Genomic DNA, 53,534 nt, shown 5'->3' with positions numbered 1-53,534 from the left:
CTACGGATTTGGGCGGCACGGCGGGCAAGTTGGCCCGCTTCGGTGGCCAGTGACTCGGCGCGGGAGGCAAACAGGCGCTCCTGACCTGCAAGCTGCGCGGCCAGGTCGGGTTCCTGCGCGGCACGGTCCATCAGGTCGACGGGGAAGGTCACCGCGTCGGCGCCATCGCGTTCGGCCTCAAGCCTTGCGCGGCGGGCCATCAGCTCGTCCAGTTGGCTGCGCGCGATATTGCGTTCGCTCATCAACCGGGTGGGGTCAAGGCGGACAAGAATGTCGCCGGGGGTTACCACGTCGCCCTCGTCCACTTCGATCGACGCCACCACACCGCCATCCGGGTGCTGTACGACCTGGCGGTTCTGGTCGACCTCGACCAGGCCCTGGGCCACCACCGCGCCTGAGATATTGGCCGTGACCGACCATGTGCCGAACCCGCCGACCAGAACGGCCAGCGCGATGAGGCCCAACATCAGGGGCGCGCGGGCCGAGAAGCGTTTGCGGTCCATCAGCTCACCCCCCCGGGTTTGCGTGCGCCCTGGATCTCGCGCGCATTCTGCACGGTCTTGGCCAGCACCTCGTCACGCGGGCCGAAGGCGCGCACCTGGCCGCCATCCAGCACCAGAAGCAGCTCGCATTCGCGAATGCCGTCGGGGCGGTGGGCCATGATCATCACCGCCCCGCCTGCCTGTTTGTGCGCGCGGATCGCCGCGTTCAGCGCGACGGTGCCGTCATTGTCGAGGTTCGAGTTGGGCTCATCCAGCACCAGCAGCACCGGCACGCCGAAGAGCGCACGGGCCAGGCCGATGCGCTGCATCTGCCCGCCCGACAACATGCCACCGCCCGCGCTGACCCGGGTGTCATAGCCATCGGGCAGTTGCAGGATCATCTCATGTGCGGCCGCCTTTTGCGCCGCACGCACCACTGCTTCGTCACAAGGGTTGAGGGCAAGCCCGGCGATGTTTTCGGCAATCGTGCCGTCAAAGAGCTGCACCCGCTGCGGCAGGTAGCCGATGTGCTGACCCAGCACGGCCGGGTCGAACTGGTCCAGCGCCGCGCCATCGAGGCGAATCTTGCCCCCGGCAGGCCGCCAGACGCCGGTGATCGCGCGCGCCAGCGAAGATTTGCCGGCCCCGGAGGCACCGATCACCCCCATGGCCAGACCCGGTTTCAGCTCGAAACTGACCATGCGCAGGGAATGCTGACTCTTGCCCGGGGGCACGACGGTGACGCTTTCCGCCTTCAGATGCGCCTTGGGGCGGGGCAGCTGGGTGCGCGGCGCTTCTTCGGGCAGCTCTGCCAGAAGTTCGCCCAGGTTGCGCCACCCCATGCGTGCGCGCTGGACGACGCCCCATTGGCCGATCAGCACATCGACCGGTGCAAGTGCGCGGCCCAGCAGGATCGACCCTGCGATCATCGCGCCCGCGGTCATTTCGCCCTGCAAGACCAGATAGGCGCCGAGGCCCAGCATCAGCGATTGCAGGAACATGCGTAGGGTTTTTGATAGAACCGAGAACCCGCCGGTGCCGTCGGTGGCGCGCAGGTTCTGGGTCAGGGCCTGGCCGCGCGCGATGGACCAGCGATCGAAGGCCGCATCGGCCATGCCCAGGGCGCGCACCATCTCGGCCTCGTCCCGGACCTGCGCGGCCATGTGTTCGGCCCTCAATGCCGCGATATTGGCCTGTTCCGAAGCGGATTTTGTCGTGGCCTGGTTCAACAGCGCGACCAGCACCAGCACCCCGCCACCGGCCAGCGCCATCAGGCCCAGCCAGGGGTGGAACAGGGTCAGGGCGGCCAGGAAGAACGGGGTCCAGGGCAGATCGTAGAGTGCGGTCAGCACCGGTGACGAGATCATGCGCTGCACCGCTTCCAGGTCACGCAGGTTGTTCACCACGCGGTCGGGGTCCGGCGCGGCGGCGGACTTACGCAACACGGCGGAGAAGACCCGCTTGTCGAGCCGGTTCTGAAACGCGGCGCCGACCCGGGCGAGCACCCGGGCGCGGGCGAAATCCAGGATGCCCATCATGGCAAAGAGGAAGCCCATCAGCACCACGAGCGCGATCAGCGTCGCCTCGCTACGCGAACCCAGAACACGGTCATAGACCTGCAGCATGAACAGCGGCCCGGTCAGCATCAAGAGGTTCACGAAGACCGAAAACAGACCTACGGCCCAGAACAGCCCGCGCGCCTCGCGCCGGGCCTCGCGCAGCTCTTCCAGCCCCTTTTCGCGCTCAACCGCTCTCATGTTGCCAGAATGCCTTTCCGTTCCCTCGCGACGCCAGTATCATGCCCGTCGGCAGGATATCGCGCGCGATTGTTCCCAAATAGTCACATATCGGTCCTGCCAACCGGTTAAAGGCTGGGCAACCTGCCTACATCTATTATGTGAAACCGGACCTGGGTGGAAAGGATGTTTGTTGTGAAAAGGATTGCTGGGCGATTTGCCGTGCTGGGTTTGGCGCTGGCTTTGAGCGCATGTGCGCAGGCCCCGGCCCCCGAGGGTGTGTTTGACCCCAATGAGGCGGGCAATCGGCGGACCTTTGCCTTTAACCAGAATCTGGATCGCGCGGTGCTGTCACCGGCCTCCACCGCCTATGGCGAAGGGCTGCCTCCTGGGGTGCGTCGCGGGGTCAGCAACTTTTCCGACAATGCCAGTCTTCCGGGCACGGTGGTGAACAAGCTGCTGCAGGGGGAACTGGAAGACGCCGTGCATAATGCGATCCGATTCGGTTTCAACTCGACCGTTGGGTTGCTGGGTATCTTCGATGTGGCCACCGATATCGGGCTGGAGGAGCGTGACACCGATTTTGGCGAGACCCTGCATCGCTGGGGCTTTGCGGAAGGGCGTTATGTCGTGCTGCCGGTATTCGGCCCATCAACAGAGCGTGACGCGGCGGGAATTGCGGTTGATTTCGTACTGAACCCGCTTAGCTATGTGGTCCCCAGCCCGGAAAGCAATGTGCTGCCCGTGGCCAATGTGGTGTCACGTCTGGGCGATCGATATGAGTTTGGCGGGACCGTGGATGCGGTGCTGCATGAGGGCGAAGATCCCTATACCAGTGCGCGGCTGTTCTATCTGGACGCGCGACGCTATGAGCTGGGGGTCGAGGTGGCCGAGGATGACCTGTATGACCTGTATGAGGAAGCCTATGAATAAGTTTTCGATGACGCGCCGCGCAGCCCTGGCCGGGCTGGCCGGAGCCGCAGCGCTGGTGGCTCTGCCGGGCCGGGCGCTGGCCATCTCCGCCGGTCAGGCCGAGGCGCTGATTGACAAGGTCGTGGCGGATATCAACAAGATCATCGCCAGCGGCAAGTCCGAGGCGGCGATGATCCGCGATTTCGAAAAGGTGTTCGTCGATTATGCCGATGTGAGTCGCATTGCCCTGCTGGTTTTGGGCCCGGATGGGCGTGCCGCTTCGGCCTCACAAAAACGCGCCTTCACCAAGGCGTTCCAGGGCTATGTCGGGCGCAAATACGGCAAACGTTTCCGCGAGTTCATCGGCGGTCGGATCGAGGTGCGAGGCGCCCGCCCGGTCAAGAGCTTCTATGAGGTGCAGACCATGACCACGATCACCGGCCATGCGCCGTTCGAGGTGGTCTTTGTGGTCTCGGACAAGAATGGTCGCTTCATCGACATGAAGATCGAGGGCATCAGCCTGGTGAAATCCGAGCGCAGCGAAATCGGAGCCATGCTGGACCGGCGCCGAGGCGATTTGAACAAGCTGATCAACGATCTGAAGTCCGCGGGCTGACCACGGACCTGGCTCAGGTGCGGAGGGATTACTCCGCGCCTCTTAGCCCGAGCTTAGGGCCCAATCCCAATACATCTCGCGCACCTGCCGCGTCATTGGCCCGTGCTGATACATGGTGCCTTCGAACTCGGTCACTGGCGTAACCTTGGACATGTTGCCAGACAGGAAGACCTCGTCGGCCGCGCGCACGTCGTCAAAGCTCAGCACGCATTCATGCACCTTGACCCCGTTTGCGGCCAGGTTCGCGATATGCCGCGCGCGGGTAATTCCCGCCAGGAAGGTGCCATTGGCAATCGGGGTAAAGACCTCGCCATCGCGCACGATGAAGACATTGGCGGTGGCGCTTTCGGCGACATTGCCCAATGCGTCGGCAACCAGGGCGTTGCGGTATCCCTTGGAGCGCGCCTCGACCAGCATGCGGGCGTTGTTCGGGTAGAGACAACCGGCCTTGGCATTGACCACCGCGCTTTCCAGCACCGGGCGGCGGAAGCGGGTGGTGGCAAGGGTCGTGGTGGCATTTGCGTCAGCCATGGCGATGGCTTCGAGGCTGATGGCGAAACCGGTGGTTTCCGGGTCGGGGGCAATGGCGCTGGCCGTCATGTCGGCGTTGATGCCCCAGTACATCGGCCGGATATAGACCGCCTCGTCGGTGCCGAACCCCTTCAGCCCCTCGCGCACGATCTGGACCATGTCCTCGGTGATGACAGTCGGGGTCAGCATCAAGGCGGCGGCGGAGCGGTTCACCCGAGCGCAATGGGCATCCAGATCGGGGGCCAGGCCTTCGAACCAGCGTGCCCCGTCGAACACGGTCGTACCCAGCCAGGCGCCGTGATCGGCGGCGTTCATCACGGGGATGTCGCCCTCGTGCCAGCTGCCATTGAACCAGGTGCGAATTTTGCTGCCGAATGCCATGATGCGTCCTCCTCGGCGCGCAGACTATCAGCGCGGCGCGTACTGTCCAGACCACGTGTTGCCACAGCGAGAGCGTGGAAAAAGCGGGCGCCCCCGGGGGATAGACCGGGGGCGCCATCCGCGCGGACAGGCGGGGATAGACGACGCGCGGGGTGCGCGCAGGGAAAGGGGCGAAGGTTGGCCGACCCCGGGGATTCGCGCGCAGGGAGAGGCTAGGGCAGGGAGGTTGCGGTTTTGTGACAGGGTTCGACTGCTGGGATCAGACGGCCTCGGCCAACAGCGCCTCGACATCCAGGGGTGCGGTGCCCATGGCCAGGTTGCCGTCCGCATCGCGCGGCCAGTCGGCGCGGATGCGGTCCCGGTAGAGCTCGATCCCGTTGCCGTCGGGATCGGCGAAATAGACCGCCTCGCTGACGCCGTGATCTGAGGCGCCGTGCAGCAGCACGCCCGCCTCGACCACCCGTTTCACCGCCTGCGCGAGCGCGGCCCGGGAGGGGTAGAGGAAGGCGACATGGAACAGGCCCGGGCTGCGTTTCGGCGCCGGGGGCTGGCCGCGACTCATCCAGGTGTTCAGCCCGATCTGGTGGTGGTAGCCGCCGGTCGACAGAAAGGCGGCCTGATCACCCAACTGTTGGGTCACCTCGAAGCCCAGCACATCGCGGTAGAAGGCGATGGACCGGTCGAGGTTGGAAACTTTCAGGTGCACGTGACCGATGGTGGGTGTCTGGGTCATTTGGATCTCCTTTGTGCAGACATATAGACATCTGTGCATCCACGCGGAACTCCGCAGAGGCGAACGAGTGTTGTGCATGCATGCGCAGAAGCGGGCAGAACTGGAACCGCGCCGCCGGAATGCCTATGTTCCGGGTAAGAATTGAAGGAGCAGGCGATTGGGGCTGGGTGATCTTGCCGACGGAATTGCACGTCAGATCGAGGCGGTCGGCGATGCCACGCATGAGGCATTGTTCGAGCCGGTGATCCGGCTCGGTGTGACCGGCCTGTCGCGGGCGGGCAAGACGGTGTTCATCACCTCGCTGGTCGCCAACCTGATGAACCGCGGCCGCATGGTGCAGCTGGTTGCCGCCGCCGATGGGCGTATCCACACCGCCTTTCTGCAACCGCAGCCCAACGATACCGTGGCGCGCTTTGAATACGAAGATCACTTGGCCGCCCTGACCGGCCCCACCCCCCGCTGGCCTGAGGGCACCCGCGCGGTGAGCGAACTGCGCCTGTCCTTCCGGGTGCAGCCGACGGGGCTTCTGGGCGGGATGCGCGGGCCGCGCACGGTGCACCTGGACATCGTCGATTATCCCGGTGAATGGCTGTTGGACCTGGGCCTGCTGGATCTGAGCTATGCCGATTGGTCCGCCCAGGTGCTCACGCGCATTGCCGACCGCCCGCAGGCCGCCGATTTTCTCTCCGCCGCCGATCACGCCGATGGCGAGGCGCCGTTTGACGAGCTTGCCGCCAAGCCGGTGGCCGAGGCCTTTACCGCCTATCTGACCGCCGCGCGCGAGGCGGGGTACTACGACTGCACGCCGGGCCGTTTCCTTTTGCCCGGGGATATGGCCGGCAGCCCGGCCCTGACCTTTGCGCCGCTGCCCAAACCTGCGAAACCGCCCCGGCGCAGCCTCTGGCGCGAGATGGAGCGACGCTTTGAAGCTTACAAGTCCCGCGTGGTGAAACCCTTCTTTCGCGACCATTTCTCGCGTATCGACCGGCAGGTGGTTCTGGTCGACGTGCTGGGCGCGATCAACGCTGGTCCCGCCGCGCTGGACGATCTGCGCCGCGCCATGGCCGAGATCCTGTCGGCCTTCCGCCCCGGGCGAAACGCCTTTCTGAGCCAGCTTCTGTTGGGCAAGCGCATCGACCGGATCCTGTTTGCCGCGACCAAGGCGGATCACCTGCACCACAGCCAGCACCCCCGCCTGACGGCCATTACCGAGGCTTTGCTGCGCGAGGCGCGCGACCGGGCGGATTTCGCGGGTGCCAAGACGGCGGCCATGTCCATCGCCGCCCTGCGCACCACCACCGAGGAAACGCTGGACCACAAGGGCCGCACCCTGGACTGCGTGCGCGGCACCCTGCTGGACACCGGCAAATCCGCTGCCTTCTACCCCGGCGACCTGCCCGAGGATCCCGCCCGGCTGCTGGCGCCCGCACGGGAAGGGGCGGAAAAGTGGCTCGATGCCGATTACCGCATCATGCGGTTCGCGCCCGCTCAGATCAGCCTGAAACCGGGCGAGGGCCCGCCGCACATTCGGCTCGACAAGGTGGCCGAGTTCCTGATCGGAGACCGGCTGTGACCCTCACGCTTACCCCTGTTCCCGCCAGCCCCGAGGATGCGCCCTTCATCGCCGCGATCCTGTCGGACTGGATCGACGCCACCCCCTGGATGCCACGGGTTCATACCCATGAGGAGGACCGGGGCTTTGGCCGGATGCTGGTCGACAGGGGCTGGACCCATGTGGTGCGCGAGGATGGCGAGGCGGTCGGGTTCCTGTCACGTGATGGGGCCGAGGTGCACGCACTTTATGTCGCTGGGTCCGCACGTGGGCGGGGTGTTGGCAAGGCACTGCTGGATCAGGCGAAAGCCGCCACGCCGCTTCTGCAGCTTTATACGTTCGAGGCCAACCAGCCTGCACGGCGGTTCTACCGGCGCGAAGGGTTCGTCGAGATTGGGCGCACGGATGGCTCCGGTAATGATGAGCACTTGCCCGACATCCGTTATGAATGGAGGCGCCCATGAGCGGCGAGAAATCAGATGCAAATGGCCCGGTGCTGATCGAGCTGGATGCCCCGGCTGAGGACACCCCGGCCTCCGCGCCGCCGGTGCCGGAACCCGAAGCGCCAGTGCCCACGGGCCAGGCGATGCAGACCGTCGCGACCCTGGCCGCGCGCCCGCCCAACCGGCTGCTCAGGTGGTTCCTGTCGCTCGGCGTGGCGCTGGTGGGCTTTGTCGCCAGCGTGGCGGCCTATGATTTCGTGACCGGGTTGATTGCCCGTTCCCCCGCGCTGGGCGCCGCCGCCCTCGCGCTGACGGTGGCTTTTGTACTGACGCTGCTGGGCCTGGCCTTCCGCGAATGGATCGGCTTCGTGCGCCTGCGTCGCGTCGACGGGGTGCATCGCAAGGCCGAGGAGGCCCTTGCGCACAAGTCCCTCCCCGAAGCGCGCGCGGTGACGGCCGGGTTGAAACGGCTTTATGGTGGGCGTGATGATGTGAAATGGGGGCTTGAGCGCTTCGCAGACCGTGCCGAGGAACAGTTCGAGGCCGAAGACCTTTTGGCACTCGCCGAGGTCGAGATCCTCGCCCCGCTGGACGCACTGGCCCAGGCCGAGGTCGAGGCCGCGGCGCGCCAGGTTGCCACGGTGACGGCCCTGGTGCCGCTCGCTTTGGCCGATGTGGTCACCGCGCTCACGGCCAATATCCGCATGATCCGCCGGGTGGCGGAGATCTATGGCGGGCGCTCCGGCACGCTCGGCAGCTGGCGCCTGACCCGTGCTGTGATGACCCACCTGGTGGCCACCGGCGCGGTGGCGGCGGGGGATGACCTGATCGGCTCGCTCGCGGGCGGTGGCGTGCTGTCGAAACTCTCGCGCCGCTTTGGCGAGGGTGTGGTGAATGGCGCGCTGACCGCCCGGGTGGGCGTCGCCGCGATGGAGGTCTGCCGCCCGCTGCCCTTCAACCGCAAGGCGCGGCCCTCGGTCTCGGCCCTGGTCAGCCGGGCTCTGGCGGGGCTGTTCGGCAAGTGACGCGGGTTCTGGTCATTGGTGCCTATGGCATGATCGGGGCCGAGGTCGCCCGCGACCTGACGGCCCATGGGATTGCGGTGACGGCGCTGGGGCGTTCACAGGCTACGGCGCGCCGGGTGTTGCCTGATGCGGATTGGGTCTTTCACGACCTGCGCGACTTGCCTGCGGCGACCGACTGGGCGCCGCTGGTTGCCGGGCATAGCCACGTCATCAACTGCGCGGGCGCGCTGCAAGAGAATGGGCGTGACAACCTTTCGGTGGTGCATGACGCCGCGATCTCCGCACTCGCCAAGGCCTGCGCCGAGGCAGAGGTCGGGTTGATCCAGATCTCTGCCGTCGGGGCCGAGGCCTCTGCCCCGACGGAGTTCATGGGCTCCAAGGCGCGCGGGGATGCGGCGGTGCGCGCAGCGGGCGGGGCTTGGTGGATCTACCGCCCCGGCCTTGTGCTGGCGCGCACTGGCTATGGCGGAACGGCGCTGATGCGCCTGCTGGCCGCCGTACCTGTCATTCAGCCGATCACCTTTGCGCGCTCGCGCATGCAGACCGTGGGCATGTCGGATATCTGCGCCGTCATTCGCCGCACCTTGGCGGGAGAGATCGCTCCGGGCACCGAGGCCGATCTGGTCGAGGATGAGGTGCATACGCTTGAAGAGATCATTGCCGCCTATCGCACCTGGCTGGGCTTTGCGCCCGCCCGGATGACCCTGCGTCTGCCGGGCTGGATGACCCGGCCCGTGGGCTGGCTGGCCGACGGGCTTGGGCGGCTTGGCTGGCGCTCCCCGTTGCGCTCCACCGCGCTTAGCATCACGGCCGCCGGGGTCGAGGGGGATGCCCTCCAGACCCATGCCCTTCTCGGGTGCTCTGCCACACCCCTGCAACAGACCTTGGCGCAGGCCTCGGCTCGCGCCGAAGACCGGCTCTCGGCCCGCATCGGTCTGCTCATGCCGCTGGTAATCGCCGGGTTGTCGCTGTTCTGGATCTCCTCGGGCCTGATCGGCGCCGCGCGCCTGTCCCAGGCGGCCGAAACATTGGCCGAGTGGCCGGTATGGCTCGCAAAAACCTCTGTCCTGTTCTGGGCGGCGGTGGATGTGGCGCTGGGCCTGACCGTGCTCTACCGCCCCTGGGTGAAGCGCGCGCTTTGGGGCATGGTGGCGGTTTGCGGGATCTACCTGGTCTCTGCAAGTGTATTCACACCCGCGCTCTGGCTCGATCCGCTGGGACCCTTGGTCAAGGTCATTCCCGCCGCGCTGCTGGCCCTGATCACCCTGCCCATGGTAGAGAGCCGCTGATGGAATATCTTTTGATCCTCAGATGGTTGCATGTGATCGGTGCCTGTGTGCTGCTGGGCACGGGGGCGGGGATTGCCTTCTTCATGCTGATCGCCCACCGCACCGGGAAACCGGCGCTCATTGCCCATGTGGCGGGTACAGTGGTGTTGGCCGATACGCTGTTTACTGCCACCGCCGTGGTTGTACAGCCGATCACCGGCATGCTGCTGGCTTGGGGGCTGGGGTGGAGCCTCACCGAAGGCTGGATCGTCCTGTCGCTGGCTCTTTATGTCGTCACCGGGATATTCTGGTTGCCGGTGGTCTGGATCCAGATCCGCCTGCGCGATCTGGCCCGCGCCGCCGAGGCCGAGGGCGCCGATCTTTCCGCCCGCTATCACCGGCTCTGGCGGGTCTGGTTCGCCTTCGGCTTTCCTGCCTTCGCGGCGGTCATGGGGATCGTGTGGCTTATGCTGGCGCGGCCGGATATTCCTTTGCCGTTTTGAACCGCATCGGACGGGTCATGTCACCGCGCACGAGGCCGGTCAGGAAGCGCGGCACCGGCGGGATGCGTGACAGAGGATAGAACAGGTGATCGCGTAGGACCGGCAGGACACGGCTGTGGGACTGGTACTGCGGCGTGAAACTGGCGCTGGTCCATTGATAAAACCGCACATGCCAGCGCCGTGCCTTGGCGTAGAGCGGAAGGCGGTTTCAACCGGGGCCAGGCGCAGCGCCACCGCCAGCGCTCGGGCATCCAGGAGCGCCATGTTTGCCCCTTGCCCCAGCTGCGGGCTGGCGCGGTGGGCGGCGTCCCCGATGAACGCGATCCGGTCGCCATAGGGCCTGCGGAGCGTGCCGTGGCTGTAGCGCGCCATGGTCATCTGGTCTGGGTCGGTGATCCCCTCGAGAAACGGCGCGAATTCCGGCCAGAGCGTGGTGGCTTCGGCTTTCCAGACCTCCAGGCCCGCCGCCCGCCAATCTGCGTGGGCGTCGTGCGGCATCGACCAGAAGATCGCGCCCTTGGGCCGGTCACAGCCCGGCATGCGCCCCACCGGCATGGCGCCGATCATGTGCCGCGCGCGGCGGTATTTCTGGCGCAGTTCGTCGGTTGGGATCGTTGCCTGATCGGGCCAGTCTATCGTACCCCAGATCGCGCCGAAGGGCAGGGCGCGGGATTTGAGCGGCGAAAGGGCGGAGTTTGCCCCGCTCGCATCCACCACCAGGTCGAACGGCCCTTCGCGTGCGCCGGAGGCCAAGGTGATCCACCCGCCCGAGGCCCCGGTGACGCGGGCGCCTGTCACGATCTCGATCCCGGCGGCGCGCGCCGCTTGCAACAGCGCATCGAACAGGGCTGCGCGGTGGATCGACAGGCCGAACGCGCCGTCTCCGCCCCGGTCATAAGAGACAAAGAGCACCGGTCGGCCCGACTTGGCCTCGTGTCCCTGCATCCGCGTGATTCGTGCACCTGCCGCCAGAGCCGCCGCGCCCGCGCCGATCTCCTCCAGCACATCCAGGCCGACCGGTTGGATGACAAGACCCGAGCCCACCGGGCGGGGCGCATCAAACTGGTCGAACAGTGTTACGTCATGGCCATCCCGGGCCAGATAACAGGCGGCGGCCAATCCGCCGATGCCCGCGCCTGCAATGGCTATCTTCATGAAATCAAACCTTGTCCTTCAACATGGGCAGATTGCGTTGCCTGGCTCAGAGGTGCAAGGCATCCGGGGACTTCATTTTCCGACAAAATATGTCAACTATTTGAAAAACAACAAAATTTTCCAATTTCGCTCTTGCGCAACTCGATGGGCAGCCCTAAGTTCAACTCAACGGACAAGGCCAGAGGGCCAGCCGCCAGCAAGCAAGGAATGCCCCCAGCCAGCCAACGCCAGCACGGGGATACCCAGCCAGCCAGCATCCGTCGCCAATCGCATTTCGCACAAGCAACGCCGCCAGGCAGCCACGCAGCTTTCCGCCACGTCGCAACCTCGCCCCGCAGCCACACCGCCAGATGCATCCGCCGTTACGCCAGGTCGCTCCGCAGCCTTTCGCCACGCAGCCCCCGCGCCAGACAGACGGGTGACGCCCAGCTGATCCGCCACGCACGTGGCCCTCGAGCAAGTCCAGATGCCCGCGTTGTATTCCGGGCACTTAGGTGAGGCCCCGCCGCAGGCAGCAAACGCCACCCACCGGCCGCCCATCGACACTTGCCAAATCTTCGGGAACAGGACATGGTTCGACCTGTTGGGCCTTCAGCTCCAGATTCCACAGAAAGCCCAACCGCCAGCCGCCGCCAGCACCACGCATTCTTTGAAAGGGGCGGAATTTTCCCGAAAACGCGCGTTCAGCGCAGCACCGGCATGCCTGCGTCGCGGTCGCCCATCGCCATGCGGAATCCGCGCGCGATGCGATGCGCCATGGCACCCCAGGCAACGGCGACCTCGGGCGGCAGTTCGGCGGCCAGGGTTCCTTCGAACAGGTCAAGCCAGATCGGGAAATGATCGAGCTTGATCAGCGGGTTGCCCACATGCGCCGCCATTGGGTTGCCGTCATACCCTTCAGTGCCCAGAAGGGCCCGCGCCCAGAACCCGTCGATTTTCGCGATATGCCTGTCCCAATCCGCATCCGTCTCGCCAACATGGGCGGCAAAGACCGGGCCCAGCACCGCGTGACGGCGAATGCGGGCATAGAATCGGTCCATCACGCGGGTGATTTCTTCCTGCGTTACGGGGAAGCGTTCGATCTTGTAGCTCATGGTCTGCCTATAGCCCGAGTGAAACGGTCGGGCAATCCGGGTCGGCAGGGGCAAATCCGCGCACTGGACGGCGCCTGCGCCCCGGCCTATAAGGCCGATATGATGCATGCACAGGCCATCATTATTCGAATTATAAGCCCGGCGCTCTGACCTTCGAGCCGCCGGGACAAGGCGTATGGAAAACCGCGCCGCCCCTTCGAAAACGCCAAGAATTCCCCTGAAAAGGACCGGACAGATGTGTTCCGACACCCCCGACTACAAAGACACGCTGAGCCTGCCTCAGACCGATTTCCCCATGCGCGCGGGCCTGCCCAAGCGCGAGCCCGAATGGTTGGACCGTTGGGAGAAGATCGGCGTCTATGATCGCCTGCGCGAGAAAGAAGGCCGCCAGCCCTTTACCCTGCACGATGGCCCGCCCTATGCCAACGGCCACCTGCACATCGGCCACGCGCTGAACAAGGTGTTGAAGGACATGATCGTGCGCTCGCACCAGATGATGGGTTTCGACGCGCGCTATGTGCCCGGCTGGGACTGCCACGGGCTGCCGATCGAATGGAAGATCGAGGAGCAGTATCGCAAGAAGGGCAAGAACAAGGACGAGGTCAACGTCGTCGACTTCCGCCAGGAATGCCGCAAGTTCGCCGAAGGCTGGGTCGACATCCAGCGCGAGGAATTCAAGCGCCTGGGCATCACCGGCAACTGGCCCGATCCCTACCTGACGATGGATTTCCACGCCGAGCGTGTGATCGCCGAGGAATTCATGAAGTTCCTGATGAACGGCACGCTCTATCAGGGCTCCAAACCCGTCATGTGGTCGCCGGTGGAAAAGACCGCCCTGGCCGAGGCCGAGATCGAGTATCACGACCACAAGTCGCACACGATCTGGGTGCCGTTTGAAATGAAATCGGCAGTGTATGACGCAGAGCCGTCCGATCACCTTCCTCTAGGATTGACTGATGCTCGTGTAGTGATCTGGACTACCACGCCATGGACGATCCCGTCGAACAAGGCGGTCGCCTACAACAACAAGGTGGCCTATGGGCTCTACCGCGTGGACGCGACCGAGGAAGAGAGCTGGACCAAACCGGGTGACCTCTACCTCTTCGCGGACACCCTGGCCGAGGATACGCTGGGCAAGTCGCGTGTGACCGAGTTTACCCGCGTCCGCGATGTGGACCCGTCCGAATTTGAAGGTGTGATCCTCAAGCACCCGTTCCATGGTCTGGACGGCGCCGAGGGCTTCTGGGACTACGACGTCCCCATGATCGACGGCGACCACGTGACGGACGACGCGGGCACCGGCTTCGTGCACACCGCGCCCAGCCACGGGGCCGACGACTACGAAGCCTTCGTCGCGCGCAACTGGATCGACCGGATGACCCATAACGTGGGCGAGGAAAGCGAATTCCTGCCCCATGTGCCCTTCTTCGCTGGCCTTCAGGTCTTTGACCGCAAGGGCAAGGAAGGCAAGGCGAACAACGCCGTGATCGCCAAGCTGGTCGAGGTCAACGAAAATGGGGGGAGGGGGATCATCGCGCGTGGGCGGGTGACGCACAGCTATCCGCACTCCTGGCGCTCGAAAGCGCCGGTGATCTTCCGCAATACGCCGCAGTGGTTTGCCTCGGTGGATCGTGAGGTCGGTGACGGTCAGGACGAGATGGGAAAAACCATCCGCGAACGGGCGCTGAACTCGATCGACCAGTTGGTGAAATGGCACCCGCAGACCGGCCGCAACCGCCTCTATTCGATGATCGAAGCGCGCCCGGACTGGGTGCTGTCGCGCCAACGCGCTTGGGGCGTGCCGCTGACCTGTTTCGTGAAGAAGGGGCTTCTGCCCACCGACGAAGGCTTCCTGCTGCGCGACCCCGAGGTGAACGCCCGCATCTGCGCGGCCTTCGAGGAAGAGGGCGCCGATTGCTGGTACGAGGACGGTGCCAAGGAACGCTTCCTGGGCAATGGCTACGACGCGGATGAATGGGAGCAGGTCTTTGACGTGCTCGACGTCTGGTTCGACAGTGGCTCGACCCACTCCTTCGTGCTGCGCGACCGCGCGGACGGGACCGAGGACGGCGTCGCCGACGTCTACCTGGAAGGCACCGACCAGCACCGCGGCTGGTTCCATTCGTCGCTCTTGCAGGCCTGCGGCACCAAGGGCCGCGCGCCTTACAAGAACGTGGTGACCCACGGCTTTACCCTGGACGAGAAGGGCATGAAAATGTCCAAGTCGCTGGGCAATACCGTCGCGCCGGAGCAGGTGATCAAGCAATATGGCGCCGATATCCTGCGCCTGTGGGTGGCGCAGTCGGACTATACCGCCGACCTGCGCATCGGGCCCGAGATCCTGAAGGGCGTGGCCGACAGCTACCGCCGTCTGCGCAACACCATGCGTTTCATGCTGGGCAACCTGGACGGGTTCTCGGATGCCGAACGGGTCGAACCCGCTGACATGCCCGAGCTGGAGCGCTGGGTGCTGCATCGCTTGGCGGAACTGGATCACTTGGTGCGTGACGGCTATGCCAAGTTCGATTTCCAGGGCGTGTTCTCTGCCGTGTTCAACTTTGCCACCGTCGAGCTGTCGAGCTTCTATTTCGACATCCGCAAGGACGCTCTTTACTGCGACGGGGCGGACAGCCGTGCGCGCCGCTCGGCCCGCACCGTGCTGGATATCCTGTTCCACCGCCTGACCACCTGGTTGGCGCCGGTCCTGTGTTTCACCATGGAAGACGTCTGGCTGGACCGCTTCCCGGGGGACGACAGCTCGGTGCACCTGGAAGACTTCCCGGTCACCCCCGCTGATTGGCTGGACGAGCCGCTGGCCGCCAAATGGGCCGGCATCCGCCAGGCCCGCCGCGTGGTCACCGCCGCGCTGGAGATCCAGCGGCGCGACAAGGTGATCGGCGCCTCGCTGGAGGCCGCGCCGGTGGTGCACGTGCGCGACGCCGAAGTGCTGGAGGCGCTGAAATCGGTCGATTTCGCCGACGTGGCAATCACCTCGCAAGTGGTGCTGACCGGTGACCCGATGCCAGCCGAGGCCTTCCGCCTGCCGGAAGTCGAAGGCGTGGGCGTGGTGTTTGAAAAAGCCGCGGGCGAGAAATGCCAACGCTGCTGGAAGATCCTGCCGGATGTGGGCAGCCACGCCCATCCCGGCACCTGCGGCCGGTGCAACGACGCGCTGGGCTGAACATCCGAAAGCGCAAGATTCGGAACGCCCCGACCTTTCGTGTCGGGGCGTTTCGCGTTTAAACTTGTCCCATGGCAGTTGCGGTAGTGAACACGCCCGTGGGGCAAATCGGTGTGCGCGAGGACGCAGGCGCGATCACGCGCCTGACCTGGGACATGGTGGCGGAGGGCGAGGTGACGCCGCTGCTGAACGAGGCTCTGGCGCAGCTTTCGGCCTATTTTGACGGGCGGCTGACGCAGTTCGACTTGCCACTTCAAGTCGGTGGGTCCGAATTTCAGCGCGCGGTTTGCGATGCCATGTCCGCAATCCCCTTTGGCGACACGTTGACCTATGGCGAGATCGCCAAGTCCGTAGGTCGACCCGCACAGGCGGTCGGTTCGGCTTGTGGCGGGAATCCGATCCCGATCATCATTCCCTGTCACCGCGTCTTGGGGGCGGGGGGCAAGATGGTCGGGTTTTCCGGTGCCGGTGGCGTTGAGACCAAGGTCTGGCTTTTGCGTCACGAGGGCGCGGCGGGTTTGCTGATCTAAGCGGCCTTGCGTGCTGGGATGATCTGCTGCGCGATACCCGCCAGAAGCAGGTAGATCGATGTCCCGGTTAACCCCCAGAGTGCCCAGCTTTCCGGGTGGAAATCGACCCAAGCCGCCCATCCTGCAAAGCCGGTCCAGGCCAGTGCAATTGGCAGAGACACCAAACGCCAGCGCTCGGTGCGGACCGGGTGGACGAATTTCAGTGGGGTGAACATGGCGATGGCAAGTGCGACGACGATACCCAGCATCAGCCAGAAGTTGGGCTCGGTGGCAAAGAGCACGATGATCACCATATTCCAGCAGCCGGGAAAGCCCGCAAAGGAATTGTCCTTGGTTTTCATGCGCGTATCGGCGAAGTACACCACGCTGGCATAGGTAATCACGATGATCGCCACCCAGCCGGTCCAGCCGGGCAGAAGGCCGGATTTGAACAGCGCATAGGCCGGGATGAACACATAGGTCAGGTAGTCGATGATCAGGTCCATCAGCACCCCGTCGAACTGTGGTGCGTTGGTCTTGACGTCGTAGCGGCGCGCCATCGGCCCGTCGATCCCGTCCACGATGAAGGCCACCACGAGCCAGACGAACATGAGCCCCCATTTCTCTTCGACAGCGGCCAACGTGGCCAGCATGGCAAAGACAGCGCCGGTGGCGGTGAAAAGGTGGACGGCCAAAGCTTTCGACTGAATGTTCATCCCGGCTTTCTGCCGTAAATCGGCCTGGGGGGAAAGAGGAAAGCGCGGGGATGGTGTCGCAGCGGGCTTAGGCGCCGATCAGGAGGTGCGCCTCAAGTTGGACCGTTCAACCCGAATCTCTGTCGAGCAGCGCGCTGAACAGCGCCTCGGCTCCGCTCATCATCGGGGCCACGCCGAAATCGAGCCTTTGCGATTGCGCCGGGGCGCCGACTGCGAAGCCTGTTTGATCTGGATGTTCGGCCACCGGGGCCGGAACCTGCTGCGTCATCGCGTCTTTCGGATGTTCCGATACGGGCGGAGGTGGCACCGGGTCGGCACCAGATGCGAAGGCGTCTGCGGCTTGGTCCGGGTGTTCGGAGACGGGCGGTGGAGGGGATCCAGGCGCGGCGACGTCTGGGTGTTCAGATACTGGAGCATCCCGCATGTTGCCCCACGGGCCGATCCTTGCGTCAGGTTGGCGTTGTTCGTCCAGAAGGGTCGGATTGGCCCATGCCACAGTGTCACTGGCGGATTCCGGCGGATTACCGCGCAAGGTGTCCAGGAAGTTGCCGCCATCAAACCCGTCGGCAGAGGCCGCGGCCTGGGGTGTATTTTGCTGGTCGTTCTTCAGGACCAGCGCATAGGGCGATGTCGCGTCGATCATGTCTGCGCCTTTCTGGTCTGCGGAAGTGATCAGACAGCAGGCTTGCAGAAAATGCTGAACAAACGGTTAGCCGCGTTTGGAGGGGCTTTGCGCGCGCGGGTGGGCGGCGTCATAGACCTCCATCAGCCGGGTGGCATCCACCGCCGTGTATGCCTGGGTGGTGGACAGGCTGGCATGGCCTAGCAGCTCCTGGATCGCGCGCAGGTCGCCGCCCGCGTTCAAGAGGTGGGTTGCGAAACTGTGGCGCATCGCATGGGGTGTGGCGGAGGCGGGCAGGCCCAGTTGCAGCCGTGCCGATTCCACTGCCTTTTGCACCTGCCGGGGGCCGAGCGCCCCGCCGCGCACCCCGCGAAACAGCGGTTTGTCTGCCTCCAACGGGTGCGGGCAGAGGGCCAGATAGCTCTGAACCGCCTCGCGCGCGGCGGGCAGGACGGGCACGAGCCGTTCCTTGCCGCCCTTGCCGATGATGCGCAGCACCTCGGGCAGGGGCACGTCGGAGCCCATCAACCCCAAGGTCTCGGAGACCCGCAGCCCACAGCCGTACATCAGCGTGACCACCGCCATGTCGCGCGCACCGACCCAGTCCTGGCGGGCCTGATCGCCTGCGGTTTCGATCATGCGTTTGGCCGCATCGGCGGCAAGCGGGCGGGGCAGTTTGTTGGTAAACTTCGGCGCGCGGGTGGACAGGACGGCGGTGGCGTCGAAATCGTCGCGGTCCGACAGCCAGTGGTAGAAGTTCTTCACCGCCGAAAGCTTGCGTGCCAGCGTACGGGCCGAGCTGCCATGGGCGCGCTCATGCGCCATCCAGGCGCGCATGTCGCGAAGGCCGATCCCGGAAAGTGCCCGGCGTCCTTGTGGTCCACCCAAGTGCTGGCCCAGGAAGGCAAGGAAGCCGATCAGGTCGGTCTGGTAGGCCTTCAGCGTATTCTCGGCCGCGTTGTCCAGCGCGCGCAGGTGGGCGATCCACCCGGAAAGCGCATCGCGCGCGCCGTCAGAGATCGCAAGCGTCACGACAACCAGCGGCGCATCGCTCGTTCAAAGACGCCGCCGAAGAAGGCCAGAAGGTCGGTGCCCTGCCCCGGTTTGAACTGATGCGGATCCTCGGCGCCCATGACCAACATGCCGGGCAGACGGCCTTCGCCCAGGTCAAGGCGCAGGCAGGCTTCGGATCGGATCCAGAAGGGGTTTTCACCATAGATGCGCACATCCGGCTCCTGCACCTGGCGCAGGGTGACCGGGCGGGCCAGGTCGCGGCTTTGCGTGAGGTAGCTGTCGATGAAGCCGGGTTCGGCGGTGGCCAGCACCGCGCCCAGCTTCTGCACTGCCGGGTTGTCGTCCGCCTGCACCGTTTCCAACACCAGGCGCACGCAGTCGACGCGTAGGATCTCGGCGACTTCGCCATCCAGATCCTTGAGGAAATCGGCGAAATCCGCAGGGTCCAGCATGCGCAGGATCGCCTTGTGGATCAGGTTCATGCCGGCGAGGTTTTCATAGGCCGCCGCGATGACGCTGCGGTGGGTTTCCTCAAGCCGGTCGAGCCGCGCCTCAAGCCTCTCCATCGCCAGCCCACGCATGTCGACGATATTGGCGCCCATGGATTTGTCATTGGCGGCGATCAGGGCGTGCATCAGCTCCTGGTCGTCGAGGATCAGTTCCGGTTGGGTCATGATCTTGTCGCGCAGATCGGTGCCGATCGGGGCGGGAATGCTCATGTCTGCCTCAGATGTTTTTTGTTTGTTGTGGGGCAGTATAGCGGGGGTTGAGCGGGATTTCAGCAGCTTTTTGGTGGGCTGGAGAAAACGCGCCGAACCGAGGGCTTGATGCAACGCCCATCGAGCGCACGCGAAGATGTGTCTTCTGGAGCCGCGCAGCGGCGACGCGCTTGCGTTGACCCGGCAGGCGAATTCGCGTGCGAATTCTGCCGAGAGGGGGCCCTCCCCACGGGAGGGCGCATTCCAACGCTACAATCAACACAGGCGTTTCAGGTGGGGCACTCCGCTCACCCCACTGCACCGTTCCCAAGCGCCCACCCAGGGTCGGGCGCGTCGCCGCTGCGCTAATCGGTCAAAGAAAGCCGCCGCACCATCCGGTACGGGGGCTCTGATGTTCTGGGCAGGCGTGCCTCTTACAGGATCTTGATATCCGCGGCGGCGATATCGGCCAGGAAGGCGTCCAGACCCTTGTCGGTCAGCACGTGCTTGGCCATGGCCTGGATCACCGACGGCGGCGCGGTGGCCACGTCGGCGCCGATCAGCGCCACGTCCTTCATGTGGTTCACGGTGCGGATCGAGGCGGCCAGGATTTCGGTCTCGAACCCGTAGTTGTCATAGATGGTGCGGATGTCGGCGATCAGCTCAGCGCCATCCAGGTTGATGTCGTCCAGACGGCCGATGAAGGGCGAGATGAAGGTCGCGCCGGCCTTGGCCGCCAGCAGCGCCTGGTTGGCCGAGAAGCAGAGCGTCACGTTGACCATGGTGCCATCGTCCGACAGCGCCTTGCAGGCTTTCAGGCCGTCCCAGGTCAGCGGCACCTTGACGGCGATCTTGTCGTCGATCTTGGCCAGCTTGCGGCCTTCCGCGATCATGGTCTCGGCGTCGGTGGCGGTGACCTCGGCGCTGACCGGGCCGTCGACCAGGTCACAGATCTCCTTGGTGACTTCCAGGATGTCACGGCCGGATTTCTTGATCAGCGAGGGGTTGGTGGTCACACCGTCCACCATGCCCAGGGCGTTGAGCTCGGCAATGGCTTCGATATCGGCGGTATCGGCGAAGAATTTCATCGGTCAGGTCCTGTCTCAGACGGGTTCATGTTGGCGGTCTCATAGCCTAAACATGTGCCTACAGAAACCCCAAAGGAGTCGCCCGTGAGCGTCAGGTTCTACAATGCAGGGGAGCGGGTGGGGGTGCTGACCACCCAGCCGCTGGACCGCATCCTGACCTATCGCGCGCCCGAGGGCGGCTGCTGGCAGGGCGCCTATGTCGAGGTGCCGCTGGGTCCGCGCAAGGTGATGGGCGTGGTCTGGGGACCGGGCGAGGGGGGCTTTGACGCCTCCAAGCTGCGGTCTGTCATTCGCGTGCTGGATCTGGCGCCCATGAGGGCCGAAATGGCCGAGTTCCTGACCCGCGTCGGTGACTATACCCTGACCCCGATGGAGCAGATGCTGCGCCTGGCCACCCGTGCGCCGGGCCTGACCGATCCGCCCGGTATGCGCAAGATCTACCGCCCCGGCGGGCCGCGTCCCAACAAGATGACCGATGCGCGGGTGCGGGTCATGGATGCGTTGGACAGCTACGGCGGCTTGGGCTTCACGTTGAAGGAGCTGTCGGATCTGGCCGGGGTGTCGTCCTCCGTGGTGAAAGGACTGGTGAAACTGGGGGCGATCCGCGAGGAAGATACGCCGCGCGACGTGGGCTATCCGCTTCTGGATGCGTCCCTGTCCGGCAACGAGCTGACCGATGATCAGGAGGCCGCTGCCCGGGAGCTACGCGGGGGCGTTCGCTCGCGCAAATACGGCACCACGCTTCTGCGCGGTGTGACCGGGTCCGGCAAGACCGAGGTCTATATGGAGGCCGTTGCCGAATGCCTGAAACAGGGCCGCCAGGCGCTGGTTCTGTTGCCGGAGATCGCCCTGACATCGGAATTCCTGAAACGGGTTGAAGCGCGGTTTGGTGCGCGGCCTGCCGAATGGCATTCCGGCGTCACCATGACGGAGAGACGCCGCTGCTGGCGCATGGTGGGCGAGGGCGAGGCGCAGCTGGTGGTCGGCGCACGGTCCGCGCTCTATCTGCCGTTCCGCGAGCTGGGGTTGGTGGTGGTCGATGAGGAACATGACAGTTCCTACAAGCAGGAGGATGGCGTGCTCTACTCCGCCCGGGACATGGCGGTGATGCGGGCAAGCCTGTGCGATGCGCAGGTGGTGCTGGCCTCGGCCACGCCTTCCTTGGAGACCTGGGCCAATGCAGAAGCGGGCAAGTACACACGCCTGGAGCTGAAAAGCCGCTTCGGCCCGGCGATCCTGCCGGATATGCGCACCATCGACATGCGCGCGCAAGAGCTGCCGTCGAACCGCTGGATCTCGCACACGTTGCGTCAGGCGGTGAACGCGCGGATCGAGAAGGGCGAGCAGAGCCTGTTGTTCCTCAATCGTCGCGGCTATGCGCCGGTGACAATCTGCCGGGCCTGCGGGCACCAGATCGGCTGCGACCACTGCGACGCGCGCATGGTCGAACACCGGTTCCTGAAACGTCTGGTCTGTCATCAATGTGGCGAGACGAAACCGATCCCCGATGCCTGCCCCTCCTGTGAAGCCGAAGGCAAGCTCGCCCCGGTCGGGCCGGGGGTGGAGCGCCTGGCCGAAGAGGTGCGCGAGACCTTCCCGGACGCCCGCGTTGCGGTGCTGTCCTCGGACCTGTTCGGGTCCGCGCGGGCCCTGAAGGAACAGGTGGAACTGATCGCGGCAGGTGGCGCCGACATCATCATCGGCACGCAGATGGTGGCGAAGGGGCACAACTTCCCGCTGCTGACGCTTGTCGGGGTGATCGACGCGGACCTGGGCCTGCAAGGCTCCGACCTGCGCGCCGCCGAACGCACCTTTCAACTCATTCGCCAAGTGGCGGGCCGGGCAGGGCGGGCCGAGGTGCCCGGCGTGGCGCTTCTGCAAACTTGCCAGCCCGAACACCCGGTCATCCGCGCGATTGTGGCAGGCGACGAGGAAGCCTTCTGGAAGGCCGAGGCGATGGAGCGCCGCGGGGCAGGGGTGCCGCCCTATGGGAGACTGGCCGGGATCGTGCTGAGCTCGCCGGACGTGCAAGAGGTCTTCGACCTCGGCAACGCCATGGCGCGAAACGATGGGCCGCTCCGCCAGATCGGCGCCCAGCTCTTCGGCCCCGCCCCCGCGCCGATTGCGCGCATCCGAGGCCGCCACCGTGTGCGGTTGCTGGTCAAGGCCGATAAGGGCGCGCCGTTGCAGGCGGCGCTCGCACGCTGGCTGAGGCAGTTTCCGGTGAAGGGGGAGTTGCGGATCAGTGTCGATATTGATCCGCAGAGTTTTTATTGACGGGTGAAGGTCGAAGGGCCGCTGAGCGGGATTTGCTGCAATTGCGGGTGTTCTGACGAACGTCAGCTCTTTGCCCTACTGGCGCGAGACTGACTTCAACCCGAGAAGCAACGCTGCGCCAATCATAAAGCCACCGCCGATCCGTTCGATCCAGACTCGAGCGCTGCCCTTGAACCGTTTGACAATCCAACCCGATCCAAGGCCATAGGCAGACAGAAAGAGCCCGTCCATGACAATGTAAGTTGAGGACAGTATCAAGAACTGCGGCCAGAAATCAGCATCGCTCGTGATGAATTGCGGGAAGAGCGCCGCGAAGAAAACAACAGCTTTCGGGTTTGCAGCGGACGTCAGGAAGCCTTGGAGCCAAAGGGTTCGCAGCGAAGCTCTCTTCCGCTCGGTGCGCGCATTTGCGTCATCTGGTTTGGCGCGTCGGATCATGCGGATACCCAACCAGATCAGATATGTAACCCCCGCCCACTTGATGACGGTCAGGGCAGTTGCAGATGCGGCTATAATGGCGGCCAGCCCCAAACCCGCCGCCAGCATCTGCAAGGCGTTTGCTGAAAGGTCGCCTGCGGCGGTCGACAGCGCGCGTTGGAAACCATGAACGCCACTATTGGTAAGCATCAACAACTGGCTTGGTCCGGGCGTGCTCATCAACGCCAGAACGGTCAAAACGTACAATGTCCAGGTTTCAATTGGCATCTGTTGGCACCCTATCGTTCTCCGCATTCTTATCTTGAACGTAACTCTTCACAATTTGGAAGTGCTTTAGTGCCGTGCGTTGCGGGATAACAGACATTGGCTGCGACGCGGAAAACTGGAACTCTGGGCTTTTTGCGGACGGTCGCCCCACACTGGCTTCACCCCGCTGCCCCAGCAGCACATCCGTCACCATCGCGCCCACCCACATGGCAAGCAGCGCCACCCAGGCGGTGCCGTCGAAGGGAAGGGGACAGGCGAGCGTCGATATTGGTTCGCAGCATCTGCATCAAGCGGTGATCGGCTAGCTTCGGCTGATCGGCATGGCCTCCACCATCTCCCGCACCGCGTCCTGCGACGTCTCGAACCGCCCCGCTGGGGGATCAAAGTCGGAGAACGCGGGGTCGCCGGGGGCCTTCTGGTTGCAGGCCGCGTGCGCTTCCTGGGCGCCGGATCGGGTCAGGACGTCGCGCACATTATCTGCGGTCAATCCGCATCCGGGCATCACGGACAGCCGTCCGTTGGCCCGTTCGACCATGCGGGCGATCATGTCGACGCCTTCAGGCGCGGTCGGTCGCGCGCCGGAGGTCAGCACGCGCTCAAACCCCAACTGAATGGCCTGATCCACGGCAAGAACGGGATCCGGCACGACATCAATGACCCGGTGCAAGGTCTTGCCCAAGGGGCCGACGGCCTCGACCAACTTGGTCAGGGTCGCCATGTCCAGCGCGTCATCCGGGCCCTGAACTCCCAAGACCACGCCCGCAAGCCCGGCCTGGCGGGCACAGGCGATGTCTGCCAGCATGATGTCCACCTCTTCGGCTGAGAAATGAAACAGCCCGCAGCGGGGGCGGATCATGGCGTAACAGGGGATCGGCAGCGCGCTGGCCGCCTGCATCAGCCCGGCGGACGGCGTGAGCCCGCCTTCGGAGAGGGACGAGCAGAGCTCCACCCGGCCCGCGCCGCCCTGCATCGCGGCAATGGCACCGTGCAACGTGTCGACGCAGACTTCCAGCATGTCAGACCTCCCGTTTCGGGGATCTGAGGTCAGTTGGGGGCATATTGCAAGGAAAAGCGCCTTAGACCGTGGCGGCTTGTCCGCCCCGTTGATCCACCAGCACATCCGTGACCATCGCGCCCACCCACATGGCCAACAGCGCCACCCAGGCGGTGGCGACGAAGATGGAGCCTCCGGTCACGCCCGCACCAATCGCGCAGCCGCCGGCCAGCATGCCGCCGAAACCCATCAGTACGGCGCCTGTCATGGACCGGCGCATCATCGCCTCGCCTTCGAACCCCTGCCACTTGAACTCGCCCGAGAAATAGCTTGCGGCAAAGGCGCCGATGACGACGCCGGGCACCAGGCCCACGTCGAATTCCAGCACCGGGTCGGGGATCAGGAAGAACATCAGTGTATTGGCGGACGGGCCGGTAAAGGTGGCCGAGGTGACGGTGACCGGGTCGAAGGCCACTTGGCTGAGGTTGTAGGTCAGCACCCAACCCAGGGCGACGGCGAAGCCCACGCCGGAGCCGAAGATCAGGCGTTTTGCCCCCAGCCCCGCCTTGCGCGCGATCAAGAGCGCCAGCACGGCGCAGGTCGCGCCCAGGGCCAGGCCGAACCAGTCGGGCAGGCGCAGCGCGGTCAGCAGGTTCACATTGGTGCCGCCATCCGTCATCCAGAGTCGTGCCAGCCAGTCGCGGACGGGGTTGAGCCATCCGTGCAAGCTCATCTGCGCAACCACGGCGAAGATCATGCCGGACACGACCGAACGCAGGTTGCCCGTCGCCGCCAGTACCAGAAGGCGGCCCGAACAGCCGCGCGCCAGCACCATGCCGACGCCGAAGATCAGCCCGCCGATGATGGCGCCCGACCAGCTGCCGGTCACTGCCATCATGCGCGCGTCCTCGGGCCGCATCAGGCCCAGCAGGGTCGCCCCCTGCACCCAGACCAGCGCGGTCGAGAAACACAGGAGCCACACCGCGACCGAACTGTCGAGCATGCGGCGGGCGAACTCGACCGTAGCTGCGCGCAGGCAGAAGCGCGCCTTCTGCGCCGCCACGCCGAAGACGATCCCGGTCATCAGACCGAACAGAGCATTGGATGGGGCTTCGCCGATCCGCTCCACGATGGGCAGAATATCCATGTCTCTCCTCCCTGCACGTCCGGGGCCGGTTTTGCCGGACATTGTCGCATGGGTCGCACATGCGCTCCTTGATATATATCAGGTCATATCGGAATCCGTGCATATGTTTTGCCCTCGCCTTGGCGGGAAATCGGGCGTATGGCGGGGGATATGACGACGCGACACCACATCCTGACCCTGGACGAGGCCAAGGCCCTGCCGCTCTGGCGCCGACCCATCACACTGCTTCTGCTGATGGCGGTGGCGATGCCGATTGCTTTTTCCACCTGGTCGGCCCTGCTGAACAACTGGGTCATCGAGGTGGTCGATTTCACCGGGGTCGAGATCGGCTGGCTGCACACGGTGCGCGAGATCCCGGGTTTTCTTGCGATTGGCGTCATCGCCCTGATGATGCTGATGCGCGAGCAGGTGCTGGGCGTGGTCGCGCTGGGCCTGCTGGGCGTGGCGACCGCGCTGACGGCGCAGTTCCCCAGCCTGGGCGGCATCCTGACCCTGACCATGCTGAGCTCGATCGGCTTTCACTACTATGAAACCGTGAACCAGTCGCTGCAGCTGCAATGGATCGAAAAGTCCAAGGCGCCTCAGATGCTGGGCTGGATCACGGCGGTGGGGTCGGGTGCGTCGCTGCTGGCCTATGGGTTGTTGGTGCTGACCTGGAAGACCCTGGGGCTGAGCTACAATACGGTCTACATGATTGCAGGCGGCATCACCGCGTTGATCGCCGTCTTCTGCTTCTTCGCCTACCCGCAGTTCGAAAGCCCCGAGCCGCAGCTGAAACAATTCGTGCTGCGCCGTCGCTACTGGCTCTACTATGCGCTGCAAGCGATGTCGGGCGCGCGGCGACAGATCTTTACCGTCTTCGCTGCCTTCATGATGGTCGAACGCTTCGGCTTTGAGGTGCACGAGGTGACGGGGCTGTTCATCGCCAATTTCATCGCCAACATGATCTTTGCGCCCCTGATGGGCAAGGCGGTGGCGCGGTTCGGCGAACGCCGCGCGCTGGCCTTCGAATATGTCGGGCTGGTGATCGTTTTCCTGGCCTATGGCGGGATCTACTACTTTGGCTGGGGCGTGGTGCTGGCCGCCGCGCTTTATATCATCGACCACCTGTTCTTTGCGCTGGCCTTCGCGCTTAAGACCTATTTCCAGAAGATCGCCGACCCGCAGGATATCGCGCCCACGGCGGCGGTGGCCTTTACCATCAACCATATCGCGGCGGTGTTCCTGCCGGCCGCCTTGGGCTACCTCTGGGTGGTCTCGCCCGGGGCGGTCTTCGGCCTGGCCGCGGGCATGGCCAGCGTGTCGCTGGCGCTGGCCCTTATGATCCCGCGCCACCCGGAAAAGGGCAACGAAACCGTGTTCTCACGATTTGTTGCACAGGCGGCCGAGTAGAAATCGGGCGTGCCGGTGGCTATCTTTGCCGAAAGCGATCAGGAGGCTCATATGTTCTTTGCCAAGAAAAAGGTGGAAATGGTGACGCAGGATACGGCTCTTCCCGGGCGCGCGGAGGGGATCGACTATGGCGCCACCCATCACGTCTTTGGCCGCCCGCTGAGCCTTGATGTGCCCGACGGGTTCGAGGTCGCGGTCTTCGGAATGGGCTGCTACTGGGGTGTCGAGCGCATCTTCTGGCAACAGCCCGGCGTCTGGCTGACCATGGTTGGCAATGCGGGCGGCTATACGCCGAACCCAACCTATCAGGAGCTTTGCACCGGTCAGACCGGGCACACGGAAGTTGTGCGTGTGGTCTATGACCCGGCCAAGACATCGTATGAGGCGTTGCTGAAAGTGTTCTGGGAAAACCACGACCCGACCCAGGGCAATCGCCAGGGCAATGACGTGGGCACCCAGTATCGCTCGGCGATCTATGCGAGCACGCCGGAACAGCTCGAGGCGGCCCGCGCCTCGATGGAGACGTTCGAGCCGCGGCTGGAACAGGCCGGGTTGGGGGCGATCACGACCGAGATCGCCATGGCCGGGGCGTTCTACCCCGCCGAGGAATACCACCAGCAATACCTGTCCAAGAACCCGGGCGGCTATTGCGGCATCGGTGGCACCGGCGTGAGCTGCCCGATCGGCACGGGGGCCTAACCCGCCGCCCCCGGCACGGCTCCCACCCTGGCGAGTGTTGCGCAAGCGGCAAGGCGTGTGGCCTCCCACCCCGCCGCACCGGGGGCAGCTCCCCTATCTTCCATCTTTCCTGAAATATCCTGGGGTGAGGCCGAAGGCCGAGGCGCTGACCGGCAGCGGCCCTTGTGGCCGCGAGAGGTGATGAAACCCCTCCAGGCTCACGAAGTGAGCTCCAAGCTTTCGCGGTGCAAAGCACCGCTGCCGCCGACCGCGCTTTTGGCCAGGCCAAAAGCGCTAGGCCCAACGGGCAGCAAGCCGAAGGCGCAGATGGCTGGCGGGAGCACCACCTGCGCTTGACGGCCAAGCGTCACGGGTCTACCCCCCTTTCAACCACTGAAAGGACGCCCCATGCCCACCTGGACCGCTCTCACCACCCTTGATGGCAAGGACCAAGCCGAAGCGCTCGGCGCGGCGATGGAGAACCTGATCCCCGAACCCACCGGCATCGGCGTTTTCGAGGTCGAGGATGACAGCGGCCTCTGGGAGGTCGGCGGCTATTTCACCGAGGAACCGGATGCGGCGGGGCTGGCGCTGTTGTCCACCATGCATGGGGCCAGGGACTTCACCGTCTCGGAACTGCCTGAGGTCGACTGGGTCGCCCATGTGAAACGCGAACTTGCCCCGGTCGAGGCCGGGCGGTTCTTCGTCTACGGCTCGCATGACGCCGATCAGCTGCCCGAAGACAAGATCGGGTTGTTGATCGAGGCCGCCATGGCCTTCGGCACCGGCCACCACGGCACCACGCTGGGCTGCCTGCGCGCGCTGGATCGGCTGGCCGAGGGTGGCTTTGCCGGCAAGAACGTCGCCGATATCGGCTGTGGCACCGCGGTGCTGGCCATGGCCGCCGCGCGCATCTGGCCGGAACCGGTTCTGGCCGGTGACATCGACCAGGTGGCCGTTGACGTGGCCCGCGCGAACGTGGCTGCCAATGACCTGGATGGTCGCGTGACCTGTGTTGAGGCCGCCGGTTTCGACGCCCCCGCCCTGCGCGACGCAGCCCCTTTCGATCTGGTCTTTGCCAATATCCTCAAGGGTCCGCTGATTGGCCTGGCACCGGACATGGGCGCCTCGATCCAGCCCGGTGGCTATGCGATTCTCTCTGGCATCCTGAACCCGCAGGCCGATGAGGTGATCGCGGTTTATACACGAAACGGGTTCAATCTGGTGCACCGCGAAGAGATTGTTGACTGGACCACGCTGACCCTGCAACGCGAGCCCTGAAATTGCCTTGGAAACAATCGGTTTCTAGGCATTTGCCACATTCTCGCCGCATTTCGCCGTATTCTTGTCACTGTTGCTGGTGGGGGCCAGTAATAGGAGGCGAAGATGGCGGACGCCAACTACGTCAGATTCAACAAACGGCTGCGTGATATCGACAGCAAGCACCGCAAACTGTCGCGGGGCTACGTGCAATTGGTCGAACGCGACGGACTCCTCGTCCCGGTCTCGACGCGCCGCACCGCCCGCCGTGGCTTTCCGTTCCGGGGTCTTCTGCTGACCCTGGCCGGTTTCCTTGTGTTCAAGGCTGTCCTGCTGACCCATCTCGGGCCCATCACCTACGGTGAACGGGTCGAGAAACTGGCCGGTGGAACCACCCTGGAGCAAGCAGGAGCCTGGGTGATGCGCGCCGACCCGATCACAATGTGGATCACGCGGCAGATCGGGCTGCAGCTCGACGCGCTGTCCTGACAAGAATTCGATAAGGCCCGGCGGCATGTCCCCCGGCGGGTTCGACCTGTGAGAGAGAAGGGCTGTGACGGGAAACCGTTGCGGCCCTTCGATCATCCCGCCTGCGCCTTCCGCGACAGCCAGCGGGTCAGGGCAATGATACGCAATGCTGCGATCACGAAGATCAGCACGTCGATCAGAAACAGGGCCAGGGGTTGCACAATCCACGCGATGGAAAACAGCGTGCCGGGCGTCAGTTCCGACAGCCCACGAAACTCGGCATACCTGTACAACATGCCCTGGGCCGCAAACAGAAGCGTCAGGATCAGGCTGTCGCGCCAGCAGGCAAAGAGCATGGTCCAGTTGTTGACGGGCGAGGGCGCCAGCCCCTCGGTCTCGCGGGTCCGTCCGTAGAAGGCGAAGCCGATAACGACCAGCCCGGCCGCCAGCACAAGGGCCACCACGGACAGGTTGAACATCGCGCCCTTGAAGGCGGGCGAGTTGGCGATTTCATACAGGCGGTCCATCGGCTTCCCCAGGTCGTATTTCGGGGTGTAGATAAGCCTCAGATTGGGGGGGGGCGTCAATCAGAGCGGGAAATTTTTCTGATGCGTTATCGCCCCGCATCTCCGAAGCCAGGGCTGTTGCCCCGCCGTCTATTCCAGATCTGGCAGATCATAGGCCACCAGCCCCAACCGGCGGGCGCTGTCCATGGTCAGGATGTCCGAATTGAACCCGGGCAGCTGGAACTGGCGAATGGCGCGGCGGGTCTTGGCGTCCATCTCGCCGGTGATGGCGCCGCGATAGATGCCGCGTACCTCCAGCGCGCGTTGGACTGAGGCGATGAACTCGGGCGTCATCTGGTCGGGGCAGGGGACCTCGAAGAAGAACTCCTGCCGGTCCTGCACGATGCGCTGGCGCGTGTCGGTCTTGTAGACTGCGGGCGCGATGATCGCCCCGTCCGAGGCGATCTGCGGCGGTTGTATCAACACCTGTTCGGTAACGGTCTCGATCACGGCGGGGGTCACGTCCTTGCCATAGCAGGCGCCATCCACGGCGTCGGGCGGGCCTTCGCCCGGGGCCAGCAGGGTGGCGCCCTCGGGGGCGGTGGGCAGGCCGGGGGCCACGCAGGCGGTCAGCGCCAGGAGGGCTGCCAGAGGGGCCACCAGGGAGGTCAGGGGTCGGATCATTCTGCTCGTCTCGGCTCTTATTGGGGGAGGACCGCTGGCGGGACGATAGCCGGTTTTGTCGCAGGGGCATAGACCCCGCCCGGGTGGGTCGGCAGTGCCGCGCCGAGGCTCAGGCGATCAGGCGCCAGAAGAATACCGCGCTCATTGAGAATCCGACGACTGCAATCAGCGCGCGGACCAGCGATTTCGGCAGGGCGCGGGCGATCGGTGCACCGGCATAGCCGCCCAGGATCGCGGCGACCATCATTGCCGCCGCCAGTTTCCATTCGACCAGCCCGCCAATCGCAAACACCGCGACCGAGATGGCGGAAAGGGCAAAGGACAAGCCGTTCTTCAGCCCGTTCATCTCGTGAATGTTTGCCATGCCCCAAAGGGCAAACAGTGCCAGCAATACGATGCCTAGCCCGCCGTTGAAATAGCCGCCGTAGATCGACACGAGGATCAGGCCGGTGGCCCCTTGCGGGGTTACCCCCCGGCTGTGGCTGGCGGCCCAGGCGCGGATGTGGTCACCGAACAGGAAGGCGAGGGTGGCGCCCAGCAGCAGGAAGGGCACGACCAGCGAGAAGGCCTCGTTCGACGAGACCAGAAGCAGGAGCGAGCCGATCAGCCCGCCCAACAGGGTCAGCCCGGTCAGGCGGATCAATTGGCGACGGTCAAACCGGGCCAGTTCCTCGCGAAACCCCAGCGCGCCGCCCAGGTAGCCCGGGAACACCGCCACCGCGCTGGTGGCATTGGCCGCGACCGGTGGCACGCCGATGAATACGAGTGCGGGAAAGGTCAGGAAGGTGCCACCGCCGGCAATCGTATTCAGCACGCCCGCGCCGAAGGCGGCGGCGAGGATGAGCAGCATGTCCATGGGGCGTCCCTTGCGTTCAAATGGCCTTGTCCCGGCCTAGCAGCCTGCCCGTTCGCTTTCCAGTGCGTTGTCGGCCGGGGGGCGGGCCAGTTCATCCAGCATGGGCGAGATATCCTCGATCACCTCGGCAATGATCTGCACCACCCCGCTTTCGCGCTGAAGCTTGCCGGTGACACGCAGGCAGCGGCCCGAGACGACGGCGCGGCGGAACCGCTCATGAACCTTTCGCCAGACGATGATGTTGGAGATCCCGGTCTCGTCCTCCAGCGTCAGGAAGATCACCCCGTTGGCCGTGCCCGGCCGCTGGCGCACCAGCACCAGCCCGGCCACGCAAACCCGCGCGCCATTCGGTGGCTCGTTCAGGCGCGCATGGGGCAGCGCATGCGGGGGGCGGGGCCAGCTGTGCATGAAGGTCGACATGGGAACATTATAAGAACATTTGCCGGGGTGACACAACTGCGACATGGCAGGGGTCGCAAATCGGGGTGGCAGGGGTTATCTGGCTTGGCTAGGAAAGGTCTCAAGCGAAGTTTTGGAGGGAGCCAAATGGCCAAGATCACCTATATCGAGCACAACGGCACCGAGCACGTGGTGGACGTGGCAAACGGCCTGACCGTGATGGAAGGCGCGCGCGACAACAACATTCCCGGTATCGAGGCCGACTGCGGCGGCGCCTGCGCCTGTTCGACCTGCCACGTCTACGTGGACGCGGCCTGGGTCGAGAAAGTGCCGACCAAGGATGCGATGGAAGAGGACATGCTGGATTTCGCCTTCGAGCCGAATGCCGAGACCTCGCGCCTGACCTGCCAGATCAAGGTAAGCGACGCGCTGGACGGTCTGGTCGTGCGCATGCCCGAGAAGCAGATCTGATGCTGCCGGTGGCGCGGCGTCCCCTGTCGCGCCCGCTACGCCGGGCCGTGCGCCGCGCGTGGCAGATGATGCGCCCGTGGACGGCGGTGCTGGCGGCGGCTGTTCTGCTGTCCGCCGGGCCAGTGGCGGCCGGTGAGCTGGTCGGCGCCCGGTTTGCCGAGCCCACCACGCGCTATGCCCACGGGGTGCTGGGTGATGACGTGGAATGGGGCGCATTGGTGTTGCGGCTGGACACCTGCCCGGCCTGCGCACGGGTCGTTGCGCAAGAGGTCACGATCCGCCTGCCGGAAACCCGTGTCTTCGAAGACCTCGAACCACGCCTCTTTACCCTGCCCGACGGGCGGACCCTGGTCGTCGTGGTGGAAAGCGACGCCCGGCAGGGCGCGCGCCTGTCGGTCTATGGGCCGGAGGGGCTGTTTGCCGCCGGACCCTTCATTGGCCGGTCGAATCGCTGGCTGGCGCCCATTGGTATTGGTGACCTGGATGGCGACGGCAAGATCGAGATCGCCTATGTCGACCGCCCCCACCTGGCCAAGACCCTACGCGTCTTCCGCTTGGACCCGGCCGGCACATTGACGGAAGTGGCGCAGAGGCCCGGCTTCTCAAACCACCGCATTGGCTGGGATTTCATCCCGGGCGGGCTGCGGGTCTGCGCCGATGGGCCAGAGCTGATCGTCGCCAGCGGCGACTGGCGCCAGGTGATGGCGGTGCGCTTTGATGGCACGACCCTCTCTGCCCGCGCCTTGGGGCGCTACGACGGGCCCGACAGCCTGAACGCGGCGCTGAGCTGCCCCTCCTAGGAGGCCGCTTTCTCGCGCCCCTGCGCGGCCATCGCGTCGAGGATCGGGGGCAGCGCGGCGGGCTCCAGTGTCGGCAGCCGGCGCCAGGGCGCATTGACCAGGGCCAGGCCCCCGCCCAGCAGTACCAATAGCGCCATCGGCAGGGCGGCTCCGGTCAACCGGCCGCCCGAGACGCCGCTGGCAAGCGCTCCGGCGAAGATCCCCAGCCCAGCCAGAACCGCCAGCAGGCCGATCACGAAAAGCGCCAGGCGGGAGCGGCCGTATTCCCCCCAGGTGATGCGCAACCCGGGGTTGACCTCTTGTAACGCGCCCGCGGTGGCGCCGCAAAGCGCCAGGAAAGCATAGGCGTCAGCGTCGTGGATCCAGCTGCCCGCCGCGCCATTCCAGCCGATCGTGCGCCGGGTCTCGCCCTGCCACAGGTCCAAGCGGCGCATCAGGCTGTCGCCCACCCGATGCTGCACATAGGCGGCGCGGGTGACCCTGGTCAGATCCAGGCTCCAGTCGCCATCGAGCTGAAGCGCGGACGCCTCCAGCCGGTAGACCCGCTGGGCCCGGGCCGGGGCCGGGTGGAAGGCAACAACTTGGGGCGCGCGTGATGACATGGTGCGACCCTAGCGATTGCTCCAAAGCGCTTCAAGCAGCCGCATGGGGAGGATGACCCGCGCCGCCTTCACGTCTCAACGGCGCCATCCCCTTCTTTTTCTTGCCTCAAATATCTTGGGGGGAGGGGCAAGCCCTTGGCTTGTCACGGGGGGAGCAGCGCCCCCATGCACCGGACTGTCGGCGCAATGAAATGCCTGCTTTCAGGCGCCGTCCTGTCGCCCGTCTCAGCAAGCTAAGAACAATCAGCCTTCATGGGCACAACCCGCTGCCAGGGTCCGCCTGTTTTGCCCTGCAAAACAGGCCACGCCCAACGGGCGGCAAGCCCCGCAGGGGCGCAGGCGGGTGGCGGGAGCCCGCCGTCTAGGTGCGCGTTGTTGGCGGTTAGAGCGCGCGCCAGCCGATGTCGGAGCGGTTGAAGCCTTGGGGCCAGTCGATCCCCTCGACCATGGCATAGGCCCGATCGCGGGCCTCACGCAGGCTCTCGCCACGGGCGGTCACGTTCAAGACCCGACCACCGGTCGCAGTGATCTTACCGTCTGCGGCAGTGGTGCCGGCGTGGAACACCATGTTCATGCTGTCCTCGGACAGGCCGTCCAACCCGTTGATTACGCTGCCCTTCTCGTAGGCGCCTGGATAGCCGTTCGCCGCCATCACCACGGTGATCGCGTGGTCATCGGCCCAGTTCACCTGGGCCTCGTCCAGGCGCCCCTCGGCGCAGGCCAGCATCAGGTCCAGCGCCTGCGCGCCCAGGCGCATCATCAGCACCTGGCATTCCGGGTCGCCGAAACGCACGTTGTATTCGACCAGGCGCGGCTGGCCGTCCTTGATCATCAACCCGGCATAGAGCACGCCCTTGTAGGGGCTGCCGCGCCGGGCCATTTCGGCCACGGTCGGGTTGATGATCTCATCCATCGCCTTTTGGGCAATCGCGTCGGTCAGGACCGGCGCGGGCGAATAGGCCCCCATGCCGCCGGTGTTCGGCCCGGTGTCGCCGTCGCCCACGCGTTTGTGGTCCTGGGCGGTGCCGACGGCCAAGGCGGTCTTGCCGTCGCAGAGGATGAAATAGGAGGCCTCTTCGCCCTCCATGAATTCCTCGATCACGACCTCGGCACCCGCGTCGCCGAACTCGCCGTCAAACATGTCGTCAATCGCGGCCAGGGCCTGGGCCTCGTCCATGGCGACGATCACGCCCTTGCCGGCGGCCAACCCGTCGGCCTTCACAACGATGGGCGCGCCCTGTTCGCGGATGTAATCCTTGGCAGGCTCCGGTGCGGTGAAGCGCGCATAGGCGGCGGTCGGCGCGTTCGCTGCGTCGCAGATCTCCTTGGTGAAGGATTTGGAGGCTTCAAGGCGGGCCGCTTCCGCCGAGGGGCCGAAGACCAGAATCCCGGCCTCTTCCAGCCGGTCCGCCACGCCCACGGCCAGCGGCGCCTCGGGGCCGACGATGACGAAGTCAACGGTGTTCTCCTGCGCGAAGGTCACCACCGCGTCGCCATCCATGATGTCGATCTTGGCGCATTCCGCGATCTCGGCCATGCCCGCATTGCCCGGCGCCACGATCAGCCGGTCGCATTTCGGGTTCTGCATCACCGCCCAGGCCAGGGCATGTTCGCGCCCGCCGCTGCCGAGAATGAGGATGTTCATGAGGGAGGCTCCTGCCGAGAAAGTTCCGTTGCCGGTTTCTATGCTGCGTCTGCAAGATTCTCAAGTTTTGCCTGTAAAATGGCCTGCATTCTGCCCCTTGATGCCTGACGGCGGTAGGTTGAGCGCCCGCGCAGGCTTGTCTGAACGGAACAGGTCCGATGCGATGAGGTACAGGACTTGCGATATTTTGACTTCGTGGTGGGATCGTTGGCCCTGAACACGCTCCAAAATCGGCGTTTTCGAACCTGATTTCTCCAGTGCGGTCACACCATCACTTTTCCCACATCAGGCACCGTGCAACATGAGCGCCGAGACCAGCGCCTCCGGGCTCTCGCGAAAGAGCGCGATGTCCTGCGCCAGGAGGCCGATTACGGCGGCGCGTTTGGGCGCGGCGATCCAGGCAAGCTCCATCGCGGTGGACAGGCGGATGCCGCCTCCTGCTGCGATCTCGGACAGGATCTCTGCATGGTGGGCGGTCACGTGCTGAGCGACCCTTGCACGCCGGGCTTCGGGGCTGGCGGCCTCGACCGTCGCGTTGATGGCCCGTGCAGGCGCGGCCAGCGGGTTGGCGATCGTGTCGGGCTGGGCACAGGCGGCAAGGGGCAGGATCAGAAGAAGCTGTTTCATAGCGCCAGACTGGCAGGTTTCGCGCCCCGCACAACCCTGTGCCCTTTCCCTCGGCAGGCGCCCGCCATAGGATGAGCGGAAACCAGCAGGCCGTCATTCCGGAGCCCCCATGTCCGACCTTTTCGAAGAGCCAGAGACCCCGCAGAACGGTGGCAACGCGCCGGAATTCACGGTGTCCGAAATCTCGGGCGCGGTGAAGAAGACCATCGAAGGCGCCTTTGGCCGCGTGCGTGTGCGCGGCGAGGTCGGGCGGGTGTTCAAGGCGCGCTCGGGGCATCTGTATTATGATGTGAAGGATGATCGGAATGTGCTGGCCTGCACCACGTGGAAGGGCCAGGCGTCGCGCCTGTCGGTGCAGCCCGAGGAGGGGCTGGAGGTCATCGTCACCGGCAAGCTCACGGCCTTTGGCGCGCAGTCGAAGTACAACCTGAATGTCGAAGAGGTCGAGGTCGCAGGCGAAGGCGCTTTGATGGCCATGTTGGAGAAGCGCAAGAAGGCGCTGGCGGCCGAAGGGCTGTTTGCCGAGGAGCGCAAGAAACGCCTGCCCTATCTGCCGGAGATCATCGGTGTGATCACCTCGCCCTCGGGCGCGGTCATTCGCGATATTCTGCACCGGCTGCGGGATCGCTTCCCGCGCAAGGTGCTGATCTGGCCGGTCGCCGTGCAGGGTGCTGCCTGTGCGCCGGAAGTTGCGCGGGCCATCGACGGGTTCAACCGGTTCACCCCCGGCGGAGCGTTGCCCCGGCCTGATCTGTTGATCGTTGCGCGGGGTGGCGGCTCGATCGAGGATCTTTGGGGCTTCAACGAGGAAGTGGTCGCACGGGCGGCGGCGGCCTCCGAGATCCCGCTGATATCCGCAGTGGGGCACGAGACGGATACGACGCTGATCGACTTTGTCTCGGACCTGCGGGCGCCCACGCCGACAGCGGCGGCGGAACATGCGGTGCCGGTGCGGCTGGAACTGCTGGGCTGGGTGGACGAGCAAGGCGCGCGGATGAGCCGAGCGATGGGGCAGGGCGTGATGCAGCGCGGTCAGCGGTTGCGCGATCTGGCGCGGGCTCTGCCACGGGCCGATACCTTGTTGGATGGCCCACGCCAGAGGTTGGACCATGTGGGGCTACGTCTACCGGCAGCGTTGAAGGGCATGACGGATGCGCGCCGGGTGCAGCTGACCCAGGCCTCGGCGGGGTTGCGCCCCCATGTGTTGGCGTCACGCATTGCCCCGCAGCGGGATCGAGTCGAAGCGGCAGGTGCTCGGCTGGATCGCGCCTTTGCGGCGCTGACAGACGGGCATCGCAAGCGGTTGGACGCGCTGGAACGCATGCGCCAGACGCTGGGCTATACCGAGACACTGCGTCGCGGCTATGCGGTGGTGCGGGGCGATGGGGATGTCGTCACCAGCAAGGTTGCGGCGGGCAAGGCCGGGGCGTTGGAGATCGAGTTTGCCGATGGGGTGCTGGCAGTGGGCGGGGGGGCTGCGCCCTCCGGCTCCGGCACGCCGCCGAAGGCAAAACCTGCGAAGAAGCCGAAGCCGCCCGCGCCGGAGCAGGGGTCTCTGTTCTGAGCGGCGTGGGCGGGTTTCGCCGCAGCTCCCACCCGGCGTCTGTCGTGCTTGGGGTGACGGGCGCGCTTTCCCACCCCGCTGCGCCGAAACCCGTCAGAGCGGGGTGTTTAGCACATCGTCTATCAGGTCGCTGATCGGGCGGGTGGCATCCAGACGCAGAACAGGTGCTTTCTGACGGCTCAGCCAATCCTCATGTCTTGCGCGGCTCCGGCCCGTGAAAGCCGGGTCATCATAGCGTGAAGCCCAGTCGAGGAACCCGGTGTGAATGGCCCGCATGTCGCCGCCCGGGGTGATGCGATCCCCGAACCGTGCCTGTTCGCGGGCGATGAGGCGGCTGCGGCGGACCTCCCATGGGGCGGTGAGGAAGAGGATCAACTCGCAGCTCAAAAGCGCCGGTTCGCCCCAGCCCATCAGCGAGCCGGACAGCACCCAACCGCCCGCGCCTTGATCCGCCCGCATCAGGCGGACGCGGTCCTCGGGTGGGCGTTTCTGCGAAAAGGGCGGGTCGACCGGCGCCCAGTAATAGTCATCCGTGTCCAGATGTGGCAGGCCCAGGCGTCGGGCCAGGGCCACGCCCAAGGTGGTTGTCCCCGTGCAGGAGGCTCCGGTGATATGGAGCCGGGGCGGGGTCATTTGCGACGCGGTTTACCGGCAGGTTTGTCGCCCGGTTTCCCACCCGGTTTGCCGCCCCGGCCCGGGCCGGTCGCACGCGGGGCGCCGGGGGCTTTGCCCGCCTTGCCGGGTTTGCCGAAATTGCCCGCACCGGGTTTGCCGTCGGACCTGCCCGGTTTGCCACCAGGTTTGCCGCGCGCCGGGCGTTCGCCCTTCATCTCGGCCGCGGCCCCCTTGCGGGCACGCACAGGTTTCTTGGTCGGCGTTTCCTCCAACCCCAGCTGGTCGCGCAATACGCGGGGGCGGACCTCTTCGACCTCGCCCGCTTTCAGCTCGCCCAGGCGGAACGGGCCATAGCTGACACGCAGGAGGCGGTTCACGGACAGGCCGATTGCCTCCATCGCGCGGCGAATCTCACGGTTCTTGCCTTCGCGCAGGGACACGGTCAGCCAGGCGTTCGCGCCCTGTTGGCGGTCCAGCGAGACGCCCATCGGCTGGAACCGTTCACCGTCCACAGTCAGGCCCTTGCGCAGGGGTGTCAGACTGTCCTCGGTCGGCGCGCCCTTGACCCGCACGCGGTACTTGCGCACCCAGCCGGTCGAGGGCAGTTCGAGCTGGCGCTTGATCCCGCCGTCATTCGTGAGCAGCAACAACCCCTCGGAGTTCAAATCGAGCCGCCCCACGGACATGACACGCGGCATATCCTCGGGCAGGGCGTCGAACACCGTCTCGCGGCCCTTTTCATCCTTTGCCGTGGTCACCAGCCCGGTGGGCTTGTGGTAGAGCCACAGGCGCGGCGGTTCGGGTTCGGCCAGGGGGGCCTCGTCCACCATGATCTTGTCGCGCGGGCCGACGTTCAGGGCGGGGCTGTCGATCACCTTGCCGTTCACGGACACACGGCCCGCCTCGATCATGCGTTCGGCTTCACGGCGGCTGGCGACACCGGCGCGGGCCAGCACCTTGGCGATGCGTTCGCCTTCCGGTGTGGCGGCGGGCGTTTTGTTCTGATCCTTGCTCATGCCCCCGCATAACCCGCCGGGGCGCGAAGGGAAAGGCTTGGTAGAGGGTTGGCAAACCGTGGCCGGCAGGGCAACAAGGCCACATGAGCCCGTTCACCAGCCATATGGCCCCCGCCCTGGAGGAAGCCCGCGCCGCCGCCGCCCGTGGCGAGGTGCCGGTGGGCGCCGTGGTGGTGTCGCCGTCGGGCGAGGTGGTGGCCCGGGCTGGCAATCGCACGCGGGAGCTGAACGACCCGACCGCCCATGCCGAGGTGTTGGCGATCCGCGCGGCCTGCGCGGCGGCGGGGAGCGAGCGGCTGCCGGATCACGACCTTTACGTGACGCTGGAACCCTGCCCGATGTGCGCCACGGTGATCTCAGCCGCGCGCATTCGCAGGCTGTATTACGGCGCGGCGGACCCGAAATCCGGCGGGGTGGCGCAGGGGCCGCGTATTTTCTCGCACCCGCAATGCCACCATGTGCCAGAGGTCTATGACGGGCTGCGTGCCGAGGAGGCGGAGCAGCTGTTGAAGACCTTTTTCGCCAAACGGAGGTAGCCATGGATTATGAAACCGTTTCCGCCGCCGATTTCGGTCGTGCGCTGAAAGGGTTGGGGGTGAACATCCTGACCCGCGACGTGAAGGCCAAGGTGGCTTTCCTGACCGAGGTTTTTGCCATGCAAGCGCACAGGGTGACGGCGGATTTCGCGATCCTGATCTATGGGGACGGGGTGTTTCAGATCCATGCGGATCACACCTATCACAGCCACCCACTGCCCGCGCTTCTGCCCGAGGCGGGCGCGCGTGGGGCCGGGGTGGAGTTGCGGCTCTATGACACCGACCCGGACCAGGCCGCTGCCCGGGCGGAAGCCTTCGGCGCCACTCTGTTGCAGGCGCCCGAGGACAAGCCGCACGGGCTGCGCGAATGCGTGATTCTGGACGAAGAGGGCTATGCCTGGCTGCCCTCGCGCCCTCTGTCTCCTGACGAAGAGGTATAACCCCCTGTGTCCTACGCGTTGATCGCGGCGATCCTGCCCATCTTGCTGACCTTGCTTGTGGGCTATGCGCTGGCCGCCAGCCGCACCTTGCCGCCCACGAACTGGGGCGCGATTGAAGTGCTGTCCTTCCGGTTGCTCATCCCCGCCGTGCTGATCCGCGCCATTGCCGGGATCGAGGTCGACCTGGCGGCTTACGCGCCCTTTGCCTTCGCGCTGTGGACGGCGGTGGGGGCGGTGGCACTGGTGGTGCTGGTCCTGCGTCCGCTCTGGCGGCGGTTGGGCGTGTCGAACCCGCAGTTCACGTCACTGTTTCAACTGGGCACGCGCTGGAACGGCTTCATTGCGCTGGCGGCGGGGGAGCTGTTCCTGGGCCAGGTGGGCTTTGCCATGGTGGCGATTGCCATGGCGGTGCTGATCCCGGTGATCAATGTGGGCAATATCGTGGTGCTGACAGTCTATGGCAGCGGGCGTGCCACCCTGCGCGGGGTGGTGATGCAACTGGTGAAGAACCCGCTCATCCAGGCCAGCGTGATTGGCCTGGCGCTACTGTTATCCGGGACAAGGCTGCCCGGGCCGGTGGATGCCACGCTGGACCTGATCGGGCGCGGCGCGCTGGGAGTCGGTATCCTGGCCATCGGCGCGGGCATGACCCTGCGCCGGTTCCTGCGCCCCTCGCGGGTCCTGGTATTGTCGTTGATCCTGCGCCCCGGTCTGAGCCTGCTGGCCGCGCTGGGCGCCGCGCAGCTCTTTGCCCTGCCGTCGGAGCAGGTCTTTATCCTCTGCATGGTTCTGACAGTCTCGGCGGCCACCAATGGCTATGTTGTGGCCCGTCAGATGGGCGGAGATGGCGAGCTCTATGCCGATGGCATGGCCTGGCAGCTGCTTTTGTCCTTGGCGCTGTTGCCTGCGCTGGCCGCGTTCTTCCTGATCTAGGTGGAACAAGAATTCTCGAAAATTCTTGCAATTTTCGTCGAAGAAAATTGACGCCCTAGATCTCGATCGCCTGCATCACCTCGGGCTCGATCACATCCACCCCCGGCAGGCCGTGTGTCAGCACCTCGGCGGATTGTTCGAGCAGCGGGAAGGTGCGGTAATGGCAGGGGATCACCGTCTTGAAGTTGAAATAGCGTCGTGCAGCATAAGCCGCGCGCGCCATGTCCATGGTGAAATGGCCACCCGCGCAGAGGATACCGATGTCGGGTTTGTGGAAATCCCCCATCCACTCCATGTCCGCCATGATATCGGTGTCGCCGGTGACATAGATCGTGTTGCCCTCGCCCGAGATCATGAACCCGGCCTCGGCGCCAGTGTAGATCGGGCCGTTTCCATTGGCCATCGAGGAGGAATGCACAGCGTTCACCATGGTCACCGCCACATCGCCCAGCATCACCGTGCCGCCCTTGTTGAACCCGACGGAGGAGATGCCATGCTTGCCCTCCCACCACTGCATGAGGTCGTAGATGCCGACGGCGGGGATGCCCAGTTCGGTACAGATCACCGGCGCATCGGTTGCGTGATCGCCGTGGCCATGGGTGATCAGCACGTGGGTTGCGTCGGCAATGGCCGCCGCGCGTTGCGATTCGTCGAACATCGGGTTTCCGGTGACCCAGGGGTCCAGCAACAACACCTGGTCGCCGATCTCGATGCGGAAACTCGCGTGACCCAGCCATGTGATTTTCATTTGCAATCCTCCGGTCAAATCCTCACCTGTCAGGGTAGCACCGGACGGGGGAAAGTCACGTGGAACTCACCGCTCAGATCGACGCCTATTGCGAACGCACGGGGCCGGAGTACTGGTCCGAGCCGGTCAATGCGCTGACCAACCTGGCCTTCATCATCGCCGCCCTGATCGTGGCGCGGCGCCTGCGCGGGGCGGAGTTGCCGATTGCCTGGGGGCTGACGGTGGTGCTGTTCGTGATCGGCTTGGGCAGTTGGCTGTTTCACACCCACGCCACCGGATGGGCGGCCATGGCGGACGTGCTGCCGATCCTCCTGTTCATTTTGGCCTATATCTTCGCCGCCAATCGCGACTTCTGGGGCCTTCGGACTTGGCCCGCGCTGGGCGTCACTGCGCTGTTCTTTCCCTATGCGGCGGTCACGGTGCCGCTGTTCGGGCTGATCCCGGGTCTGGGCAGTTCGGCGAGTTATGCGCCCGTGCCCTTGCTGATTGCCGCCTATGGTATCGTGCTGCGTCACCGGGCCCCGGACCTGGGCCGCAACCTGCTGATCGGCGCAGGCATCCTGACGGCTTCGATCACCTTCCGAGCGCTGGATGAACCTCTCTGTTTGAGCCTGCCCCTGGGCACGCATTTCCTGTGGCACATCCTCAACGCCACCATGTTGGCCTGGATGATCGAGACCTACCGCCGCCACATGCTTGCCCATCCGGCCCCCGGGCGCTAAACGACAAGGCGAAGATTATCTGGAGCGCTACCCATGTCGATCGACATCGAAACCGCACGCAAAGTGGCCCATCTGGCCCGGATCCGGGTGGAGGAAGACCGCCTTCCCGCCCTGGCTCAGGAATTCAACGACATCCTCGGCTTCATCGAACAGCTGAACGAGGTGGACGTGGAGGGCATTGAGCCCATGACCTCGGTCACGCCGATGCGGCTGAAGCGTCGCACCGACGTGGTGACCGATGGTGACCAGCAGGAGAAAGTCCTGAAGAACGCCCCCGACGCCCGCGAGGGCTTTTTCGCCGTGCCGAAGGTGGTGGAATAATGACCGAGCTGAACAAACTGACGATTGCCGCCGCGCGCGATGCGCTGAAGGCCGGGGATGTGACCTCGGTGGAACTGACCCAGGCCTGCCTGACCGAGATCGACGGCGCCGACGTGCTGAACGCATTCGTGCACAAGACGCCGGATCTGGCGCTGGAGCAGGCCAAGGCGGCCGATGCCCGGATCAAGGGGGGCGACGCGCCCGACATGTGCGGCATTCCGCTGGGTATCAAGGACCTGTTTTGCACCAAGGGCGTGGAAAGCCAGGCGGCCTCGGCCATCCTGGACGGGTTCAAGCCGGAGTATGAATCGACCGTCTCGCAGAACCTGTGGGACGCGGGCGCCGTCATGCTGGGCAAGCTCAACATGGACGAGTTCGCCATGGGGTCGTCGAACGAGACCTCGACCTATGGCGACGTGGTGAACCCCTGGAAGGTGGACGACCGCAACCTGACGCCGGGTGGTAGCTCGGGTGGGTCGGCCTCGGCTGTGGCCGCCGACCTGTGCCTGGCGGCGACCGGCACTGACACCGGCGGGTCGATCCGCCAGCCTGCCGCCTTTACCGGCATTACCGGGATCAAGCCGACCTATGGGCGCTGCTCGCGCTGGGGTATCGTGGCCTTTGCGTCCTCGCTGGATCAGGCCGGGCCGATGACCAAATCGGTGCGAGACGCGGCGATCATGTTGGAAGCCATGTGCGGTCATGACGCGAAGGATTCGACCTCTGCCGACCTGGCCGTGCCGAATTTCGAGGCCATGCTGACCGGCGACATCAAGGGCAAGGTGATCGGCATTCCGCGCGAATACCGCATGGATGGCATGCCCGAAGAGATCGAAAAGCTCTGGGCCGATGGCACCGCCATGCTGAAGGATGCGGGCGCCGAGATCCGCGATATCTCACTGCCGCACACCAAATATGCGCTGCCCGCCTATTACGTGATCGCGCCGGCCGAGGCCTCCTCGAACCTGGCGCGTTATGACGGCGTGAAATACGGCCACCGCGCCACGCTGGCGGCTGGTGACGGCATCAACGACATGTACGAGAAAACCCGCGCCGAGGGCTTCGGCGACGAGGTGCAGCGCCGTGTCATGGTTGGCACCTATGTGCTGTCCGCGGGCTTCTATGACGCCTATTACAACCGCGCGCGCCGCGTGCGGAACCTGATCAAACGCGACTTCGAGACCGTCTTTGCCGAGGGTGTCGACGCGATCCTGACCCCGGCCACGCCGTCAGCGGCCTTTGGCCTGGGCGAGATGGCGGATGCGGACCCGGTCAAGATGTACCTCAACGACGTCTTTACCGTGACCGTGAACCTGGCCGGTCTGCCGGGCATTTCCGTGCCCGCCGGGCTGGACGCTCAGGGTCTGCCGCTGGGGCTGCAGCTGATCGGTCGTCCGTGGGAGGAAGGCGATCTGCTGAATTTCGCCCAAGTCCTGGAAGATCGTGCGGGCTTCGTGGCGAAACCGCAGAAATGGTGGTAAACCCCGGCAAACGGGACAAGAACCGAGGGTAGAGGCATGCGAGTTCTTCTGGTGACATGTGCTTTGGGCGCGCTGGTGGCCTGTGCGCCACAGGTGCCGAATTCGGCGGCAGGCGTGGGGTTTGACCGCTACGACAGCGCCCGCACAGGGCAGGATGCACCGGTCAATTCGCTGCCCGCGCCGGATGCCGTCAGCGCTGAGACGCTTGACAGTACCCCTGCCGACGCTGATGTGCCTGTGGCCGATGCCGGTGCAACGGCGGGGGTCGGCGCGCCGCCCGCCCCGCGTTCGTCGGGGATTTCGGATGAACAGGACTTCGATGCCGTCGCCGGTCGCGAGACCATCGAAAGCGACGCGGCCCGCATCGCCGCCAACCGCGCGTCCTATGTGCAGATCGAACCGACCGACCTGCCCACCCGCCCGGGCGAGACGGGACCGTCGATCGTCGCTTACGCGTTGGCCACCAACAACCCTGTGGGCGCGCAACTCTATGACCGCTCGCGCCTGTCGGGCGAGGGGCGGTTCAACCGCAATTGCGCCAAATACACTTCGTCCGACCTGGCGCAGCAGGACTTCCTGCGCCGTGGCGGTCCAAAACGCGACCCGAAAGGGCTGGACCCGGATGGGGACGGCTTTGCCTGCTATTGGGATCCAACGCCCCTGCGTCAGGCCCGCGCGGCGGCGGCTGTCGCACCTGCCCCTGTGGTGAGCGAATAAATGCAGCCGATCCCGCACCCCTCGCCGAACTTCGGCGAGCGGCGCGATGGGCTGCGGCCGGAACTTGTGGTGTTGCACTATACCGCCATGGAGGACGCCACTGCGGCGCTCGAACGGCTGTCATCGCCGGAGTTCGAGGTTTCGGCCCATTACCTGGTTGCCCGGGATGGCACGCTCCATCAGCTTGTCGACGAAGACAAACGCGCCTGGCATGCCGGGGGTGGCGATTGGCGGGGCAGGGGGGATGTGAACTCCCGTTCGATCGGGATCGAGCTGGACAACCTGGGTGACACGCCCTTTTCGCAGCCTCTGATGCAGACGTTGGAGGCGCTGCTTCCGGGCATCCTGTCCCGCTGGGATATCCCGCCAGAGGGTGTCATCGGTCACAGTGACATGGCTCCCACGCGCAAGTTCGATCCCGGGCGGCGGTTCGACTGGGCGCGGCTGGCCCGGCAGGGGTTGGCAGTTTGGCCCGAAGCCGGTGACGCACCGCCGGATGAGGGCGCCTTCCTGAAGGCCGCCGAGGTTTTCGGTTACGACTCGTTCTGGGGCATCGACCCGGTGCTGGGCGCCTTTCGTCAGCGTTTCCGCCCCTGGGCGGATGGGCCGCTGGACGCGCAGGACATGGGCGCGATGTTGGATCTGGCGGCACGCTTCCCCCCTACCTTCCCCATTGACCCCGGCGCCCCCAGCGCCTAACTCAATCCCCGCGCGGATGGCCGGATGGCCGCGGGTGACTGTCGGGGCGTGCCCCGGCGTGATCCGAGGAAAGTCCGGACTCCACAAGGCAACGGTGCCGGGTAACGCCCGGCGGGGGCAACCCCAGGGAAAGCGCCACAGAGAACAGACTGCTTCGCTTGCGAAGTGATGGTGAAACGGTGGGGTAAGAGCCCACCGCGCCCCTGGCAACAGGGGCGGCACGGCAAGCCCCACCGGGAGCAATGCCAAATAGGGATCGCGCGGGGCGCATGCCCCGGGGCCGCCTTGGCCCCAGCAGATCCGGGTTGGCAGCTTGAGCGTCCTGGCAACAGGCCGCCTAGAGGAATGGTCATCTATCGCGGGTCCGCCCGCGTGGACAGAATCCGGCTTATAGGCCGTCCGCGCGTACTTCCCCACATTTTGCAAGTGATTCTGAATAGCGTTATTGATTGATTAGTGCATTGATTTCGAACGATTAAAACTTGATGTATCCTAGTTGTTTTTTGACACCCATCAACTTAGATTCATTCTAAACAGTGATCCAAAGGACATTCCATGACCCTGAACGCCAAAGTCGCCGACGCGCTGAACAACCAGATCAGTGCCGAGCTGAACGCCTCGTATATTTACCTGTCCATGGCCGCCTGGTTCGACAACAACGGGCTGCCGGGCTTTGCCCAATGGTTCCGCGGCCACAGCACCGAAGAGACCGAACACGGCATGCGTATCTATGACTTCCTGGTGCGCCGTGACGCGCGGGTCGAATTGCAGGGCATTGCCGCCCCGCAGGCCGATTACGCCAGTGCCAAGGCGGTGCTGGAGGCTGCCCTGGCGCATGAGAAGACCGTGACCGCACAGATCAACGCTCTGTTCGAGCTGGCGCAGGCGGAAAAGGAGTTTTCCACCCAGAACATGCTGCAATGGTTCATCGAGGAACAGACCGAGGAAGAGGATCTGTTTCGCACCGTTCTGGATCAGGTCGATGCGGCGGGCGACAACCGCTGGCACCTCTTGCTGCTGGACAAGGAAATGGCCAATGGTCTGGGGCGTGACGAAGGCGGCGAAGCCGACGCCTGATCCGACGCAAGCACACAAAAAAGGGGAGGCCGCGGCCTCCCCTTTTGCCTGTCTGGCGGGTGGGATCAGAACTCCACAACCGCGCGGATCGACTTGCCCTCGTGCATCAGGTCGAACCCCTCGTTGATCTGATCCAGCGTCAGCTTGTGGGTGATCATCGGGTCGATCTCGATCTTGCCGTCCATGTACCAGTCGACGAATTTCGGCACATCCGTGCGCCCCTTGGCGCCACCGAAGGCGGTGCCCTTCCAGACGCGGCCGGTGACCAGCTGGAACGGGCGGGTCGAGATCTCGGCCCCCGCAGGCGCCACGCCGATGATGACCGAAACACCCCAGCCACGGTGCGAGCATTCCAGCGCGTCGCGCATCACCTGCACATTGCCGGTGGCGTCGAAGGAATAATCCACACCGCCGAACTGGTCTTTCTCGGTCTTGGTCAGCTCGACGATCGCTTCGGTGACCGACTGGCCCTCGGTCAGTTTCGAGGGATTCACGAAATGGGTCATGCCGAATTTCTTCGCCATCTCGGCCTTGTCGTCGTTCAGGTCGACGCCGATGATCATGTCGGCTCCCGCCATGCGCAGGCCCTGGATCACGTTCAGACCGATGCCACCCAGGCCGAAGACGGCGGCCGAAGACCCGATCTCGACCCCGGCGGTGTTGATCACCGCGCCGATGCCGGTGGTCACGCCGCAGCCGATGTAGCAGATCTTGTCAAAGGGCGCGTCGTCGCGCACCTTGGCCAGAGCAATCTCGGGCAGGACCGTGTGGTTGGCGAAGGTCGAGCAGCCCATGTAGTGGTAGATCGGCGTGCCATCCAGCATGGAAAAGCGCGTGGTGCCATCGGGCATCAGACCCTGACCCTGGGTGCCCCGGATCGCGGTGCAGAGGTTGGTTTTCCCCGACAGGCAGGCATGACATTCACGGCATTCCGGCGTGTAGAGCGGGATCACATGGTCACCCGGTTTCAGCGTGGTCACACCCTCGCCGACCTCCAGCACGACGCCCGCGCCCTCGTGGCCCAGGATCGAGGGGAACAGCCCCTCGGGATCCGCACCCGAGCGGGTGAATTCATCGGTGTGGCACAGGCCCGTGGCCTTGACCTCGATCAGAACCTCGCCCGCCTTCGGGCCGTCCAGGTTCACTTCCATGATTTCAAGGGGTTTGCCGGCCTCGAGGGCGACAGCGGCACGGGTGCGCATGGGGGATCCTCCTGTTGTTTTGCCCAAACTGCGCGAATTGCCGCATATTTTCAACTTGGGAACGACATCGGCTTGCCCCCGACCGACAAACATGTTCCGAAGCGCGAATGAAGCATATCCTATTCCCCGCCACCATCGGCCTGACCCTTGTGATCCTGGCCGCCTGCCTGCCCTCGGATGAGGGCGTCGAGATGAACAGTTGCGGTGCGGAGGCCTTGCAGGAGCTGCTGGGTCAACCCGAGTCGGCGCTGGAGGGGGCCGCGGTGCCGGAGATCACACGGGTGATCCGGCCAGGTGATGCGGTCACGCTGGACTTCAACCCGGCGCGGTTGAATGTCGAGCTGGATGTGAATGGGGCCATTGCCGGTTTGCGCTGCGGCTGAACGCCTCTTGCAACTGGCAACAGGATCGGGCCTGATCGGGATATGAGACATTTGCTTTTGCCCCTCTCGCTGGCCCTTGCCGCCTGCCAATCCCCGGCGGCTGGGCCTGCCCCGTTGGATTTCACCCCGACCTGCGGGGCGGATCGTTTGCAGGGATTGGTTGGGCAGGATGCGGGAATCATTTCGGAAATCGAGATCAACGCACCACTGCGGGTGATCCATCCGGGCATGGCGGTGACCGAAGATTACAATCCTGCGCGGTTGAACATCGCTGTGGATGAGAACGGGATCATCACCCGGGTCTGGTGCGTGTAGGCCAGTGAGGCCGCGTGGGTCGCGGCCTCTGGCATCAAGATAAATGGTCTTTGATAAGAGCGCGCCGTACCCTGCGCATTGGCCTATTGCTTTTGGCGATAGTCGCCGTGGCAATCCTTGCAGGTGCCGCCCAGGGTCGAGACCGCCATTTTCAGGCTGTCCTCGTCGGTGATTTCCCCCATGGAAGCCTTGGCCAGGGCGTCGATCTTGCTTTCGAAATCCTCCCAGTTTTCCCAAATGACGGGCAGGGCGGTGCTTTTCGGATCGCTTTCGGGCGCCTCGAACAGGGCGGGGACGCGGCCGACGGCTTCTTCGATCTTGTCCAGGGCCGCCTGGGCCTCGGCAGTGTCATAGGTCATTTCACCTTTCAACATGCCGGCCAGCACCTTCATGCCGCCGCCGATCTGTTTCATCGCCTCCATCCGGGCCATCACGGCGGGGTTCTGCACGCCGTCATGTGCCAGGGCCATGCCTGCGGCGAGTACACCGCCCAGGATCAGGGTCATGCGTTTCATCGGTTTCTCCCTTGCTGTTGTGCTGTTCGCTGGGTCGTTCGTTTCAACGTAGTCCGTAACGTGGGCGCGCGTCAGATGACATCCGCGTGAGCGGTGGTTTGCTGCCGGGGGCGTGTCAGCCGAAACTACCATGGCAGAACCAGCCGGGCGACAGCGCCGCGCCATGGGCATAATAAAGCCACAGGCGAAGTCCGCAGCAGGTGGTGACCAGCCAGTAGTCGCGCTGGCCAGACCGCCAGGCCTCTTCCTCCAGCCACCATTCGGGGGTGATGCGTTCCGGCCCCGTGGCCTGGGCGATGTCCAGTTCCCGCCCGCGCCAGCGGATCCGGGCGGGCAGGCGCGGATGTTCCGGTGCGGTGACCGGTTCGGGGCGCCACATCAACAGGGGCCGGGGGCGGGGCGGCGCATGCCAGTCGCGCGCGGGGCGGGACCAGGCGGCGGCCAGCACCTGTTCGGCCTTCTCCGGCGCGTGGCTGTCGCCGGGGTGCAGGCGGGTCATCGCCTCCAGCCCCAGCCGGGCGCCAATGCGGCCCATCAGGTCCTCGATCTCCGTTTCCGGGGTCGGGGGGGCATTGCCGCGCAGGGTGATTGGGCCGCGATGTTGTTCGGGCCGCACCGCCTCGTGCACCGGGGCCACCAGGCGCAGTTGGTCAAAGCCGAAGCCCGCGTCCACATCGCCCAACCTCATCGCCAGCAGGGGCCGGATACGGTCGGGATCGGCGGCGGGTCGGGCTAGGGCGACCTCGATCACCTGCAACCCGTGATCCACCCGCGACAATTCCAGCCGCACCACCCGTGCCCCGCGCCCCTTGGTGCGCAACCGGGTGCAGAGCTCCGGCAGCAGCCGGTCGACCCCGGCCATCACGTCCTCTTCCAACCCGATCGGTTCGGGTAGGCCCAGGCGCACGGCAAAGCGCAAGGGTGGGCGGGCCGGAGAGACGGGTTCGGGTTCCACCCCCAGCGCCTGGTCCAGCCGTCGCACCAGGTCGCGGCCAAAGCGGCGCGCAAGACCTGCGCGGGGTGTGCCCAGAACGTCGCTGACCCGCCGCAGCCCCAGCCGGTTCAGCCCCGCCACCGTGTCGGCGGGCAGGCGCAGGGCGGCCAGTGGCAGGGGCGACAGGGCCGCGTGCAGGGCGCCCGGCGGGGCGATGCGGGCGGGGTCGCTTTCGATGCCCTGACCCGGGATCGGCACAGGCGCCGCGCCACCGCGGGTCCAGTGGCGGCGGCCACGGGTCGTCTTGGCGGGGGCGGGCCCCTTGGGGCGGCGCGCGGCGCGCGAGCGGGTGGCGCGGGCCTCCTGGTCGATTGCATCACCGCCTGGGCCGATGTCGATCTCGGCCCCCGCGAATCGCGCCAGCGCCCAGGCTGCGCCCACCGTGTCGGCAATGCCGCCGCGCACGGTCAGCCCCAGGGCGGCACAGTCGCGGGCGACCTCGTCCAGCATGGTCGCCTCGCCGCCGAACAGATGCGCGCAGCCGGTAATGTCCAGAACCAACCCTTCTGTACTGCCTGCCTCGCCCACCCAGGGCGAGAACTTGCCGGCCCAGCGTCTGAGTGTGGCCAGAAAAGCGGCCTCGGCCACCGGGTTGGCGCGGTGCGAGATCAGCTCGGGGCACATGGCGCGCGCATCGCGCAGGGGCTGGCCGGGGGTCAGCCCGGCCTGTTCGGCCTCGAAGTTGAGCGAGGTGAGGATTTGCAGATTGCCCCGATCTGCCACCACCGCAAAGGGACCGGGTGTCAGGCCCCGGCGCCCACGCATCAACCGCTCCGCACCAAGGCGCGGAAACCACAGGGAGAGGATGCGGCGGGGTTGGGGCATGGTGGTAGCTGGATGTTCGCGTTTTGTTCATGATACTGCGGAGCGGATGGGGAGTCGAGTCTCGGCCGGTGTTGTGGTGGTCGGGAAGGGCGACGACGTCTTGCCTTCGGCGAGGATATTTGGGGCAAGATAAAGAGGGGGCTTGGAGGGACTGGCGCGATCTGCCTGGGAAGCGAGGTCAAGACGCCATCGTCAACGGGCCATGCACAGCGAATGCTGGCAATGAGATGGGATGGTTGATCCAGGCACCCGCAACCTGCGCTCCGCAGGGTGCCACGCCCAACCAGAGGAGGGCCTCTTTGAGGCCTGACGATGGGCGGGAGTGCTCCGGTTGCGGATCAGAGCGCGCGAATGCCGCCCAGGACCATGTCGGTGACCATCTCGGCATAATCCTCGCGGGCCATGCCTTTGCCGGGCCGGTTCCACATGTAGTACCAGTTCAGGATGCCGAAGACCGACATGGTGGTGGCGCGCAGGCGGGTCGGGTCGTCGGCCAGGCCCGGGGCTTCGGCCGACAGAGCGGCGCCCATCATCTCGATCATCGTGCGCTGGTGGCCCAGCAGGTGCGCCTGCTGTTCCGGTTCCAGCACACCCAGCGCATCGAGCTGCAGCTTGTGTTCCGCATCCGCGCCCCGGTAGGCCATCAGGATCGCGCGCACCAGGCCGCGCAGCCCGTCGGTTTCCGGCGCGGCCTCGACGTCGGCGACCAGCTCGCTCAGATGGGTGTCGAGGATGTCGTAAAGCAGCGCTTCCTTACTGTCATAGTAGTGATAGATCAGCGCCTTGGACACGCCACAGCTTTTCGCCGCCCCGGTCATCGAGGCCCGATCGAACCCGTGTTCGGCGAAATAGGCGGCCGCCCCCTTGCGCAGGGCGGTCCGTTTCTCTTCGTGGTCGCGTGCGATCCCGCGCGGCATACACTCACTCCTTGGGGCGGTTGTCGATGATCCTTACAGCTTTACCCTGCGATCGCTCAACCCCACCCGGCTCAGAGACATTGACCTTCACGGTGACGCCAACGTGGGATTTCACCAGCCCCTTGAGGCGATGGGCGGCTTCGGCCTGGATATCCATCGACTGACCTTCGGCCAGTTCGACATGCACGTGCATCTCGTCCATGCGGCCGGGGCGGAGCAGCTCGATCTGGAAATGCGGTGACAGTTCCGGCACTTCCATCAGCTGTTCTTCGATCTGGGTCGGGAAGATATTCACGCCGCGCAGGATGATCATGTCATCGGACCGTCCGGTGATCTTCTCCATCCGCCGCATCGACCGCGCGGTGCCGGGCAGCAGCCGGGTCAGGTCGCGGGTGCGGTAACGGATGATCGGGAAGCCTTCCTTGGTCAGCGAGGTAAAGACCAGCTCGCCCATTTCGCCATCTTCCACCACCTCACCGGTGTTCGGGTTGATGATTTCAGGGTAGAAGTGATCCTCCCAGATGTGCAGCCCGTCCTTGGTTTCCACGCATTCATTCGCCACGCCGGGGCCGATGACTTCGGAAAGTCCATAAATATCAACCGCGTGCATGTCGAAGGCGGCTTCGATTTCAGAACGCATGGCGTTGGTCCAGGGTTCGGCGCCGAAAATGCCGACCTTCAGCGGGCTTTCGCGCGGATCGCGCCCTTCGCGGGCGTATTCGTCCAGGATCGACAGCGCATAAGAGGGCGTGACGGTGATACCATCGGCGCGGAAATCCTCGATCAGGCGGACCTGGCGCTGGGTCATGCCGCCAGACACGGGTACGACGGTCAGCCCGTATTGCTCGGCCCCGCCATGAACACCCAAGCCCCCGGTGAACAACCCGTAGCCATAGGCGTTGTGCAGCACGTCGCCCGGTCGAAGACCCGAGGCACGCAGGCAACGACCCACCACGCTGCCCCACATCTTGAGGTCATTTGCGGTATAGCCAACCACGGTCGGCTGGCCGGTGGTGCCGGAGCTGGCATGGATGCGTGCGATCTGTTCGCGCGGCACGGCGAACAGGCCGAAGGGATAGTTGTCGCGCAGGTCCTGTTTCACCGTGAAGGGAAACTTTGCCAGGTCCGACAGAGATTTGAGGTCATCGGGATGCACGCCCGCCTCGTCGAACTTCTGGCGGTAAAAAGGCACGTTGTCATAGGCATGGCGCAGCGACCACTTCATGCGCTCCAGCTGGGTTGCGGCGATTTCATCACGCGAGGCGATCTCGATCGGGTCCAGGTCCTCACGGCGCGGGGTCAGGTCTTTCATGGTTTCCTCCACGGGGCAGCGGGCCCCGTCTCCTTCTCGGGCCGACTCAGCCGGCGACGGTGTCTTGTGTCTCGGTTTCGGTCTCGTCGAAATGCTGGCCGCCGATCTGGCGGGAATGGCCGCGGAACTGGGCGATCTCGCGCCCGTCTTCGCCGGTGACCAGTACGTCATAAATGCCGGAGCGTCCGGCCAGGGCGACTTCGCGCGCCGTGGCGGTCAGGGTCTCGCCGATCTGGCCGGGGGCGAGGTAGGTGATCGAGTTGTGCTGGGCGACCACGTTCTTGTTGTAGCTGTTGCAGGCAAAGGCGAAGGCGCTGTCGGCGAGGGTGAAGATATAGCCGCCGTGGGCGATGCCATGCCCATTGGCCATGTCCGCGCGTATCGGCATTGTGATTGTTGCCGTGCCCGGGCCGACCGCGATCAGGGTCATAC

Annotated in this window: 59 protein-coding genes and 1 other RNA gene (2 of these 60 only partly in view); 29 read left to right on the top strand and 31 right to left on the bottom strand. The window is 65.2% G+C overall.

Features of this window, described 5'->3' with window-relative positions; genetic code table 11:
- A protein-coding gene (locus ACO07D_RS03260; RefSeq protein WP_421701518.1) for an HlyD family type I secretion periplasmic adaptor subunit crosses the window boundary here: on the bottom strand, window positions 1-503 show its start. It extends 799 nt beyond the left edge of the window; only the first 503 of its 1,302 coding nucleotides appear in the window; the start codon lies at window positions 501-503; the stop codon falls past the left edge of the window.
- Window positions 503-2,239: a type I secretion system permease/ATPase gene (locus tag ACO07D_RS03255; protein WP_421701517.1), complete on the bottom strand. Its 1,737-nt coding sequence runs from the start codon at window positions 2,237-2,239 to the stop codon at window positions 503-505. Before ACO07D_RS03255 ends, ACO07D_RS03260 begins: the two co-directional genes overlap by 1 nt.
- A 174-nt stretch (window positions 2,240-2,413) precedes the next feature.
- On the opposite strand from ACO07D_RS03255, the gene ACO07D_RS03250 reads away from it, so the two are divergent.
- Together ACO07D_RS03250 and ACO07D_RS03245 are read left to right on the top strand one after the other, a co-directional pair.
- Window positions 2,414-3,151 (top strand): MlaA family lipoprotein, encoded by a 738-nt coding sequence (locus ACO07D_RS03250; RefSeq protein WP_421701516.1) that lies wholly within the window; start codon window positions 2,414-2,416, stop codon window positions 3,149-3,151.
- Between the two features lie 7 nt (window positions 3,152-3,158).
- On the top strand, window positions 3,159-3,746 hold the full coding sequence (locus ACO07D_RS03245) for an MlaC/ttg2D family ABC transporter substrate-binding protein (protein ID WP_421701515.1): 588 nt from the start codon (window positions 3,159-3,161) through the stop codon (window positions 3,744-3,746).
- A 42-nt stretch (window positions 3,747-3,788) separates the two neighbouring features.
- On the opposite strand, the gene ACO07D_RS03240 is transcribed toward ACO07D_RS03245, so the two are convergent.
- Both ACO07D_RS03240 and ACO07D_RS03235 read right to left on the bottom strand, forming a co-directional pair.
- Window positions 3,789-4,658 (bottom strand): branched-chain amino acid aminotransferase, encoded by an 870-nt coding sequence (locus ACO07D_RS03240; RefSeq protein WP_421701514.1) that lies wholly within the window; start codon window positions 4,656-4,658, stop codon window positions 3,789-3,791.
- 259 nt (window positions 4,659-4,917) lie between these two features.
- Entirely contained in the window at window positions 4,918-5,391 is a 474-nt protein-coding gene (locus ACO07D_RS03235) for a VOC family protein (protein WP_421701513.1), read from the bottom strand.
- Window positions 5,392-5,548: 157 nt separating this feature from the next.
- On the opposite strand from ACO07D_RS03235, the gene ACO07D_RS03230 reads away from it, so the two are divergent.
- Genes ACO07D_RS03230 through ACO07D_RS03210 form a run of 5 tightly spaced genes read left to right on the top strand, consistent with a single transcriptional unit; the run spans window position 5,549 to window position 10,182 of the window.
- Window positions 5,549-6,964: a YcjX family protein gene (locus ACO07D_RS03230; RefSeq protein ID WP_421701512.1), complete on the top strand. Its 1,416-nt coding sequence runs from the start codon at window positions 5,549-5,551 to the stop codon at window positions 6,962-6,964.
- Window positions 6,961-7,407: a GNAT family N-acetyltransferase gene (locus tag ACO07D_RS03225; RefSeq protein WP_421701511.1), complete on the top strand. Its 447-nt coding sequence runs from the start codon at window positions 6,961-6,963 to the stop codon at window positions 7,405-7,407. Before ACO07D_RS03230 ends, ACO07D_RS03225 begins: the two co-directional genes overlap by 4 nt.
- The gene (locus tag ACO07D_RS03220; protein WP_421701510.1) at window positions 7,404-8,411 is read left to right on the top strand and encodes a YcjF family protein; all 1,008 of its coding nucleotides are present in this window, start codon (window positions 7,404-7,406) and stop codon (window positions 8,409-8,411) included. The genes ACO07D_RS03225 and ACO07D_RS03220 overlap by 4 nt, the downstream gene beginning before the upstream one ends.
- Entirely contained in the window at window positions 8,408-9,700 is a 1,293-nt protein-coding gene (locus ACO07D_RS03215; RefSeq protein WP_421701508.1) for an SDR family oxidoreductase, read from the top strand. Before ACO07D_RS03220 ends, ACO07D_RS03215 begins: the two co-directional genes overlap by 4 nt.
- On the top strand, window positions 9,700-10,182 hold the full coding sequence (locus tag ACO07D_RS03210; protein ID WP_421701507.1) for a DUF2269 family protein: 483 nt from the start codon (window positions 9,700-9,702) through the stop codon (window positions 10,180-10,182). The genes ACO07D_RS03215 and ACO07D_RS03210 overlap by 1 nt, the downstream gene beginning before the upstream one ends.
- A gap of 39 nt (window positions 10,183-10,221) precedes the next feature.
- Here the strand turns inward: ACO07D_RS03210 and ACO07D_RS03205 are convergent, their stop codons facing one another.
- Window positions 10,222-11,337: an FAD-dependent oxidoreductase gene (locus tag ACO07D_RS03205; protein WP_421701506.1), complete on the bottom strand. Its 1,116-nt coding sequence runs from the start codon at window positions 11,335-11,337 to the stop codon at window positions 10,222-10,224.
- Window positions 11,338-12,020: 683 nt separating this feature from the next.
- Entirely contained in the window at window positions 12,021-12,431 is a 411-nt protein-coding gene (locus ACO07D_RS03200) for a group III truncated hemoglobin (RefSeq protein ID WP_421701505.1), read from the bottom strand.
- A gap of 235 nt (window positions 12,432-12,666) precedes the next feature.
- On the opposite strand from ACO07D_RS03200, the gene ileS reads away from it, so the two are divergent.
- Together ileS and ACO07D_RS03190 are read left to right on the top strand one after the other, a co-directional pair.
- Window positions 12,667-15,612 (top strand): isoleucine--tRNA ligase, encoded by a 2,946-nt coding sequence (ileS, locus tag ACO07D_RS03195; RefSeq protein ID WP_421701504.1) that lies wholly within the window; start codon window positions 12,667-12,669, stop codon window positions 15,610-15,612.
- Between the two features lie 71 nt (window positions 15,613-15,683).
- On the top strand, window positions 15,684-16,142 hold the full coding sequence (locus tag ACO07D_RS03190) for a methylated-DNA--[protein]-cysteine S-methyltransferase (RefSeq protein WP_421701503.1): 459 nt from the start codon (window positions 15,684-15,686) through the stop codon (window positions 16,140-16,142).
- Here the strand turns inward: ACO07D_RS03190 and ACO07D_RS03185 are convergent.
- The 5 genes from ACO07D_RS03185 to fsa all read right to left on the bottom strand — a co-directional run bounded on the left by ACO07D_RS03185 (window position 16,139) and on the right by fsa (window position 20,259).
- A complete protein-coding gene (locus ACO07D_RS03185; protein WP_421701502.1) occupies window positions 16,139-16,837 on the bottom strand; it encodes a CDP-alcohol phosphatidyltransferase family protein in 699 nt (232 codons plus the stop codon). The genes ACO07D_RS03190 and ACO07D_RS03185 overlap by 4 nt on opposite strands.
- A 106-nt stretch (window positions 16,838-16,943) precedes the next feature.
- Window positions 16,944-17,480 carry a hypothetical protein gene (locus ACO07D_RS03180; RefSeq protein ID WP_421701501.1) on the bottom strand — a complete coding sequence of 179 codons (537 nt, stop codon included), beginning with the start codon at window positions 17,478-17,480 and terminating at the stop codon, window positions 16,944-16,946.
- Window positions 17,481-17,546: 66 nt separating this feature from the next.
- Entirely contained in the window at window positions 17,547-18,491 is a 945-nt protein-coding gene (locus tag ACO07D_RS03175) for a tyrosine recombinase XerC (RefSeq protein ID WP_421701500.1), read from the bottom strand.
- Window positions 18,488-19,192, bottom strand: coding sequence for a DUF484 family protein (locus tag ACO07D_RS03170; RefSeq protein WP_421701499.1), 705 nt, complete (start codon window positions 19,190-19,192; stop codon window positions 18,488-18,490). Before ACO07D_RS03170 ends, ACO07D_RS03175 begins: the two co-directional genes overlap by 4 nt.
- Before the next feature lie 413 nt (window positions 19,193-19,605).
- Window positions 19,606-20,259 carry a fructose-6-phosphate aldolase gene (gene fsa / locus ACO07D_RS03165; protein WP_421701498.1) on the bottom strand — a complete coding sequence of 218 codons (654 nt, stop codon included), beginning with the start codon at window positions 20,257-20,259 and terminating at the stop codon, window positions 19,606-19,608.
- An 84-nt stretch (window positions 20,260-20,343) separates the two neighbouring features.
- Between fsa and ACO07D_RS03160 the strand changes: the two genes are divergently transcribed.
- Window positions 20,344-22,536, top strand: a complete 2,193-nt coding sequence (locus ACO07D_RS03160; RefSeq protein WP_421701497.1) for a primosomal protein N' — start codon at window positions 20,344-20,346, stop codon at window positions 22,534-22,536.
- 75 nt (window positions 22,537-22,611) lie between these two features.
- Here ACO07D_RS03160 and ACO07D_RS03155 read toward each other — a convergent pair whose 3' ends face one another.
- The 4 genes from ACO07D_RS03155 to ACO07D_RS03140 form a co-directional block, all read right to left on the bottom strand.
- A complete protein-coding gene (locus ACO07D_RS03155) occupies window positions 22,612-23,241 on the bottom strand; it encodes a LysE family translocator (RefSeq protein ID WP_421701496.1) in 630 nt (209 codons plus the stop codon).
- Complete coding sequence (locus ACO07D_RS03150) at window positions 23,231-23,464, bottom strand: hypothetical protein (protein WP_421701495.1); 234 nt, start codon at window positions 23,462-23,464, stop codon at window positions 23,231-23,233. Before ACO07D_RS03150 ends, ACO07D_RS03155 begins: the two co-directional genes overlap by 11 nt.
- Window positions 23,465-23,542: 78 nt before the next feature.
- The gene (locus ACO07D_RS03145; RefSeq protein WP_421701494.1) at window positions 23,543-24,256 is read right to left on the bottom strand and encodes a copper homeostasis protein CutC; all 714 of its coding nucleotides are present in this window, start codon (window positions 24,254-24,256) and stop codon (window positions 23,543-23,545) included.
- A 61-nt stretch (window positions 24,257-24,317) separates the two neighbouring features.
- The gene (locus ACO07D_RS03140) at window positions 24,318-25,382 is read right to left on the bottom strand and encodes a YeeE/YedE family protein (RefSeq protein ID WP_421701493.1); all 1,065 of its coding nucleotides are present in this window, start codon (window positions 25,380-25,382) and stop codon (window positions 24,318-24,320) included.
- A gap of 150 nt (window positions 25,383-25,532) precedes the next feature.
- Between ACO07D_RS03140 and ACO07D_RS03135 the strand changes: the two genes are divergently transcribed.
- From ACO07D_RS03135 to ACO07D_RS03120, 4 genes are all read left to right on the top strand, one after another.
- Window positions 25,533-26,774, top strand: a complete 1,242-nt coding sequence (locus ACO07D_RS03135) for an MFS transporter (RefSeq protein WP_421701492.1) — start codon at window positions 25,533-25,535, stop codon at window positions 26,772-26,774.
- Between the two features lie 51 nt (window positions 26,775-26,825).
- Entirely contained in the window at window positions 26,826-27,473 is a 648-nt protein-coding gene (gene msrA, locus ACO07D_RS03130) for a peptide-methionine (S)-S-oxide reductase MsrA (protein WP_421704977.1), read from the top strand.
- Window positions 27,474-27,860: 387 nt separating this feature from the next.
- On the top strand, window positions 27,861-28,733 hold the full coding sequence (locus ACO07D_RS03125) for a 50S ribosomal protein L11 methyltransferase (protein WP_421701491.1): 873 nt from the start codon (window positions 27,861-27,863) through the stop codon (window positions 28,731-28,733).
- 105 nt (window positions 28,734-28,838) lie between these two features.
- A complete protein-coding gene (locus ACO07D_RS03120; protein ID WP_421701490.1) occupies window positions 28,839-29,201 on the top strand; it encodes a hypothetical protein in 363 nt (120 codons plus the stop codon).
- A gap of 92 nt (window positions 29,202-29,293) precedes the next feature.
- Here ACO07D_RS03120 and ACO07D_RS03115 read toward each other — a convergent pair whose 3' ends face one another.
- The 4 genes from ACO07D_RS03115 to ACO07D_RS03100 all read right to left on the bottom strand — a co-directional run bounded on the left by ACO07D_RS03115 (window position 29,294) and on the right by ACO07D_RS03100 (window position 31,646).
- Entirely contained in the window at window positions 29,294-29,707 is a 414-nt protein-coding gene (locus ACO07D_RS03115) for a hypothetical protein (RefSeq protein ID WP_421701489.1), read from the bottom strand.
- A gap of 129 nt (window positions 29,708-29,836) precedes the next feature.
- Window positions 29,837-30,370 carry a peptidoglycan-binding domain-containing protein gene (locus ACO07D_RS03110; protein ID WP_421701488.1) on the bottom strand — a complete coding sequence of 178 codons (534 nt, stop codon included), beginning with the start codon at window positions 30,368-30,370 and terminating at the stop codon, window positions 29,837-29,839.
- A 109-nt stretch (window positions 30,371-30,479) separates the two neighbouring features.
- Window positions 30,480-31,226: a sulfite exporter TauE/SafE family protein gene (locus ACO07D_RS03105; protein ID WP_421701487.1), complete on the bottom strand. Its 747-nt coding sequence runs from the start codon at window positions 31,224-31,226 to the stop codon at window positions 30,480-30,482.
- A gap of 36 nt (window positions 31,227-31,262) precedes the next feature.
- Window positions 31,263-31,646, bottom strand: a complete 384-nt coding sequence (locus ACO07D_RS03100) for an OB-fold nucleic acid binding domain-containing protein (RefSeq protein WP_421701486.1) — start codon at window positions 31,644-31,646, stop codon at window positions 31,263-31,265.
- Window positions 31,647-31,772: 126 nt separating this feature from the next.
- On the opposite strand from ACO07D_RS03100, the gene ACO07D_RS03095 reads away from it, so the two are divergent.
- Window positions 31,773-32,096 carry a 2Fe-2S iron-sulfur cluster-binding protein gene (locus tag ACO07D_RS03095; RefSeq protein ID WP_421701485.1) on the top strand — a complete coding sequence of 108 codons (324 nt, stop codon included), beginning with the start codon at window positions 31,773-31,775 and terminating at the stop codon, window positions 32,094-32,096.
- Window positions 32,096-32,896, top strand: a complete 801-nt coding sequence (locus ACO07D_RS03090) for a VCBS repeat-containing protein (RefSeq protein ID WP_421701484.1) — start codon at window positions 32,096-32,098, stop codon at window positions 32,894-32,896. The genes ACO07D_RS03095 and ACO07D_RS03090 overlap by 1 nt, the downstream gene beginning before the upstream one ends.
- Here ACO07D_RS03090 and ACO07D_RS03085 read toward each other — a convergent pair.
- From ACO07D_RS03085 to ACO07D_RS03075, 3 genes are all read right to left on the bottom strand, one after another.
- Window positions 32,893-33,498: a hypothetical protein gene (locus ACO07D_RS03085; protein WP_421701483.1), complete on the bottom strand. Its 606-nt coding sequence runs from the start codon at window positions 33,496-33,498 to the stop codon at window positions 32,893-32,895. The two genes, ACO07D_RS03090 and ACO07D_RS03085, sit on opposite strands and share 4 nt — an antisense overlap.
- A gap of 382 nt (window positions 33,499-33,880) precedes the next feature.
- Entirely contained in the window at window positions 33,881-35,143 is a 1,263-nt protein-coding gene (gene purD, locus ACO07D_RS03080) for a phosphoribosylamine--glycine ligase (protein ID WP_421701482.1), read from the bottom strand.
- Between the two features lie 285 nt (window positions 35,144-35,428).
- Window positions 35,429-35,770, bottom strand: coding sequence for a hypothetical protein (locus tag ACO07D_RS03075; protein WP_421701481.1), 342 nt, complete (start codon window positions 35,768-35,770; stop codon window positions 35,429-35,431).
- A gap of 109 nt (window positions 35,771-35,879) precedes the next feature.
- Here ACO07D_RS03075 and xseA point away from each other — a divergent pair, with 109 nt between their 5' ends.
- A complete protein-coding gene (xseA, locus tag ACO07D_RS03070; protein WP_421701480.1) occupies window positions 35,880-37,334 on the top strand; it encodes an exodeoxyribonuclease VII large subunit in 1,455 nt (484 codons plus the stop codon).
- Between the two features lie 93 nt (window positions 37,335-37,427).
- Here xseA and ACO07D_RS03065 read toward each other — a convergent pair whose 3' ends face one another.
- Window positions 37,428-37,967 carry an adenylate kinase gene (locus tag ACO07D_RS03065; protein ID WP_421701479.1) on the bottom strand — a complete coding sequence of 180 codons (540 nt, stop codon included), beginning with the start codon at window positions 37,965-37,967 and terminating at the stop codon, window positions 37,428-37,430.
- Window positions 37,964-38,965: a pseudouridine synthase gene (locus ACO07D_RS03060; RefSeq protein ID WP_421701478.1), complete on the bottom strand. Its 1,002-nt coding sequence runs from the start codon at window positions 38,963-38,965 to the stop codon at window positions 37,964-37,966. The genes ACO07D_RS03065 and ACO07D_RS03060 overlap by 4 nt, the downstream gene beginning before the upstream one ends.
- 83 nt (window positions 38,966-39,048) lie before the next feature.
- Between ACO07D_RS03060 and ACO07D_RS03055 the strand changes: the two genes are divergently transcribed.
- Genes ACO07D_RS03055 through ACO07D_RS03045 form a run of 3 tightly spaced genes read left to right on the top strand, consistent with a single transcriptional unit; the run spans window position 39,049 to window position 40,874 of the window.
- Window positions 39,049-39,501: a nucleoside deaminase gene (locus tag ACO07D_RS03055; RefSeq protein ID WP_421701477.1), complete on the top strand. Its 453-nt coding sequence runs from the start codon at window positions 39,049-39,051 to the stop codon at window positions 39,499-39,501.
- A 2-nt stretch (window positions 39,502-39,503) separates the two neighbouring features.
- On the top strand, window positions 39,504-39,941 hold the full coding sequence (locus tag ACO07D_RS03050; protein ID WP_421701476.1) for a VOC family protein: 438 nt from the start codon (window positions 39,504-39,506) through the stop codon (window positions 39,939-39,941).
- A gap of 42 nt (window positions 39,942-39,983) precedes the next feature.
- A complete protein-coding gene (locus ACO07D_RS03045; protein ID WP_421701475.1) occupies window positions 39,984-40,874 on the top strand; it encodes an AEC family transporter in 891 nt (296 codons plus the stop codon).
- A gap of 55 nt (window positions 40,875-40,929) precedes the next feature.
- On the opposite strand, the gene ACO07D_RS03040 is transcribed toward ACO07D_RS03045, so the two are convergent.
- Complete coding sequence (locus ACO07D_RS03040) at window positions 40,930-41,622, bottom strand: metal-dependent hydrolase (protein ID WP_421701474.1); 693 nt, start codon at window positions 41,620-41,622, stop codon at window positions 40,930-40,932.
- Between the two features lie 59 nt (window positions 41,623-41,681).
- Here ACO07D_RS03040 and ACO07D_RS03035 point away from each other — a divergent pair, with 59 nt between their 5' ends.
- The 7 genes from ACO07D_RS03035 to ACO07D_RS03005 all read left to right on the top strand — a co-directional run bounded on the left by ACO07D_RS03035 (window position 41,682) and on the right by ACO07D_RS03005 (window position 46,639).
- Complete coding sequence (locus ACO07D_RS03035) at window positions 41,682-42,344, top strand: ceramidase domain-containing protein (protein WP_421701473.1); 663 nt, start codon at window positions 41,682-41,684, stop codon at window positions 42,342-42,344.
- Between the two features lie 33 nt (window positions 42,345-42,377).
- Complete coding sequence (gene gatC / locus ACO07D_RS03030; RefSeq protein WP_421701472.1) at window positions 42,378-42,665, top strand: Asp-tRNA(Asn)/Glu-tRNA(Gln) amidotransferase subunit GatC; 288 nt, start codon at window positions 42,378-42,380, stop codon at window positions 42,663-42,665.
- The gene (gatA, locus tag ACO07D_RS03025) at window positions 42,665-44,146 is read left to right on the top strand and encodes an Asp-tRNA(Asn)/Glu-tRNA(Gln) amidotransferase subunit GatA (protein ID WP_421701471.1); all 1,482 of its coding nucleotides are present in this window, start codon (window positions 42,665-42,667) and stop codon (window positions 44,144-44,146) included. The genes gatC and gatA overlap by 1 nt, the downstream gene beginning before the upstream one ends.
- 36 nt (window positions 44,147-44,182) lie before the next feature.
- Window positions 44,183-44,863 carry a hypothetical protein gene (locus ACO07D_RS03020; RefSeq protein WP_421701470.1) on the top strand — a complete coding sequence of 227 codons (681 nt, stop codon included), beginning with the start codon at window positions 44,183-44,185 and terminating at the stop codon, window positions 44,861-44,863.
- Complete coding sequence (locus ACO07D_RS03015; RefSeq protein ID WP_421701469.1) at window positions 44,864-45,562, top strand: N-acetylmuramoyl-L-alanine amidase; 699 nt, start codon at window positions 44,864-44,866, stop codon at window positions 45,560-45,562.
- 12 nt (window positions 45,563-45,574) lie between these two features.
- Window positions 45,575-45,969: RNase P RNA component class A (gene rnpB / locus ACO07D_RS03010), an RNA gene on the top strand.
- 148 nt (window positions 45,970-46,117) lie between these two features.
- The gene (locus ACO07D_RS03005; protein WP_421701467.1) at window positions 46,118-46,639 is read left to right on the top strand and encodes a ferritin; all 522 of its coding nucleotides are present in this window, start codon (window positions 46,118-46,120) and stop codon (window positions 46,637-46,639) included.
- Window positions 46,640-46,704: 65 nt separating this feature from the next.
- Here ACO07D_RS03005 and ACO07D_RS03000 read toward each other — a convergent pair whose 3' ends face one another.
- Window positions 46,705-47,841 (bottom strand): S-(hydroxymethyl)glutathione dehydrogenase/class III alcohol dehydrogenase, encoded by a 1,137-nt coding sequence (locus ACO07D_RS03000; RefSeq protein WP_421701466.1) that lies wholly within the window; start codon window positions 47,839-47,841, stop codon window positions 46,705-46,707.
- 107 nt (window positions 47,842-47,948) lie between these two features.
- On the opposite strand from ACO07D_RS03000, the gene ACO07D_RS02995 reads away from it, so the two are divergent.
- Window positions 47,949-48,224 carry an I78 family peptidase inhibitor gene (locus tag ACO07D_RS02995; protein ID WP_421701465.1) on the top strand — a complete coding sequence of 92 codons (276 nt, stop codon included), beginning with the start codon at window positions 47,949-47,951 and terminating at the stop codon, window positions 48,222-48,224.
- A gap of 42 nt (window positions 48,225-48,266) precedes the next feature.
- On the top strand, window positions 48,267-48,539 hold the full coding sequence (locus ACO07D_RS02990) for an I78 family peptidase inhibitor (protein WP_421701464.1): 273 nt from the start codon (window positions 48,267-48,269) through the stop codon (window positions 48,537-48,539).
- 83 nt (window positions 48,540-48,622) lie between these two features.
- Here ACO07D_RS02990 and ACO07D_RS02985 read toward each other — a convergent pair whose 3' ends face one another.
- The 5 genes from ACO07D_RS02985 to paaI all read right to left on the bottom strand — a co-directional run.
- Entirely contained in the window at window positions 48,623-49,054 is a 432-nt protein-coding gene (locus tag ACO07D_RS02985) for a c-type cytochrome (protein WP_421701463.1), read from the bottom strand.
- 115 nt (window positions 49,055-49,169) lie between these two features.
- Window positions 49,170-50,873, bottom strand: a complete 1,704-nt coding sequence (locus ACO07D_RS02980; protein ID WP_421701461.1) for a Y-family DNA polymerase — start codon at window positions 50,871-50,873, stop codon at window positions 49,170-49,172.
- Between the two features lie 338 nt (window positions 50,874-51,211).
- The gene (locus ACO07D_RS02975; protein WP_421701460.1) at window positions 51,212-51,790 is read right to left on the bottom strand and encodes a TetR/AcrR family transcriptional regulator; all 579 of its coding nucleotides are present in this window, start codon (window positions 51,788-51,790) and stop codon (window positions 51,212-51,214) included.
- Window positions 51,791-51,794: 4 nt separating this feature from the next.
- Complete coding sequence (paaK, locus tag ACO07D_RS02970; protein WP_421701459.1) at window positions 51,795-53,102, bottom strand: phenylacetate--CoA ligase PaaK; 1,308 nt, start codon at window positions 53,100-53,102, stop codon at window positions 51,795-51,797.
- Window positions 53,103-53,148: 46 nt separating this feature from the next.
- Window positions 53,149-53,534: the 3' portion of a hydroxyphenylacetyl-CoA thioesterase PaaI gene (gene paaI, locus ACO07D_RS02965; protein ID WP_421701458.1), read on the bottom strand. Its footprint extends 73 nt past the window's final position; the window shows 386 of its 459 coding nt (coding positions 74-459); its start codon lies off the right edge, out of view; its stop codon occupies window positions 53,149-53,151.

This window comes from Aliiroseovarius sp., from assembly GCF_965228805.1.
Classification (GTDB): Bacteria; Pseudomonadota; Alphaproteobacteria; order Rhodobacterales; family Rhodobacteraceae; genus JASBTN01.
The sequence above is the reverse complement of the archived record's forward strand: the minus strand, read 5'-3'. Positions and strand labels throughout refer to the sequence as shown.

Bases quoted from the DNA above. Each gene is read 5' to 3' on its own strand.
- ACO07D_RS03255 (WP_421701517.1), bottom strand. From the start codon at position 2,239: ATGAGAGCGGTTGAGCGCGAAAAGGGGCTGGAAGAGCTGCGCGAGGCC.
- ACO07D_RS03245 (WP_421701515.1), top strand. From the start codon at position 3,159: ATGACGCGCCGCGCAGCCCTGGCCGGGCTGGCCGGAGCCGCAGCGCTG.
- ACO07D_RS03240 (WP_421701514.1), bottom strand. From the start codon at position 4,658: ATGGCATTCGGCAGCAAAATTCGCACCTGGTTCAATGGCAGCTGGCAC.
- ACO07D_RS03235 (WP_421701513.1), bottom strand. From the start codon at position 5,391: ATGACCCAGACACCCACCATCGGTCACGTGCACCTGAAAGTTTCCAAC.
- ACO07D_RS03220 (WP_421701510.1), top strand. From the start codon at position 7,404: ATGAGCGGCGAGAAATCAGATGCAAATGGCCCGGTGCTGATCGAGCTG.
- ACO07D_RS03210 (WP_421701507.1), top strand. From the start codon at position 9,700: ATGGAATATCTTTTGATCCTCAGATGGTTGCATGTGATCGGTGCCTGT.
- ACO07D_RS03205 (WP_421701506.1), bottom strand. From the start codon at position 11,337: ATGAAGATAGCCATTGCAGGCGCGGGCATCGGCGGATTGGCCGCCGCC.
- ACO07D_RS03200 (WP_421701505.1), bottom strand. From the start codon at position 12,431: ATGAGCTACAAGATCGAACGCTTCCCCGTAACGCAGGAAGAAATCACC.
- ileS (WP_421701504.1), top strand. From the start codon at position 12,667: ATGTGTTCCGACACCCCCGACTACAAAGACACGCTGAGCCTGCCTCAG.
- ACO07D_RS03190 (WP_421701503.1), top strand. From the start codon at position 15,684: ATGGCAGTTGCGGTAGTGAACACGCCCGTGGGGCAAATCGGTGTGCGC.
- ACO07D_RS03185 (WP_421701502.1), bottom strand. From the start codon at position 16,837: ATGAACATTCAGTCGAAAGCTTTGGCCGTCCACCTTTTCACCGCCACC.
- ACO07D_RS03180 (WP_421701501.1), bottom strand. From the start codon at position 17,480: ATGATCGACGCGACATCGCCCTATGCGCTGGTCCTGAAGAACGACCAG.
- ACO07D_RS03170 (WP_421701499.1), bottom strand. From the start codon at position 19,192: ATGAGCATTCCCGCCCCGATCGGCACCGATCTGCGCGACAAGATCATG.
- fsa (WP_421701498.1), bottom strand. From the start codon at position 20,259: ATGAAATTCTTCGCCGATACCGCCGATATCGAAGCCATTGCCGAGCTC.
- ACO07D_RS03155 (WP_421701496.1), bottom strand. From the start codon at position 23,241: ATGCCAATTGAAACCTGGACATTGTACGTTTTGACCGTTCTGGCGTTG.
- ACO07D_RS03145 (WP_421701494.1), bottom strand. From the start codon at position 24,256: ATGCTGGAAGTCTGCGTCGACACGTTGCACGGTGCCATTGCCGCGATG.
- ACO07D_RS03140 (WP_421701493.1), bottom strand. From the start codon at position 25,382: ATGGATATTCTGCCCATCGTGGAGCGGATCGGCGAAGCCCCATCCAAT.
- ACO07D_RS03135 (WP_421701492.1), top strand. From the start codon at position 25,533: ATGACGACGCGACACCACATCCTGACCCTGGACGAGGCCAAGGCCCTG.
- msrA (WP_421704977.1), top strand. From the start codon at position 26,826: ATGTTCTTTGCCAAGAAAAAGGTGGAAATGGTGACGCAGGATACGGCT.
- ACO07D_RS03125 (WP_421701491.1), top strand. From the start codon at position 27,861: ATGCCCACCTGGACCGCTCTCACCACCCTTGATGGCAAGGACCAAGCC.
- ACO07D_RS03120 (WP_421701490.1), top strand. From the start codon at position 28,839: ATGGCGGACGCCAACTACGTCAGATTCAACAAACGGCTGCGTGATATC.
- ACO07D_RS03115 (WP_421701489.1), bottom strand. From the start codon at position 29,707: ATGGACCGCCTGTATGAAATCGCCAACTCGCCCGCCTTCAAGGGCGCG.
- ACO07D_RS03110 (WP_421701488.1), bottom strand. From the start codon at position 30,370: ATGATCCGACCCCTGACCTCCCTGGTGGCCCCTCTGGCAGCCCTCCTG.
- ACO07D_RS03105 (WP_421701487.1), bottom strand. From the start codon at position 31,226: ATGGACATGCTGCTCATCCTCGCCGCCGCCTTCGGCGCGGGCGTGCTG.
- ACO07D_RS03100 (WP_421701486.1), bottom strand. From the start codon at position 31,646: ATGTCGACCTTCATGCACAGCTGGCCCCGCCCCCCGCATGCGCTGCCC.
- ACO07D_RS03095 (WP_421701485.1), top strand. From the start codon at position 31,773: ATGGCCAAGATCACCTATATCGAGCACAACGGCACCGAGCACGTGGTG.
- ACO07D_RS03090 (WP_421701484.1), top strand. From the start codon at position 32,096: ATGCTGCCGGTGGCGCGGCGTCCCCTGTCGCGCCCGCTACGCCGGGCC.
- ACO07D_RS03085 (WP_421701483.1), bottom strand. From the start codon at position 33,498: ATGTCATCACGCGCGCCCCAAGTTGTTGCCTTCCACCCGGCCCCGGCC.
- purD (WP_421701482.1), bottom strand. From the start codon at position 35,143: ATGAACATCCTCATTCTCGGCAGCGGCGGGCGCGAACATGCCCTGGCC.
- ACO07D_RS03075 (WP_421701481.1), bottom strand. From the start codon at position 35,770: ATGAAACAGCTTCTTCTGATCCTGCCCCTTGCCGCCTGTGCCCAGCCC.
- xseA (WP_421701480.1), top strand. From the start codon at position 35,880: ATGTCCGACCTTTTCGAAGAGCCAGAGACCCCGCAGAACGGTGGCAAC.
- ACO07D_RS03065 (WP_421701479.1), bottom strand. From the start codon at position 37,967: ATGACCCCGCCCCGGCTCCATATCACCGGAGCCTCCTGCACGGGGACA.
- ACO07D_RS03060 (WP_421701478.1), bottom strand. From the start codon at position 38,965: ATGAGCAAGGATCAGAACAAAACGCCCGCCGCCACACCGGAAGGCGAA.
- ACO07D_RS03055 (WP_421701477.1), top strand. From the start codon at position 39,049: ATGAGCCCGTTCACCAGCCATATGGCCCCCGCCCTGGAGGAAGCCCGC.
- ACO07D_RS03050 (WP_421701476.1), top strand. From the start codon at position 39,504: ATGGATTATGAAACCGTTTCCGCCGCCGATTTCGGTCGTGCGCTGAAA.
- ACO07D_RS03040 (WP_421701474.1), bottom strand. From the start codon at position 41,622: ATGAAAATCACATGGCTGGGTCACGCGAGTTTCCGCATCGAGATCGGC.
- gatC (WP_421701472.1), top strand. From the start codon at position 42,378: ATGTCGATCGACATCGAAACCGCACGCAAAGTGGCCCATCTGGCCCGG.
- gatA (WP_421701471.1), top strand. From the start codon at position 42,665: ATGACCGAGCTGAACAAACTGACGATTGCCGCCGCGCGCGATGCGCTG.
- ACO07D_RS03020 (WP_421701470.1), top strand. From the start codon at position 44,183: ATGCGAGTTCTTCTGGTGACATGTGCTTTGGGCGCGCTGGTGGCCTGT.
- ACO07D_RS03015 (WP_421701469.1), top strand. From the start codon at position 44,864: ATGCAGCCGATCCCGCACCCCTCGCCGAACTTCGGCGAGCGGCGCGAT.
- ACO07D_RS03005 (WP_421701467.1), top strand. From the start codon at position 46,118: ATGACCCTGAACGCCAAAGTCGCCGACGCGCTGAACAACCAGATCAGT.
- ACO07D_RS03000 (WP_421701466.1), bottom strand. From the start codon at position 47,841: ATGCGCACCCGTGCCGCTGTCGCCCTCGAGGCCGGCAAACCCCTTGAA.
- ACO07D_RS02995 (WP_421701465.1), top strand. From the start codon at position 47,949: ATGAAGCATATCCTATTCCCCGCCACCATCGGCCTGACCCTTGTGATC.
- ACO07D_RS02990 (WP_421701464.1), top strand. From the start codon at position 48,267: ATGAGACATTTGCTTTTGCCCCTCTCGCTGGCCCTTGCCGCCTGCCAA.
- ACO07D_RS02985 (WP_421701463.1), bottom strand. From the start codon at position 49,054: ATGAAACGCATGACCCTGATCCTGGGCGGTGTACTCGCCGCAGGCATG.
- ACO07D_RS02980 (WP_421701461.1), bottom strand. From the start codon at position 50,873: ATGCCCCAACCCCGCCGCATCCTCTCCCTGTGGTTTCCGCGCCTTGGT.
- ACO07D_RS02975 (WP_421701460.1), bottom strand. From the start codon at position 51,790: ATGCCGCGCGGGATCGCACGCGACCACGAAGAGAAACGGACCGCCCTG.
- paaK (WP_421701459.1), bottom strand. From the start codon at position 53,102: ATGAAAGACCTGACCCCGCGCCGTGAGGACCTGGACCCGATCGAGATC.